The organism is Nonomuraea sp. NPDC052265 (assembly GCF_044547985.1).
GTDB lineage: Bacteria > Actinomycetota > Actinomycetes > Streptosporangiales > Streptosporangiaceae > Nonomuraea.
In genome coordinates this window covers 213,124-267,859 of sequence record NZ_JBIUBJ010000003.1, presented here as the reverse complement: position 1 = coordinate 267,859, position 54,736 = coordinate 213,124, and the positions used below count along the sequence as shown (strand labels likewise).

The following is a 54,736-nucleotide window of genomic DNA, read 5'->3' as shown; positions in this document are numbered from 1 at the left end:
AACAGCACGGCCGAGCCGTACTCGGCGCCGACCAGCACGCAGTTGACCGGGTCGCGCGGCAGCGGGAACGGCCGGCCGAGCGGCCCGACGAGGTCCAGCGTGTCGCGGGCGCGCCGCTCGGCCAGCCAGGACGTGCCCGGCCCGGCGGCGGTGAAGACGAGCTCGACCGTGCCGCCGTAGTCGGACTTGACGTCATGGATGGACAGCGCGCGGCGCGTCACCATCGACGTGTGGGCCCCGCCTACCGCCACGGAGACGAAGTGGCCGGGGCGGTAACGCTCGGCGATGCCGGGCGCCACCACCGTCAGCGCATGGTAGGCGTCGACCCGGCGCGTCGTCAGCACCGTGCCCGTCACCTGCACAGGTGTGCCGGCCAGTCGTCTTCACCTCCCGCGCGGTCAGCCGCGTAGTGCCTGTGCGTGCTCCTGGAGTGAACGCACCCCGACGTCGCCGCGGACGATCGCCTGGATCCCGGCCGCCGCGGCGGCCAGCCCGGCGACGGTGGTGATGCACGGGATGCCGCGCAGCACCGCCGCGGTGCGGATCTCGTAGCCGTCCAGGCGCGGCCCGGACTGGCCGGGGCTGCCGAACGGCGTGTTGACGATCAGGTCCACCTCGCCGTCGAGAATCGCCTGCACGCTCGTAGGCTCACCTCCGGGCCCGGTCCCCTCGCTGTGCTTTCGCACGATCTTGGCATGGACACCGTTGCGGCGCAGCACCTCGGCCGTGCCCTCGGTGGCGAGGATCTCGAAGCCGAGGTCGGCCAGTGCCTTCACAGGGAAGATCATCGCACGCTTGTCCCTGTTGGCCACGGACACGAACGCGCGTCCCTTGGTCGGCAGTTCGCCGTAGGCCCCTGCCTGGGACTTGGCGAACGCCACGCCGAAGTACGCGTCGATGCCCATGACCTCGCCCGTGGAGCGCATCTCGGGACCGAGCACGGTGTCGACGCCCCGGAAGCGGTTGAAGGGCAGCACGGCCTCCTTGACCGCGATGGACGCCTCCAGCGGCAGCGTGCCGCCGTCGCCGGTGGCCGGCAGCATGCCCTCCGCGCGCAGCGAGGCGATCGAGGAGCCGAGCATCACCCGGGCCGCCGCCTTGGCCAGCGGCGTGGCCGTCGCCTTGGACACGAACGGCACGGTACGGCTCGCCCGCGGGTTGGCCTCCAGGACGTACAGGACGCCGGCGGACATGGCGTACTGGACGTTCAGGAGCCCGCGCACGCCCACCCCGGCGGCGATGGCCTCGGTGGCGGCGCGGATGCGCTTGACGTCGTGGCTGCCGAGCGTGAGCGGCGGCAGCACGCAGGCCGAGTCGCCGGAGTGGATGCCGGCCTCCTCGATGTGCTCCATGACGCCGCCGAGGAACAGCTCCTCGCCGTCGTAGAGCGCGTCCACGTCGATCTCGATGGCCTCGTCGAGGAACTTGTCCACCAGGACCGGGTGGCCGCCCTCCTGGGCCGCCATGTACGTCGTCAGCGTCTCGTCGTCGTAGACGATGGCCATGCCGGCCCCGCCGAGCACGTACGAGGGCCGCACGAGCACCGGGTAGCCGATCTCCGCGGCGATCTCCAGCGCCTCGGGGACCGTCAGCGCGGTGCCGTGCTTGGGCGCGGGCAGCCCGGCCTCGGCCAGCACCCGCCCGAACGCGCCGCGTTCCTCGGCCAGGTGGATCGACTCGGGCGAGGTGCCGACCACGGGCACGCCCGCGTCCTTGAGCGCCTGCGCCAGGCCGAGCGGCGTCTGCCCGCCGAGCTGCACGATCACGCCCACGACCGGGCCGGTCTGCTGCTCGGCGTGCACGACCTCCAGGACGTCCTCCAGCGTGAGCGGCTCGAAGTAGAGCCGGTCGGAGGTGTCGTAGTCGGTGGAGACGGTCTCGGGGTTGCAGTTGACCATGACGGTCTCGAACCCGGCCCGCGACAGCTCGAACGAGGCGTGCACGCACGCGTAGTCGAACTCGATGCCCTGCCCGATGCGGTTGGGCCCGGAGCCGAGGATGATGACCTTCTCCCGCTCGCCGTAGGGGACCTCGGTCTCCTCGTCGTAGGTGGAGTACAGGTACGGCGTCCTGGCGGCGAACTCGGCGGCGCAGGTGTCGACGGTGTTGTAGACCGGCCGCACGCCGAGCGCGTGGCGCAGGCCGCGCACGTGGGCCTCCTGGACGCCGCGGATCTCGGCGATCTGCGCGTCGGAGAAGCCGTGGTGCTTGGCGCGGGCCAGCACGCCGGAGGCGAGCTCGGGCGCGGCGGCGATCTCCTGGGCCTCCTCCTCCAGCAGGAGGAGCTGGTCGAGGAACCAGGGGTCGACGCTGGTGGCCTCGAACAGCTCGGCCGCGGTCGCGCCCGCGCGCACGGCCTGCTGCATCGTGCGCAGCCGCCCGTCGTGCGGGGTGCGGCACGCCGCCAGCAGCTCGTCCTTGTCCTGGACGGGCCCCGCCCAGCTGAAGGAGGAGTCCTTCTTCTCCAGCGAGCGCAGCGCCTTCTGCAGCGCCTCGGTGAAGGAGCGGCCGATGGCCATGGCCTCGCCCACGGACTTCATGTGCGTGGTCAGCGTGCGGTCGGCCCCGCGGAACTTCTCGAAGGCGAAGCGCGGCACCTTGACCACGATGTAGTCGAGCGTCGGCTCGAAGGAGGCCGGGGTCTCCTTGGTGATGTCGTTGGGGATCTCGTCGAGGGTGTAGCCGATGGCCAGCTTGGCGGCGATCTTGGCGATCGGGAAGCCGGTGGCCTTGGAGGCCAGGGCGCTGGAGCGCGAGACGCGCGGGTTCATCTCGATGACGATCATGCGCCCGGTGCGCGGGTCGACCGCGAACTGGATGTTGCAGCCGCCGGTGTCCACGCCGACCTCGCGGATGACCGCGATGGCCACGTCGCGCATGTTCTGGTACTCGCGGTCGGTCAGCGTGAGCGCGGGCGCGACGGTGACGCTGTCGCCGGTGTGCACGCCCATCGGGTCGATGTTCTCGATGGAGCACACGATCACGACGTTGTCGGCCTTGTCGCGCATGACCTCCAGCTCGTACTCCTTCCAGCCGAGGATGGACTCCTCCAGGAGCACCTCGGTGGTCGGCGAGGCGTCGAGGCCGGCGCCGGCGATGCGCCGCAGGTCGTCCTCGTCGTAGGCGAAGCCGGAGCCGGCGCCGCCCATGGTGAAGCTGGGCCGCACGACGACCGGGTAGCCCAGCTCGCGGGCGCCGGTCAGGCACTCCTCCATCGTGTGGCAGATGACCGACCTGGCCGACTCGGCGTTGAGCCCGTGCTCGCGGGCGACCTTGGCGACGATCTCCTTGAACTTCTCGCGGTTCTCGCCCGCCTGGATCGCGTCGAAGTCGGCGCCGATCAGCTCGACCTCGTACTTCTCCAGCACGCCCGACTCGTGCAGCGCGACCGCGGTGTTCAGCGCGGTCTGGCCGCCCAGGGTGGGCAGCAGCGCGTCGGGGCGCTCCTTGGCGATGATCTTCTCGACGTACTCGGGGGTGATCGGCTCGACGTACGTGGCGTCGGCGAACTCCGGGTCCGTCATGATCGTGGCCGGGTTGCTGTTGACCAGGATGACGCGGAAGCCCTCGGCCCGCAGCACCCGGCAGGCCTGGGTGCCGGAGTAGTCGAACTCGCACGCCTGGCCGATCACGATCGGCCCGGAGCCGATCACCAGGACCGACCGGATGTCCTCACGCTTGGGCACGGCTCATGACCTCACAGAACTCGTCGAAGAGATAAGCGGCGTCGTGCGGCCCCGCGGCGGCCTCGGGGTGGTACTGGACGCTGAAGGCCCGCCCGTCGAGCAGGCGCAGGCCCTCCACGCAGCGGTCGTTGAGGTTGACGTGGCTGACCTCGGCCGGGCCGTACGGGGTCTCGAACGGCTCGCCGATCGGCGCCTCGACGGCGAACCCGTGGTTGTGGGCCGAGATCTCGACCTTGCCCGTGCGCACGTCCTGGACCGGCTGGTTGACGCCGCGGTGGCCGTAGCGCAGCTTGTACGTGGACAGCCCGAGCGCGCGGCCGAAGAGCTGGTTGCCGAAGCAGATGCCGAAGAAGGGCACCCCGGCCTCCAGGACGCCCCGCAGGGCCGACACGTCGGCGGTGGCGGGGTCGCCGGGGCCGTTGGAGAAGAACACGCCGTCGGGCCCGACCGCCATGATCTGCTCGTACGTGGCCGTGGCGGGCAGCACGTGCACCTCGCAGCCGCGCTCGGCCATCCGGTGCGGGGTCATGCCCTTGATGCCCAGGTCGACGGCGGCGACGGTGAAGCGCCTGGCACCGACGGCGGGGACGACGTAGGGCTCGGCCGTGGCCACCTCGGCGGCCAGGTCGGCGCCCTCCATGGCGGGCGAGCTCCGCACCCGCTCGACGAGCTCCTCGACGGTCGCGGCGGGGGCCGAGAAGATGCCGGCCCGCATCGCGCCGCGCTCGCGCAGGTGGCGGGTCAGGGCGCGGGTGCCGGTGATGGCGATGCCGACGACGCCCTGCTGCTTGAGGTAGTCGTCGAGCGAGCGGTCGGCGCGCCAGTTGGAGACGACCCTGGACGGCTCGCGGACGACGTACCCGGCGACCCAGACGCGGCCCGACTCGGGGTCCTCGTCGTTGACGCCGGTGTTGCCGATGTGCGGGGCCGTCATGGCGACGATCTGCCGGTGGTAGGAGGGGTCGGTGAGGGTCTCCTGGTAGCCGGTCATGCCGGTGTTGAAGACCATCTCGCCGAACGTCTCGCCTTCGGCGCCGTAAGGGGTTCCGTGGAAGACGCGGCCGTCTTCCAGGACGAGCACCGCGGTGTTCAAACCAGCTTCCCTTCGAGAACGGTCGGCGTGCCGCGCAGGAACGTGGCGACCACCCGGCCGGGCAACGTCATCCCCTCGTACGGGGTGTTCCTGCTCTTGGAGGCGTAGGCGGAGGGGTCCACCTCGGTGCGGGCCGACGGGTCGTACAGCGTGATGTTGGCCGGCGCGCCCGGCTCCAGCGGACGGCCGTGGCCGGACAGGCGGCCGATGCGGGCGGGGGTGAGCGACATGCGCTCGGCGACCCCGGCCCAGTCGAGCAGCCCCGTCTCGACCATGGCCTCCTGGACGACGCTCAGCGCGGTCTCCAGGCCGATCATGCCCATGGCCGCGGCCGGCCACTCGGTCTCCTTGTCCTCGACCGGGTGGGGGGCGTGGTCGGTGGCGACGACGTCGATCGTGCCGTCGGCCAGCGCCGCGCGCAGCGCCTGGACGTCGGCGTGCGTGCGCAGCGGCGGGTTGACCTTGTAGATCGGGTTGTAGGCGCCGACCGGGGACTCCTCGACGAGGTCGTCGGTGAGGAGCAGGTGGTGAGGGGTGACCTCGGCGGTGATGTTCCAGCCCTTGGACTTGGCCCAGCGGATGATCTCGACCGAGCCCGCGGTGGAGACGTGGCAGACGTGCAGGCGGGAGCCGACGTGCGCGGCCAGCAGGCAGTCGCGGGCGATGACCGCCTCCTCGGCCACGGCCGGCCAGCCGGTCAGGCCGAGCCTGCCCGAGACGACGCCCTCGTTCATCTGGGCGCCCTCGGTGAGCCTGGGCTCCTGGGCGTGCTGGGCGACGACACCGTCGAACGCCTTGACGTACTCGAGAGCGCGGCGCATCAGCACGGCGTCGCTGACGCACTTGCCGTCGTCGGAGAAGACCCTGACCCGGGCGGCCGAGTCGGCCATCGCGCCGAGCTCGGCGAGCTGCCTGCCCTCCAGGCCGACGGTCACGGCGCCGACCGGCTGCACGTCGCAGTGGCCGAACTCGCGGCCGAGCCGCCAGACCTGCTCGACGACGCCGGCGGTGTCGGCGACGGGCGAGGTGTTGGCCATGGCGTGCACGGCGGTGTAACCGCCGCGGGCCGCGGACCGGGTGCCGGTCTGGACCGTCTCGGCGTCCTCGCGGCCGGGCTCGCGCAGGTGGGTGTGCAGGTCGACCAGGCCGGGCAGCGCGATCGCGCCGCCGCCCTCGACGGTCTCGCCGCCGCCCGGACCGGCGCCGAGGCCGGTGCCGATCTCGGCGATCCGCCCGTCGGCGATCCGGAGGTCCACCGGCTCCCCGCCGAGGATCCTGACATTCTTGATGATCATCGCGCCTCCTTCGTCGGCACGACGATCATCATGATGCTGTGCCTACTGGTTCGTTCGCTCCGCCCACTCACTGGGTCTCTCCCCCGAGCAGCAGGTACAGGACGGCCATGCGGATGGTCACGCCGTTGGCGACCTGCTCCACGATGGTGGAGCGCGGCGAGTCGGCCACCTCGGCGGCGATCTCCATGCCCCGGTTCATCGGCCCGGGGTGCATGACGATGGCCTCGTCCGGCATCTTGGCGAAGCGGTCGCGGTCGAGGCCGTAGCGGCGGGAGTACTCGCGCTCGCTGGGGAAGTAGGCGGCGTTCATCCGCTCCTTCTGCACCCGCAGCATCATCACCACGTCGGACTTGGGCAGCACGGCGTCGAAGTCGTAGGACACCTCGCACGGCCAGGTGCCGACCGAGACGGGCAGCAGCGTGGGCGGCGCGACGAGGGTGACCTCGGCCCCGAGCGTGTTGAGCAGCAGCACGTTGGAGCGGGCGACCCGGCTGTGCAGGACGTCGCCGACGATGGTGACCCGGCGCCCGTCGAGCCGGCCGAGGCGGCGGCGCATGGAGAAGGCGTCGAGCAGCGCCTGCGTGGGGTGCTCGTGGGTACCGTCGCCTGCGTTGACGACGCTGCCGCGCACCCAGCCGGCCAGCCGGTGCGGCGCGCCGGAGGAGCCGTGGCGGATGACGACGGCGTCGGCGCCCATGGCCTCCAGGGTGAGCGCGGTGTCCTTGAGCGACTCGCCCTTGGAGACGCTCGACCCCTTGGCCGAGAAGTTGATGACGTCGGCCGAGAGCCGCTTGGCCGCCGCCTCGAAGGAGATGCGGGTGCGCGTGGAGTCCTCGAAGAACAGGTTGACCACCGTGCGGCCGCGCAGCGTGGGCAGCTTCTTGATGGACCGTTCCGAGACCCTGGCCAGCTCCTCGGCGGTGTCGAGGATGAGCAGCGCGTCGTCCTTGGTGAGGTCGCCCGCCGAGATCAGATGCCTGTTCACCGGTCGCCCTCCTTCATGAGCAGGACGGCGTCGCGGCCGTCGGTCTCGGAGAGGTAGACCTTGACCTTCTCACTCTTGGCGGTGGGCAGGTTCTTGCCCACGTAGTCGGCGCGGATGGGCAGCTCGCGGTGGCCGCGGTCGACCAGCGTGGCCAGCTGCACGGCGGTGGGACGGCCGAGGTCGTTGAGCGCGTCGAGCGCGGCGCGGACGGTACGGCCGGAGTAGAGCACGTCGTCGACGAGGACGACCACCTTGCCGTCGATGCCGTCGGGCGGCAGCTCGGTGCGCCCCAGCGGGCGGACGGGGCCGCGGCGCAGGTCGTCGCGGTACATGGTGATGTCGATCGAGCCGACGGGGATCTTGAGCCCTTCGAACTGCTCCACGCGGTCGCCGAGCCTGCGGGCGAGCGTGGCGCCGCGGGTGGGGATGCCGAGGAGGACGACGTCGCCGGCGCCTTTGGTGCGTTCGAGGATCTCGTGCGCGATTCGGGTCAGCGCCCGGTGGATGTCCGGGCCTTCAAGCACGGCCCTGGAATCGGACATGGAGGGATCTCACCACCTTTCCCGCCTCACGGGACGGGTCTTAAAAGGGTGTTGGTCGGGACACACAGTACCAGGCACTACCTGGTACAACGTGAGCGCCCCGCCCTTCCGTCCAGGTGTGGCGGACGTCCTGACCGGCTCTTCGGCCCGCCCTGCCAGGTGAATTTGGCAATTGCCGACATACAGGTATAAAACCTCCTCTAAGTCTTCTCGGGGGAGGTTTCACATGGCGCTGTCGGCACGCGAGCAGTCGATGCTCAAGGCCATCGCCCGGCAGGTCAGGGACGAGGACCCCGAGCTGTTCGCGGCCATGTCCCGGCACGGCGCCCCCGCCTCGCTGGCCTGGCCGCTGGCGCTGATGGCGCTGTGCCTGGGGGTGTTCGCCGTCGTGCTGCTGCTGACGGGCTCGCCCGACACCCTGCCGCACCCCGCGATCAGGTAAAACCCCGCCACTCCCCGTGTCGGCGTCCTTCGCGTAGGGCACGTCCCCGAGGGCCGTACGCGCTCGGCGGCGGCTCTTCCTGGAGACTCGCGCGGGGGGCACGCATGGGGGAACCACGTCCGCCCTCGAAAGGCGTGACGACGGCGGCGCGCGGGACGCGCTCGTCGGCCGCGGGCGGCCTGGGCCTCGGCGCGGCCGTCGCGCTGGTCATGGGGAACGTCGTGGGCACCGGCATCTTCCTGCTGCCCGCCTCGCTGGCCGCGTTCGGGACGGTCAGCCTGGTCTCCATGGTCCTGGTCACCACGGGCGCCATCGCGATGGCGCTCGTCTTCGGCCGCCTGGGCGGGCGCGTCCCGGCGGCGGGCGGCCCCTACGCCTACGCCCGCGAGGCGTTCGGGGAGTTCGCCGGGTTCTGGATCGCCTGGTCGTTCTGGCTGACGGCGTGGATCGGCAACGCGGCCATCGCCGTGGCGTGGGTGGGCTACGTCCAGTACCTGGCCCACGGGCTGTTCGGGCTCGACTGGGGCGGCACGCTCGGTGCGATCCTGATCGGCCTGACCGGGGTGTGGATCCCGGCCGTGGTGAACCTGGCGGGCGTGCGCAACGCGGCCGCCTTCCAGGTGGTCACCACGATCCTGAAGTTCACGCCGCTGCTGTTCGTGGCGGTCGTCGGCCTGTTCTTCGTGCACAAGGGCAACTACCCCCCGTTCAACGCCACGGGGAACGGGTGGGTCTCGGCCGTCTCCCTGGCGGGGGCGGTCACGCTGTTCATCTACTCGGGCGTGGAGAGCGCCGCCATCGCGGCCGACCGGGTCAAGGACCCGGCCCGCACCATCGGCCGGGCCAGCGTCATCGGCGTGCTGGCCTGCGCCGCCATGTACATCCTGAGCACGGTCGCCGTCATGGGCACCGTGCCGCAGGAGGAGCTCGTCGGGTCCACCGCGCCCTTCGCCGCCGCGCTCGACCACATGTTCGGCGGCACCGGCGGCGGGCTGCTCATGGCGGCCTGCGCCGTGGTCTCCGGCATCGGCGCGCTGAACGGCTGGACCCTGCTGGTCGCCGAGATGCCGCTGGCCGCCGCCAAGGACGGCCTGTTCCCGCCCGCCTTCTCCGTGGTCACCCGCCGCGGCGCGCCCCTGGCGGGCATCCTGGCCGGGACCGTCCTCACCTCGCTCATGCTGCTGGTGGGCTACGCCTCCGCGAACGCCTTCGACACGATCGTGCTGCTGGCCTCCTTCACCACGGTCATCCCGTACTTCTTCTCGGCCGCCGCGCAGTTGTTCTGGCTGGCGACCCGGGAACGGCGGATCGACCGGGGGCGGCTGGCCCGCGACCTGGCCGTCGCGGTCCTCGCGTTGCTGTTCTCGTTCTGGATGGCGTACGGCTCCGGGGCCCCGGCCGTGCTCGGCGGGACGCTGATGTTGTTGGTCGGCGTGCCCGTCTACATCTGGGTGAAGGCCCGGCACGGCGAGTACGGCCCGCGTGATGTCCGCCGCGCTGAGGGGATATCTGAGAAATGACCTTTCATGTCGATTCAGAGGTGGGGCGCCTGCGCCAGGTCCTGCTGCACAAGCCGGAACTGGCCCTCAAGCGGCTGACCCCCAGCAACAAGGACGCCTTCCTGTTCGACGACGTGCTGTGGGTGCAGCGCGCGGTGGAGGAGCACGAGGAGTTCGAGCGGGTGCTGAGCGAGCGCGGCATCGTCGTCCACATGCTGGCCGACCTCCTGCGTGACGTGGTCGACATCCCCGAGGCCCGCAAGCACATCCTCGACGCGGTCATCGACGAGCGCTGGCTCGGCCCGGTCGCCATCGACGACATCCGCAACACCCTCGACGGCATGGACGCCGGCACCCTCCAGATGCACCTGACCGGCGGCATCACCAAGCGCGAGCTGATCGCGATGGACTGCGACCCCAAGTCGGTGGCCTTCCACACCACCGCCGACGACGACTTCATCCTGCCGCCGCTGCCCAACCACCTGTTCACCCGCGACACCTCCTGCTGGATCTACGACGGCGTGTCGATCAACGCGATGCGCAAGAAGGCCCGCATGCGCGAGACGGTCAACCTGGAGGCCGTCTACCGGTTCCACCCGATGTTCGCCTCCGGCTTCGACCGGCCCCACGAGGGCGGCTTCCACTGCTGGCTGCCCGGCCACTCGATGGCGCCGGCCACCCTGGAGGGCGGCGACGTGCTGGTCATCGGGCGCGGCGCGGTGCTGGTCGGGATGAGCGAGCGCACCCAGCCGCAGGCGGTCGAGATGCTGGCCCAGCGGCTGTTCAGCGCCGGGTCCGCGACCCGGATCGTGGCGCTGGACATGCCGAAGGCGCGCGCGTTCATGCATCTCGACACGGTCATGACCATGCTCGACGTCGGGGTGTTCACCAAGTACGCCGGGCTCGGGATGTTGCCGGCGTACACGATCGAGCCGGGCGACACCTCCAAGGAGCTCAGGGTCACCGACCACCCGCCCCAGGACATGCACAAGGCCATCGCCCACGCCCTGGACATGGACGACATCACCGTCCTGACCCCGCACCAGGACGTGTACGCCGCCGAGCGCGAGCAGTGGGACGACGGCTGCAACGGCCTGGCCGTCGAGCCCGGCGTCGTCGTCGCCTACGAGCGCAACACCACCACGAACAACCACCTGCGCGACAACGGCATCGAGGTCATCACCATCCGGGGCAGCGAGCTCGGCAGAGGACGCGGCGGGCCGCGGTGCATGAGCTGCCCGCTGGAGCGCGACGGCATCTAGAGGGCATCCGGAAGGGGTGACATGGCGTTCAACCTGCGCAACCGCAGCTTCCTCAAGGAACTGGACTTCACGCCGGAGGAGTTCGGCTTCCTGCTGCACCTGTCGGCGGAGCTGAAGGCCGCCAAGTACGCCGGCGTCGAACGGCAGCGGCTCCAGGGCAAGAACATCGCGCTCATCTTCGAGAAGACCTCGACCCGCACCCGCTGCGCGTTCGAGGTGGCCGCCCACGACCAGGGGGCGCACGTCACCTACCTCGACCCGGCCGGCTCGCACATCGGGCACAAGGAGTCGGTCAAGGACACCGCGCGGGTGCTGGGCCGGATGTTCGACGGCATCGAGTACCGGGGCAGCAAGCAGTCCTACGTCGAGGACCTGGCGGCGCTGTCCGGCGTGCCGGTGTGGAACGGCCTGACCGACGAGTGGCACCCCACCCAGATGCTGGCCGACATGCTCACCATCCGGGAGCACAGCGAGAAGCCGCTGCGCGAGGTGTCCCTGGCCTACCTCGGGGACGCGCGCAACAACACCGGCCACTCCCTGCTGGTCACCGGCGCGCTGCTCGGCCTGGACATCCGGCTGGTCACCCCGCCCGCCCTGCGGCCCGACCGCGACCTGGCGGTGCGGCCCGCCGAGGAGCTGGCCGGGTCCACCGGCGCCCGGATCACCATCACCGAGGACGTGGCCGAGGGCGTCAGGGGCGCCGACTTCCTCTACACCGACGTGTGGGTCTCGATGGGCGAGCCGAAGGAGGTGTGGGACGAGCGGATCGAACTGCTGCTGCCGTACCAGGTGAACGACGACGTCGTCCGGGCCACCGGCAATCCGGACGTGAAGTTCATGCACTGCCTGCCCGCCTTCCACGACCGGGAGACCGGCGTGGGCGCCGACATCCACGCCAGGACCGGCCTGGAGGCCTTGGAGGTGACCGACGAGGTTTTCGAGTCGGCGCGCTCCATCGTCTTCGACGAGGCCGAGAACCGGCTGCACACCATCAAAGCGGTCATGGTCGCAACCCTGGGGGACTGAATGCGGGTCATCGTCGCACTCGGCGGCAACGCGGTGCTCAAGCGCGGCCAGAAGCCGGACGCCGACGTGCAGAGGGACAACATCGCCGGCGCCGTCAGGACCCTGGCCGGGCTCGCCGGCGAGCACGAGCTGGTCATCACCCACGGGAACGGCCCCCAGGTCGGCATGCTGGCGCTGGAGAGCGCCGCGGACCCGAACCTGAGCCGGCCCTACCCCTTCGACACGCTCGGCGCGCAGACGCAGGGCATGCTCGGCTACTGGATGCAGCAGGCGCTGCAGAACGCCCTGCCCGGCAGGCAGGTGCTCGCCATGGTCACCCAGACCCTGGTCAGCGCCGTCGACCCGGCCTTCGACGACCCCACCAAGTTCGTCGGCCAGATCTACGAGGAGGACGAGGCCCGCAAGCTGGCCGCCGAGTACGGCTGGACGGTCAAGCCCGACGGCAGCCACTGGCGCCGCGTCGTCCCCTCCCCCACGCCGCAGCGCATCGTGGAGACCCGGCTGATCCGCAAGATGATCCGGGAGGGCGTCGTGGTGGTCTGCGCGGGCGGCGGCGGCATCCCGGTCGTGCGCGACGCGCGCGGCCGGCTGACGGGCGTCGAGGCCGTCATCGACAAGGACCTGACCGCCTCGATGCTGGCCGAGGCGCTGGAGTGCGACGCCTTCCTCATCCTGACCGACGTCCCGCGGGTGTACCGCGACTTCGGCACGCCGGGCCAGAGCGAGATCGCCTGCACCACCCCGCACGAGCTGCGCGGCCTGCGCTTCCCGGCCGGGTCGATGGGGCCCAAGGTCGAGGCGGTGTGCCGGTTCGTCGAGACGACCGGCGACATGGCCGCCATCGGCAGGCTCGACGAGGCCGCGGACATACTCGCCGGCTCCGCGGGCACGATCGTCACGCCCAACGGGATGTGGCCGCTGACGAGCACCCTTTAGGAGGCCGACGTGACACTGGCCGCACGGCTGCTGCGCACCAAGCCGACCGAGCGCATCGTGGCCGAGGGCGGTCAGGGCGAGGGCGGCGAGCTGCGGCGCACGATGACGCTGTGGCAGCTCACGCTGTTCAGCGTCGGCGCCACGCTCGGCACCGGCATCTTCGTCATCCTCGGCCAGGCGGTGCCCAAGGCGGGGCCCGCGGTGGTGCTGGCGTTCGTGCTGGCGGCGGTCACGGCGCTGTTCTCGGCCCTGTCGTACGCCGAGCTGGCCGGGACGATCCCGGTGTCCGGGTCGTCCTACTCCTACGCGTACGCGACGCTGGGCGAGCTGGTGGCCTGGGTGTGCGGCTGGTGCCTCATGCTGGAGTACGCCGTGTCCGTCGCGGCCGTGGCCGTGGGCTGGGGCGAGTACCTCAACGCGTTCCTGCGCAGCCTGTTCGGCTGGACGCTGCCCGAGGCGATCACCCGCTCCCCCGGCCAGGACGGCGGCGTGGTCAACGTCACCGCGATCCTCATCGTGCTCCTGGCCACCTGGCTCCTGCTCTACGGGGCCTCGGAGTCGGCCACGGCCAACGCGGTGTTCGTGCTGATCAAGATCGCGGTGCTGGTGTTCTTCTGCGTGGTGGCGTTCACGGCGTTCCAGTCCGGGAACTTCACCCCGTTCGCCCCCTTGGGGGTGGCCGGGATCACGGCCGCCGCCTCGCAGGTGTTCTTCTCCTACATCGGCTTCGACGCCGCCTCCACCGCCGGCGAGGAGGCCAGGAACCCCAAGCGCGACCTGCCTCTGGCCATCCTGCTGTCCCTGCTCATCGTCACCGCCGTGTACGTCCTGGTCGCGGTGGCCGCCGTCGGGGCCAAGCCGTGGACCGAGTTCGACCCGGAGAGCACCGAGGCGAGCCTGTCACAGATCGTCGACCAGGCCACCGGCGCCACCTGGCCCGGCGTGATCGTCTCCTTCGGCGCGGTGATCGCCATCGCCAGCGTCGTGCTCACCGTCATCTACGGCCAGACCCGCATCCTGTTCGCGATGTCCCGCGACGGGCTCATCCCCCGGATCTTCCAGCGGGTGAACCCGCGCCACCAGGTGCCGGTCGCCAACACGCTGATCGTGGCCCTGTTCATCTCGGTCCTGGCTGGGCTGGTGCCGCTCGGCCAGCTCGCCGAGGCCACCAGCATCGGCACCCTGTTCGCCTTCTTCATCGTCAACGTCGGCGTGCTGGTCCTGCGCTACCGCAGCCCCGAGCTGCCCCGCAGCTTCCGTACGCCGCTCTTCCCCCTCACCCCGGTGCTCGGCGCGGTCTTCTGCGTCATCGTCATGGCCGGGCTGGCGGGCGTCACGTGGGCCGCCTTCGGCCTGTGGATGCTGGTCGGCCTGATCTGCTATTTCCTGTACGGCTACGGGCATTCGCGGCTGAATGCCGAGGTGCGGTGACATGAAGTTCGACAAGGTGCTGGCCGGGTACATCGCCGAGCCACGCGGCAGGGACGGGCTCGCGCTGGCCGTCCAGCTGACCCGGCAGACCGGGGGCAGCCTGACGGTCGCGACCGTCCAGCCGCCCGTGACCACCACGCCGGGCCCCGCCCGCGCCGACGAGGGCGCCTGGCGCTCCTACCTGCGCGAGCAGGCCGAGAACGCGCTCGCACAGGCCCGCGAGCTGGCCGGCGACCAGGCCGAGTACGTCCGCCAGACCAACAAGGGCAGCGGGCGCGGCCTGGTGGAGGTGGCCCGCAGGCGCGGCGCCGACGTCGTGGTGATCGGCTCCGCGCCCGGCGGCGGACGGTCCCGCATCACCGTCGGCAGCACCGCCGACCAGCTCCTGCACTCCTCGCCGGTGCCCGTGCTGCTCGCCCCGCGCGGCTACGGCGAGGACCCGCCGGCCGCGTTCGAGCGCATCACCGTCGCCTACCGCCGCGGGCCCGGCGCCGACGCCGCCGTGAAGGGCGCGGCCAAGGCCGCGGTCACCCTGGACATCCCGCTGCGGCTGGTCACGCTGGTGGTCCGGACCGGCCGCCGCGTCCAGATCGAGGAGGACATGCTCGTACGGCTGCGCGACCAGGCCGCCGCGGACCTGCGCGCGGCGGCGCGGGGGCAGCGGCGCAGGCTCCAGGTCGAGGTGGAGCTTCTGGAGGGCCGGAACGTGGCACAGGCGCTCGGCACGACCACCTGGCTGCCCGGGGAGCTGCTCGTGTGCGCCTCCAGCGACGCCGGGCCGCTGCGGCGGGTCTTCCTGGGCGACACGTCCATCAAGATCGTCCAGGCCGCGACCTGCCCGGTCATGATTCTGACCCGCGAGACCTGACGCTCGATTTCACTCGTCAAACTATGACGAAGTAGTGTTGCCACCGGTACAAGAGGGGCGTTTGTTGCGTTCCCTCCCGGACCGGATTCGGCATCTTTTTTCCAATCAGCTTGACCTTAGGCTCCCACCCCTTTACCGTCACTGTGCGTAACCACACCGCGCGGCGTTCTGGGGTAAACCCAGGGCCACGGCTACCGATGGTGCCGAGCCTGGCACCGTACCCCCCGGTGGCTGGGGCATATGCCGCAAGGGAGCACAATCTACTGAGAGCGCTACATACGAGAGCCGGGGGGCCACACGATGCCGTCTGAGTACGCAAAGTCGCTGGGTGCACGACTCCGCGCCATCCGCACCCAGCAGGGGCTGTCCCTGCATGGAGTCGAAGAGAAGTCGCGCGGCAGGTGGAAAGCCGTGGTCGTGGGCTCCTACGAGCGTGGCGACCGAGCTGTCACCGTGCAGAAACTTGCCGAGCTTGCCGATTTCTACGGAGTGCCTGTCTCCGAGCTGCTGCCCGGGGGCGCCGCTCCGAGTCCGCTCGGGCCCACTCCCAAGCTTGTGATCGACCTGGAGCGCCTGGCGTCACTGCCGAAGGAGAAGGCCGGAGCGCTCGCCCGTTACGCCGCCACCATTCAGAGCCAGCGTGGCGACTACAACGGCAAGGTCCTGTCGATCCGCCAGGAGGACCTGCGTTCGTTGGCTGTGATCTATGACAAGTCGCCCAGCGAGTTGACCGAGGAACTCATCAGCTGGGGCGTGCTCGACGCCGAGGCCCGCCGAGCCGTCGAGTCGTTCTAGGACCTACCGCTTCACCCCCGAAGGGCCTGCCATTTCCCCTGGCGGGCCCTTCGCCGTACCTTCTTCCACTCCAGCTGAATTCCGTCCCAATGCACCCCGCCGGAATCCGGCCACCGAGAACAACGACTGGTAACAGTGGTCAGGGATCCGGGTGAACAGCCGCCACCGGAGTCGCACCCTGTGGGGTCTGGGGGGATGTGGGGCGGCCCTGCCGTCACTCTGGGCCCGTTTTTGGGCATGCGTGTCAGCCGCAGCCGCCTCGCTCACTTCATCGGCCTTGCTGGACCCCGCCACCCGCGCTCTTCCGCTCGGCGGCGTCGCCTGGAGAGCCGGGCGGCGGGGTCAGCCTGCCAGCGGGACGTCCACGGGAAGCTGGGCCTGGACGGGGACGCCGAGCAGGTCTTCCACCGTGGAGACGAACGTCTCGGCCTCGGCCAGGATCTCGCCGGCGTCGGCCGCGCTGATGCCGCGGACCACGCCCGCCTCCGCGGCCGCGCGCTTGGCGGCGCTCACGGAGAAGTAGGCGGCCCACTCGGCAAGGTGGGGCTCGGCCTCGGGCAGCAGCTCCCACGCGCTGCGCAGGCGGCGCCTGCGGCCCTCCATGGGACGGGGACGGGCGGCCAGGATCGCCGCAGCCGCGCGAAGAGCCGCCAGGTGAGCGGCCACGTATCGGGATGCCGGGGTGCGAGCGGCGGTCGCCTCCGCCAGGCAGGAACGTGAATCGGTCAAGTGTGCCCGAACCGCAGGCGACAGCCGGGGCCCGGGTGTTTCTCTAGGCCGTGGTGCCATCTTGCGCGCCTCCTTGGAGTCGTGGGCGGCGGCCGGCGTCTCCGCCGGTGAAGCCAACACTTGCAGACGCCACCGACATTTCCGCCGAGCCAGCCGGACGAGGAGCTTCCCCTCTCCCCGTCCGGCCAGGACACGCCCACTCGTCTCCGCCGACGACGAGGACGCGCCCTTCGCCCGTGGAGCCTGGCCGCGGGAATCGCTTGGGGAAGCGAACGGCCCGCGACCAGGTCCTTGGGTGACGTTGAGCCGCGAGCCTCACCGCCACTAGGTCGAACATAATTTCGATCACGCTCGGTGTCAACCTGTTCCACGAACACAGGTTCGATGACCATGAACCGAAGCCATCGTCCCGGCCCATGACGTCCCCCTGTTCGCGCGTGATCACCGCCGCCGTGCGTCGACCCGGAGGGCCGGGGCCGCCGCACGCGAAACCGCCGCCACCGGGGGCGGTGGCGGCGGCGAGACGGTCAGATCGGACGGGGCGGCGGTCAGGAGACGGAGAGCGCCCCCGACGGGCACAGGGACACCGCACGCCGCACGGCCTCCTCCTGCCCTTCCTCGGGCACCTCGTGCAGCAGCACCACCGTGCCCTCGTCCTCACTCTGGTCGAACACCTCCGGCACCGTCAGGGCGCACATGCCCGCCCCGATGCACACCGTCGTATCCGCTGTGATCTTCATCGTGACCTACCAAGTGACAGGGAGGCGGTGCACTCCATAGATGCTCATGTCCGAGCGCATCGGCACCTCCTCGGGTGATACGGCCAAGCGTAGGCCAGGCAGGCGCCGCAGCAGCGCCGGGTACGCGATGCGCATCTCGGCCCGGGCGAGCTGCTGCCCGAGGCACTGGTGGATGCCGTGGCCGAACGTCAGGTGCCCGCCGGCGGGCCGGTGGACGTCGAGACGGTCGGCGTCCTGGAAGCGGGAGGGGTCCCGGTTCACGGTGGGCAGGTGGAAGGCGACCGACTCCCCCGCCTTGACGAGGTGGCCCTCGATCTCGACGTCCTCCAGGGCGCTGCGCACCGGGCCGAGGTGGATGATCGTGAGGTAGCGCAGCAGCTCCTCCACGCCGTTCTCCACCACCGACGGGTCGTCGCGCATGGCGGCGAGCTGATCGGGGTTGGTGAGCAGCGCGTACGTCCCCAGGCCCAGCATGTTGGCGGTCGTCTCGTGCCCGGCCACCAGGAGCAGGAAGGCGACCCCGGTCAGCTCCTCGTGGTTCAGCTCCCCGCTCTCGACGAGCCCGCTGAGCAGGTCGTCGCCCGGTTCCGACCGCTTGCGCCCGATCAGCCCCGACAGGTACGCCCCGATCCTGGAGAACGCGGCCAGGGCGTCGTCGGCCTTGGTCTCCAGGTTGACCAGGACCTTGGTGTCCTCCTGGAACTCCGCGCGGTCCTCGTACGGCACCCCGAGCAGCTCGCAGATCACCAGCGACGGGATCGGCAGCGCGAAGGACTGCACCAGGTCCGCGGGCGGCCCGGCGGCCTGCATGGCGTCCAGGCAGGAGTGGGTGATCTCCTCGATCCTGGGTTCGAGCGCCTTCATCCGCCGGACGGTGAACTGCCCCATGAGCAGCTTGCGGTAGCGCGTGTGCTCGGGCGCGTCCATGCGCAGGAAGAACCCCGGCGGCAGGTCGCGCTGGAGCTGCATCCGGGCGGGCACCACCGCGTGCACGTTCTCCGGACGGTTGCTGAAGCGGGGGTCGGCCAGGATCGAGCGGGCGGCCGCGTACCCCGTGACCAGCCAGCCGAGGTGGCCGTCGGCGAACGTGAGGCGGTGCATGGCGCCCTGTTGTCGGAGGGCGGTGGCTTCGTCCGGTGGGTCGAAGGGCCCGCGGCGGGTGGTGGGAAAGGTCAGTTCGGACATGCTGGCTCCTTTCCGAGCTCACTCTCCAGAAAACCTCAATCGATGCAAAACTTCAATGCATGAAATTCGTATATCGGTGTAGAGTTCCGTCATGGTAGGACTGCGGGAGCGCAAGAAGCAGCGCACGCGCCGGGCGCTGATCGAGGCCGCGCTCCGGCTGTTCGGCGAGAAGGGCTACGAGGAGACCACGCTGGCGGAGATCGCGGCGGCGGCCGACATCTCCACGCGCACCTTCTTCAGCTACTTCGCCAGCAAGGAGGACGTGCTCTTCTACGACTCCGAGCACCAGATCGAGCGCGCTCTGGCGTTCCTGTCCGCGCCCGCCCCCGGTCAGACGCCGGCCGACCTGCTGCGCGACTTCATCGAGGACACACTGTCGGCCTCGGACGACGGCCAGGAGAACTGGTCGGAGCAGGCGACGCTGCGGCTGGGCCTCATCATGCGCGAGCCGCAACTGCAGGCGCGGGCGCTGCACCTGCTGTTCGACAGCCAGCTCCGGCTGGCGGAGGCGCTGCGGGCGGCCTACCCCGGCCGCCTCGACCGGGTCGAGGCGGCGGCGGCCGTGGGGTCGCTCATCGGCGCGGTGAAGCTGGCCGTGATGACCACGCTCGCCGACGGCCTCCCGGTGGAACAGGCCCGCGACGCCGCCCGCCGGGCCGCCGACGTCGCCCTCCACGGCCTCCCTCGCTGACCCTGACTCCCCCGGCCCGGCGCGCCGCCGGGGTGGCGCGCGACGGCGCGCGTCTGACAGGCTGGCCACGCATTGCCGGACAGCTGACTGACGGGCCGCACGGGGACGGCGGCGTGAGGGGGATCGATGCGGGGACGGACGGGCACTCTCGTGCTGTTACTCTCGGGGCCGGTCCTGGTGGCGGTGTACGCGGCCGTCAACTACGCGGCCCTCCGCGTCGCCTCGCGGTCGCGGGGCGACGCGATCACGTCCGGGGGCCTGTCGTCGCTGGGCTCGGAATTCTGGTGGATCGCCCTGGGCATCGCGCTGGTGGCGGGCGTCGCGGCCGTGGGGGTCGCCGTGGCGGGCCTGCTGCTCCGCCGTGCGACCCGGGGCCGCATCGCGCTGCTGGTGGTGTCGGGCGTCCTCATCCTGCCGTACGCGCTCGGGCTCTTCGTCGCCATCGCCAACCCCATGCGGGGGCTGGCCGCGCTCTACGACGAAGAAGCCTTCGTGGACGCGGTCCCGCCATGGCAGCTGGGCTCCTGCCTGCTCCTGCTGGTGGCGGCCCTGGCCCAGGCGGTGGGCATGGTCCGCGCGAACAGCGAGGCCCGGACGGCGTCACCGTCCCCGCGCTGACCCGCCGCCGGGGCAGCGGGCGTTGACCCAGGTGGTCCAGCCCTGCCGGGTGCCGCCCGCGCCGGTCGCGGCCCATCCCTCGGGCGGCGGCCCCGCGTCGGGCGCCACGACGGCGGTGCAGACGCCGGCCGGCGGCGTACGGTCGTAGTGCTCGATCTCGGTCCAGGAGACCCGGTAGGCCAGCGGCTCCCAGACGTTCCACTTCACCCGCCGCTCCACGGCCACCCGCCCGGGGCCCGTGAGGGCGGGCAGCCAGTCGGGCCCGGCGGCGGGCGCGGACTTCGGCGCCAGGTCGGCGGCGAAGACGACGTTGACCAACGCCAGCACGGCCACGACCGCCGGCCAGGCCCTGCGGGCGGCCAGGAGCGCCGCTCCCGACAGGCACGCCAGCAGGGCGAGCGTCACGACGGAGGCGGCGACCAGGTCGAAGGAGTCCCGCACCCGGGTCAGGAAGATCACCTCCGGGAAGTCGAAGGCGATGAACGCGTACCGCTGGAGCCGGTCCCCCGCGTACCGGACGACCACGCCGCCGGTCACCGCGAGCAGCCCGGCCGCCGCGAGGGCGTGCCGCACGACGGCCCGGCGTCCGGCTCCGGCCAGCACGAGCAGCCCGGCCAGGCTCCAGGCGAGCGCCACGCAGGCCAGGTAGCGGCCGTAGGCGTAGTTGCCGACCCGGTGCTCGTCGGGGAGCGCGGCCGAGGAGGCGTACGCGATGCCCAGGGTCGTGGCGAGCAGGACGGCCGCGAGAAGACGCCGCGGCGCCGGCGCGGACCGCCTGACCACGACGGCGACCGCGCCGGCGAGCCCCAGCCCGGCCAGCCCCCAGGTCGCGGCGACCAGGTACCAGAGTTGCCCGGCCGCCCCCGCCAGCGCCCACGCCTGCCCGTCGAGCCCGGTCATCCTGCCGGCCAGGATGCCCGACAGGTCACGCGCCCCGCCCGGGTACAGCGCCGCGGACAGCGCCCGGTTCAGCAGCGTCCCGGCCACCGCGACCGCCATGGCGGCCGCGAGCCCGGCCGCGGCGCCCCGGCGGCGCGCGATCAGCAACCCCGTCAGCGCCAGCACGGTCACCGCCAGGACGACGGTGCCGCGCAGGTGCACCGCCATGGCGAACCCCGCGAGCCCGCCCGCCAGCGCCCCCGCCCTGGCCGACCCCCTGGCCGCGAGGTCGTGCAGCGCGACCAGCCACGCCAGGACGAGAGTGGGCAGGACCGCGTCGGCCAGCGCCAGCCCCGCGAACAGCAGCAGCGACGGCGACAGCCCGCCCGCGAACGCCGCGGCCATCGCCACCCGCCGGCCCGTCCCCAGCCGCCGCAGCAGCAGGTACGCCAGCGGGAACGCCCCCGCCGCCACCATCGACCCCACCACGACCACCAGCCGGTAGGCCACCACCGGATCACGCGTGAACCAGAACACCGGCGCCAGCAGCAGCGGATAACCGCCCTGGTAGAAGGTGAACCCGGTCAGATCCGCCCCGGGCCCGCCGGCCAGCCAGCGGGCGGCGATCAGGTACCCGGTCTCGTCCGGGTTGGCCACGGGCCCGGTGTGCTGCCGGAACAGCCAGAGCCGCAGCGCGACCTGCGCCACCCACCCGACCGCCAGCAACCACCACGAAAGCGATCGGCCCCCGCGCCGCACGTACGGAGCAGAGGCCGGAACACGAAGTGTGGACGTCGTCATGGAATCCCCCCAGAAGTCGGGGGAAGTCCAGCAAGAGGCGGATAACCCGGCCGTCACCGGATCCGGTCACGCGGACGTTATGCGCGCCTGAACGCACCTCTCACATGCACCGGCACGCCCTTGCCGAGCAGTCCGGGCAGCACCTCGGCCACGTTCATCGGCATGCGCACGCAGCCGTGCGAGGCCGGGGAGAGCGGCACCGACAACGCGCCGTGGAAGGCGATGCCACCGTTGAAGAAGATCGGGTTGTAGAGCTGCCCCAGGTACGACTTGTGCCAGCCGCCGGCGCGCCACGTCGTGCGGTAGTCGCCGGTCGGCGTGCGGGCCGAGCCGCAGAAGCGCTGCTCCTTGCCCTGCCAGGCGGTCGTCTCGCAGTACGGGACGCCGCTGCCGGAGGAGATGTGGGTGATGAGCCTCACCTGGCCGCCGACGTACAGGACCATGATCTGCTTGGTGAGGTTGACCTCGGCGCGGGTCGGCTTGCCGTTGCCCACCAGGACCTTCGGGGTCTTCGGCCGCTCCAGCGCCTCCCACGTCCTGCGGGCGATCGTGCTGGTCGGCGTGATGCCGTTGACCTTCTGGAAGGCCCAGACGGCGGCGAGCGTGGTGCCGCCGTAGCGGCCGTCGGCCTTGCCGGGCAGGTAGCCCAGGGCGGTCAGGCGCCGCTGCAGCCAGGTGACGGACGTGCCCTTGGCGCCCAGCTTCAGCGTCTTGCGCGGCGCCGCGACCGGCGCCGTGACGGGCGAGGTGACGGGCGAGGTGACGGGCGAGGTGACGGGCGAGGTGACCGGCGCTGCCGCCGGGCCCGCCTTGGCGCCCGCCGTGCCGGGCGTGCTCGCCGTGCCGGGCGTGCTCGCCGTGCCGGGCGTGCCGGTCGACGCGGCGGGTGAGGCCGTCTGCGCGCCACAGCCCGTGAGTACGACGGCCCCAGCCGTCAGAAGAGCAGCCACTCCGGGCAGCCGTCGAGCCCCCACCGGTACCACCTCTCTTATCACGAACAATCCGGATCGATGGACCCTACACCACCTACCATGAACAGGTAATAAGGCGGTCAACCTGTTTAGAGTGTCCTCATGTCTGAGAAGTTGCCGGCGAACGCCGTCGTCGTGGAGGCCGCCCTGCGCGCGTCGGGCGCCACCGGGGAGATCGTCGTCCTGCCCGAGAAGGCGCCGACCGCGGCGACCGCGGCCGCCCAGCTCGGCTGCGAGGTGGGGGCGATCGCCAACAGCCTGATCTTCGACGCCGACGGCGCGCCGCTGCTGGTCCTGACCAGCGGCGCCCACCGGGTGGACGTCGAGCTCGTCGCCCGCACGGCGGGCGTCGCCCGGGTGCGCCGGGCCACGCCGGAGTTCGTCAGGGCCGCGACCGGTCAGCCGATCGGCGGCGTGGCACCGGTCGGTCACCCGGCCCCGGTCCGCACCCTGGTGGACAACTGGCTGAGCAAGCACGAGGTGGTGTGGGCGGCCGGCGGCCACCCGCTGACGGTCTTCCCGACGACGTTCGAGGAGTTGCTGGCGATCACCGGAGGCACTGCGGTTGACGTCGAGTAATGTGCGACGGGTGATCGAGTTTCGCGGGGCGGGCCCGGCCGAGTTCACCGAACGCCTGGACACGGTGATCGACATCTACACGGCGGCGATGAACCCGCCCCCCGAGCAGATCTCCGGCCGCAAGACCATCATGCGAAATCACGGGACATATCCCCATTTTCAATGCTATTTCGCAGAATTGCGGGACCCGACCGGCGTGGAACGCCCCCAGGTCGTCGGCTTCGCCTACGGCTTCCGCGGCGCGACCGGCCAGTGGTGGCACGACGTGGTGAGCAGGGCGCTGGCCGACCAGGCCGGCGAGGAGGCGGCGCACGCCTGGATGGGCCACGCGTTCGAGCTGGCCGAGATCCACGTGCACCCCGGCCACCAGGGCAAGGGCATCGGCCGGGCCATGATCAGGACCCTGTGCGCCGGCCGCCCCGAACGCTCGGCCGTGCTGTCCACCCACGACCGCCCCACGGCCGCCCGCCACCTCTACGCCGGCATGGGCTTCACCGACCTGCTGACCCGCTTCGTCTTCCCCGGCGGCCACGAGGAGTACGCGATCGTGGGCCGCCCACTCCCCCTCGACTGAGCACGCCGCACGTCACCGCAGGTAAAGCCCTGGACTCGGCGGTTTGCCGCGGCATGCCACAGGGCATCTTGATGACAGAAAGTGACGGACACGTTACCTACCGGATACCACCCCTTGCCCGCCACCCGCCCGGTCCCCCTGCGGGCGGGTGACGGGCATCCGCTTTGTGCGGGTCAGGCGGTGGCGGCGACCGGCGTCAGGCGCTGGAACACCTCGCGCGAGGCGCTGGACCGGTTGAACGTGATGAAGTGGATCCCGGGCGCGCCCTCGTCGAGCAGCCGCTGGCACAGCTCCGCGCCGTGCTCGATGCCCAGCGCGCGCACCGCGGCCGGGTCGTCGGCGACCGCCTCGAACCGGGCCGCCACGTCGGGCGGGAACGGCGCCCCCGACAGCTGCTCCGAACGCGCGATCGTGCTCATCTGGGTGACCGGCATGATGCACGGGATGATCGGCGTGTCACAGCCCTGGGCCGCCACCCGGTCGCGCAGCCGCAGGTAGTCGTCGGCCTGGAAGAACATCTGGGTGATCGCGTAGTCGGCGCCCGCGCGGCACTTGCGTACGAAGTAGTCGGTGTCGGACTCGATGGACGGCGAGCGCGGATGCTTGTACGGGAACGCCGCCACACCGACGCAGAACTCCCCCGCCTGCCGGATGAGCCGCACCAGCTCCTCGGCGTAGAGCACGCCCTCGGGATGCCGCACCCACTCGGCGGCCGGGTCGCCGGGCGGGTCGCCGCGCACGGCCAGGATGTTGCGCACCCCCGCGTCGGCGAAGCGGCCGATCAGATGACGCAGCTCGCGCAGCGAGTGGTCGACCGCCGTGAAGTGCGCCACAGGGGTGAGCGTGGTGTCGTGGGCCAGGCGCTCGACGATGTCGACCGTGCGGTCGCGGGTCGAGCCGCCGGCGCCGTAGGTCACCGAGACGAACGTGGGGCGCAGGGACTCCAGCTCCCTGATCGCCTTCCAGAGCTGCCGCTCGCCCTCGTCGGTCTTCGGCGGGAAGAACTCGAAGGAGAACGACCGGCCACCGGCGGCGAGCAGCTCGCGGACGGTGGGAACACGATCGGGCAGGATGGAGGGTCGACCAAGCGCCATGGGGCAAGCGTACAGGCCGGTGTCCGGATCGGCCGCCCCTAGACCGGGGACCCGACCCCGAGTCCGCGCCCACTAGTCTCAAGGCATGACCACTGACGCCGCGAGCATGGACGCCCTGCGCACCCAGGTGGAGCGCGCCCTCGGGGAGTTCGTCGAACGGCAGCTGCCCCCCTCGGGCGACGCCGAGCTCGAACCGCTGCGCGCCGCCGCGGGCGACCTGCTGGCCGGCGGCAAGCGCCTGCGTCCCGCGTTCTGCTACTGGGGCTGGCGCGGCGCGGGCGGCACCGACCTGCCCGAGATCTTCACCGCCGCGGCGTCGCTGGAGCTGTTGCAGGCCAGCGCGCTCGTGCACGACGACGTGATGGACAAGAGCGACCTGCGCAGGGGCATGCCGGCCGCCCACCGCCGCTTCCAGACCCTGCACGAGAAGGAGGGCTGGCACGGCTCGGCCGAGCAGTTCGGCGAGGGGGCCGCCATCCTGCTGGGCAACCTGCTGCTGGTGTGGTCGGGCGAGATGTGGCGTACCAGCGGCCTGCCGCCGGCGTCGCTGGCCGCCGCCCAGCCCGTCCACGACCACATGCGCACCGAGCTGATGTGCGGCCAGTACCTCGACCTGCTGGAGCAGGCCCACGGCGAGAACACCTTCGAGTCGGCGCTGCGGGTGGCGCTGTTCAAGAGCGGCAAGTACTCGGTGGAGCAGCCGCTCAGGCTCGGCCTGGTGCTCGCCGCCGCCGCGCTGGAGCCGTGGATGGACGAGCTGTGCACCGGCTACGGCCGCCGCGTCGGCATCGCCTTCCAGCTCAGGGACGACATCCTCGGGGTGTTCGGCGACCCGGCCCAGACCGGCAAGCCGGCCGGCGACGACCTGCGGGAGGGCAAGCGCACGATGCTGGTGGCCCGTACCCTGGCCGCGGCCGCGCCGGAGTCGGCCGCGACGGTGCGCAGGCTGCTCGGCGACCCCGCGCTCGACGAGCAGGGGGTGAGCGCCCTGCGCGAGATCATCACGGACACCGGCGCGCTGCGGGAGTGCGAAGACCTGATCGCCGGCTATCTCGCCGACGCGCTGGCCGCGCTCGACGAGGCGCCTCTCACCGCCCAGGCGCGCACGGCGCTGACCGAGCTGGCCATCGCCGCGACGTCCCGCAAGACCTGACCCCGGCACCGGCATCCCGGCACCTGAGGTCGGCGCGCGGTCCGCCTGTGGGTGGCGGGCGCCCGGTCGTCCTAGGGGATCAGGCGCTTGGCGAACTCGGCCGCCGCCGCCCCCGGGTCCTCCGCGTCGGTGATCGCGCGTACGACCACCACGCGGGTCACGCCGTACGACATGACCTCGTCGAGGTTGGCGAGGTCGATGCCGCCGATCCCGAACCACGGCCGCTCCGACCCCGGGGCCGATCCCAGCGAGGCCGCGTGCCGCAGCAGCGCCGGGCCCGGCGCGTGGCGGCCCGGCTTGGTCGGCGTGGGCCAGATCGGGCCGCAGCAGAAGTAGTCGACGCCCTCCTCCACGGCCGCGGCGGACGCCTCGGCGATGGAGTGGGTGGACCGGCCGATGACGATGTCGTCGCCGAGCATCTCTCGCGCGACCGTCACGGGAAGGTCGTCCTGCCCCAGGTGGAGCACGTCGGGCCGGGCGGCGTAGGCGATGTCCGCCCGGTCGTTGACGGCCAGCAGCTTGCCGTGCCGGTCGCAGGCGTCGCGGAAGACTTCCAGGAGCGCGAGTTCTTCGCGTGCCTCCAGGCCCTTCTCCCGCAGCTGGACGATGTCCACGCCGCCGGCCAGCACCGAATCGAGGAACTCTGCCAGGTCGCCGCGGTCGCGGCGGCCGTCGGTGCAGAGATAGAGGCGGGCCTCAGAAACCGAGGGCCTGGGCACGCCGCTTGACCTCCGTGTGACGGCCGGCCTTGATCGCCTCGATGGGCGACCCCGGCAGGGACTCGTCTGGGGTGAAGAGCCAGCGCAGCGACTCGACGTCGTCGTAGCCGGCGTCCAGCAACACGGTCAGTGTGCCGGGCAGGCCCTTCATCACGTCCTTCCCGTCGAGGAACACCGCGGGCACCTGTGGCCCGCCGCCGCCGCGGCGTACGCCGAGCAGCTTGTGGTCCTTGAGGAGTTGCTTGGCCCGCCCGATCGAGAGGTCGAGGCGTGAGGCCACTTCGGGGAGAGTGAGCCACTCGTCGACGAGCTGGTCGGTCTCCCGGTCGATCTGTGCAACAGAAAGCGTCACGAAACCACAACTACCACATGCCGTCCTTGCTCAAACAACACAATCCCGTAGGGGGACCTCTGGATCTACCAGGCGTTCTGTGTCGAGGCGATGACCGCCTTCGATGATCCTACGGCCCTGCACGTAGTCCCGGGGCCGGTCGACGGCGAGCACCGCGGCGAGGGTGTCGCCGGACGTCAGCCAGACGGCCGACCACTTGCCCTCCGGCTCGCCGCGGTAGAGCAGGCGGTCGCCGGACGGGTGGTGGCCGATGTACTGGACCATGTGGCCGAACTGCTCGGACCAGAAGTAGGGCGCCGGGTCGTAGACGGCCTCCTCGCCCAGCAGGGTGGCGGCGGCGACCTCGGGCGAGCCGAGCGCGGTGTCCCAGTGCTCGACGCGGAGCCTGGTGCCGTAGCGGCGCGACCACCAGGCGGCGCAGTCGCCCGCGGCGACCACGCCCGGCATGGACGTGCGCAGGTGCTCGTCGGTGACGACGCCGTTGTGCAGGTCGATGTCGGAGCCGGCCAGCCATTCGACGGCCGGGCGCACGCCGATGCCGGTGACGACCACGTGGGCCTGGACGAACTCGCCGCCCACCAGCCGTACGCCGCCCTCGTCCACCTCGTCGACCATGGTGTTCAGGCGCAGGTCGATGCCCTCGTACCAGTGTCGCGTGCGGGCGCCGATCTCCGGGCCCACGGCGTTGGCCAGCGGGGTGGGACCGGCCTCGATCACGGTCACCGCGCAGCCGGCCCTGCGGGCGGCGGTGGCGACCTCGGCGCCGATCCAGCCCGCGCCGATGATCGCCACGTGGGCCCCGGCCACGAGCCCGGCGCGCAGCTCGTGGGCGTCGTCGAGGGTGCGCAGGACGTGCTGGGGGCCGTCGCCGGGCACGGTGATCGGCTCGGCGCCGGTGGCGATCACGAGGCCGTCGTAGCCGAGCTCGCCCTCGGTCGTCTCCAGGACGCCCTCGCGCAGGGCCTTGGCGGTCACGCCGGGCCAGAAGTCGATCTCCAGCGCGTCGAGGTCGGCCTCCAGGAAGCTGGAGTCGGCGGCGCCGGACAGGACGGCCTTGGACAGCGGCGGGCGGTCGTAGGGCCGATGGCGCTCCTGGCCGATCAGCGTGATCCGTCCGGTGAAGCCGCGTCCGCGCAGCGCCTCGGCGCTGCGCAGCCCGGCCAGGCCCGCTCCCACCACTACGACATGGTTCACGTTCATGACCATAACGGGGGCGGTGCCGGCACGTCGCACCGAGGCCGTAGGCTGGGAGCGCAAGACGCGCGGGAGTCCGGCCGTCACCGGGCTGAGAGGAAGGCTTGAGCGGGCCTTCGACCGCAAGACACCTGATCCGGATCATGCCGGCGAAGGGAGCGCGGATGAATGTGATCGTGGGCGGCGGGGTCGTCGGGTTGTCGATCGCCTGGCGGCTGGCCCGTGCGGGGCTGCCCGTCACGGTGGTCGACCCGGCCCCGGGGCGCGGGGCGTCCTACGCGGCGGCCGGGATGCTCGCCCCCGTCAGCGAGGTCGCCTACACCGAGGAGCCGCTGCTGCGGCTGGGGGCCGCGTCGCTGCGCCGGTGGCCGTCCTTCGCCGCCGAGCTGGCCGCCGACGCGGGGCTCGACGGCGGGTTCGGCACGGGTCTCGACAGCGGGTCCGGCGCGGGTCCCGGCGGGTTCGGCGTGCGTCCCGGTGGCGGGTTCGGGCGGGTGTCCGGGGGTGCGGGGCCGATGGAGGCCGCCCGTCGCGGGCTCGACCTGCGCGCCGACGGCACGCTCGACGTCGCCTTCGGGGCCGACGACCTGGCGGCGCTCGACGACCTGGCGGCGTTCATGGACAAGCTGGGGTTGCGGGTCGAGCGGCTGACCGGGCGCGAATGCCGCCGTCTGGAGCCCATGCTGGCCCCTTCGGTGCGCGGCGGGCTGCTGGCCCCCGGTGACGCCTGGGTGGACCCGCGCCGCGTCACGGCGGCGCTGCTGGCCGCGCTCGACCGGCTGGGCGTGCCCCTGGTACGGGCGCGGGTCGCCGGGCTGCTGCGCGACGGCGACACCGCGTCAGGGACAGGGGCGGGGGCCGAAGCCAGGGCCGACACCGTGACCGACAGCGTGATGGGCCCCGCGACGGGTGCTGTGGTGGGTGTGCGCCTAGATCCCGATCCCGGTCAGCCTGACGCCGCCGTGCGGGAGATCGCGGCCGAGCGGGTGGTGCTGGCCGCGGGGGCGTGGAGCGGGGAGCTGGCCGGGGTGCCCGTCCGGCCGGTCAAGGGGCAGATCATGCGGTTGCGCTCGCCGCAGCCGCTGCTCGGGCGGTGCGTACGCGGGACGGTGCACGGCGCGCCCGTCTACCTCGTCCCCAGGGGCGACGGTGAGCTGGTGCTCGGGGCCACGCAGGAGGAACTGGGGTTCGACACCCGGGTGACCGCGGGCGGGCTCCACGAGCTGCTGCGGGACGCCAGGGAGCTGGTCCCGGGGATCACCGAGCTGGAGGTCGCCGACGTGGTCGCCGGGCTGCGGCCGGGCACCCCCGACAATCTGCCGATCATCGGGGCGGGCGAGGTTCCCGGGCTGGTGCTGGCCACCGGCCACCATCGGGGCGGGGTCCTGCTGGCCCCCCTCACGGCGGCCCTGATCACAGCGGCCTTGACGACACCGGCCGTGGCGACACCAACCCTGCCGACACCGACCGACGCGACACCGACCGGCGCGACACCGACCGTGGTGACGGCGTCCCCGGGGGCGGCGGGGTCGGTGCCGGGGGCGGGGATTCTGACGGGTGAGGAGGGCGAGCTGGCTGTGCTGTGCTCGCCCGCGAGATTTCGGGATATTTCATGATTGTGACGATCAACGGCGCCGCACACGAGGTGGCCGACGGCACCACCGTGGCCCAGGCCGTACGAACGCTGACCACGGCCACCACCGGAGTGGCGGTGGCCGTGAACGACGAGGTGGTCACGCGCAGCTCGTGGGAGACGACGGCGCTCGGCGACCGCGACCGCGTCGAGGTCCTGACGGCGGTGCAGGGTGGATGAGCTGATCATCGCCGGGGAGAAGTTCTCCTCCCGGCTCATCATGGGCACCGGCGGCGCGCCCTCCCTGGAGGTGCTCGACCAGGCGCTGGTCGCCTCGGGAACCGAGCTGACCACGGTGGCCATGCGGCGGCTCGACCCGGGCGCCCGCGGCTCGGTCCTCGACGTGCTGCGCCGCCGCGACATCAAGGTGCTGCCCAACACCGCGGGCTGCTTCACCGCGGGCGAGGCCGTGCTGACGGCCCGGCTGGCCCGCGAGGCCCTGGGGACGAACTGGGTCAAGCTCGAGGTCATCTCCGACGAGCGCACGCTGCTGCCCGACCCGATCGAGACGTTCGACGCGGCCGAGCGGCTGGTGGCCGACGGGTTCGTGGTGCTGCCGTACATCGGCGACGACCCGGCGCTGGCGCGGCGGCTGGAGCAGGCCGGCTGCGCGGCCGTGATGCCCCTGGGAGCGCCGATCGGGTCGGGCCTCGGCATCAGGAACCCGCACAACATCGAGCTCATCGTGGAGGCCGCCGCGGTGCCGGTGATCCTCGACGCGGGCATCGGCACGGCCAGCGACGCCGCCCTGGCGATGGAGCTGGGCTGCGACGCGGTGCTGCTGGCCACGGCGGTCACCCGCGCGCAGCGGCCCGAGCTCATGGCCTCGGCGATGAGGGCGGCCGTGGCGGCGGGACGCCAGGCGCGGCAGGCGGGCAGGATCCCGCGCCGGCGCTACGCGGAGGCGTCCTCACCGACGACCCCCTAGGATCCGCCCCGAGATCCCCCGTAAGATCCATCGGAGGGCTCGGCTCGCGCCGGGTCCTCCCCCCGGTCGGGGCCGCTCTCCTGAGAACGTCTCCGCATCGGTTTCGGGCGCGCGGGCCCTGCCGGTGCCAAAACGCCCGTAAACTCTGGGGGGTGGTGGATAAGACGACTGCGGACCCCCTGGTCGGGCGGCTTCTCGATGGGCGCTACCGCATCGAGAGCCGAATCGCCCGGGGCGGTATGGCGACCGTCTACCTGGCGCTCGACGTCCGGCTGGACCGCACTGTCGCGCTGAAGGTCATGCACAGCTCGCTCGCCGAGGACCCGGCCTTCGTCCGCAGGTTCATCGGCGAGGCCAAGTCGGTCGCCAGCCTGTCCCACCCCAACGTGGTGCACGTCTTCGACCAGGGCACCGACACCGACGTCGTCTACCTGTCGATGGAGTACGTGCCGGGCCGGACGCTGCGCGACATCCTGCGCGAGCGCGGCAGGCTGCCCGCCCGCGAGGCGCTGGAGATCATGATCCCGGTGCTCGCCGCCCTGGGCGCGGCCCACCAGGCCGGGATGGTCCACCGCGACGTGAAGCCCGAGAACGTGCTGATGACCGACGACGGCCGGGTCAAGGTCGTCGACTTCGGGCTGGCCAGGGCCATCGAGGCGACCAACCAGACCCGTACCGGCGTGATGATCGGCACGATCGGCTACATGTCGCCCGAGCAGGTCACCACCGGCGGCGCCGACGTGCGCAGCGACGTCTACGCCGCGGGCATCATGCTGTTCGAGCTGGTGACCGGGCAGCAGCCCTACGACGGCGAGACGCCGATGTCGGTGGCCTACCGGCACGTCCATGACACGGTCCCGCCGCCTTCGTCGCTGGTGCCCGAGGTGCCGCCGCTGATCGACGCCCTGGTGGCGCACGCCACGGCCCGCGAGCCGCACGACCGCCCGGCCGACGCCACGGCGATGCTCGTCCAGGCGGTCGAGGCCCACCGGATGCTGCCCCGGCTGAGCACCCCGCCCGCCATGACGGCCGTGTTCAACCAGTCGATCCCGCCGCGGCCGAGCGGCGCGGGCGCACCCTCGATGCCGCTGGCCGCGCCCGCCCACACGCTGATCCAGCCGCGCGCCCAGGTGGCGCCGCCGGTGGCGCCGCCGCCGTCCAGGCGCTCGTTCCGGCCCAACTGGTTCCTGGTCGTGCTCGCCGCGGTCATGGTGGTCGCGGTGGCGCTGACCGGCTGGTACTTCTCCCAGACCAAGATGGTGCAGGTGCCCGACCTGGTCGGCCAGAACGTGGTGGTCGCCGAGCGGACCGCCACGAACAAGGGCTTCAAGATCCGCAAGGTCCAGGGCGAGTACGACGAGGACACCGCCGAGGGGCTGGTGCTGCGTACCGACCCCGAGGGCAAGACCGAGCTGGAGAGCGGCGGCACGATCACGCTGGTGCCCTCGCTCGGCCCCAAGCGGGTGATCGTCCCCAGCGTCAAGGGCCTGACCAGCGACGAGGCCCGCGTCAAGATCGCCGAGGCCGGGCTCACCGTGGGCAGCGTCAAGCGCCTGCCCAGCGCCGAGGTCGAGCGGAACAAGGTGATCCGCAGCTCCCCCGAGGCCGGCGAGAAGGTCAAGGAGGGCGCGAAGGTCGGCATCTTCGTGAGCGCCGGCATGGTGATGCCCGACGTGACCGGCATGCCGAAGGACGAGGCCGCCGCCTACCTGGGCGGCCAGGGCTTCCAGGTGCAGGTCAACGAGGTCGACGACGACGCCGAGCCCTGCACGGTCATCGCCCAGGCGCCGAAGTCCAGGTCCGAGGTGGACAAGGGCACGCCGGCGATGATCACGGTGTCGCGCTGCCAGACCGACTTCTGGGACTGGTTCAAGGGCGACAACGAGGCCCGCGACGACCAGGACTTCCGCCTGGTCCCCGCGGTCATCGGCAAGAACGTCAAGGACGCCAAGTCGGAGCTGGAGTCGCTGGGCTTCCACGTCCGGGTCAACCGGCTGGCCAACGGCGGCGTCGTCCAGTACCAGCGGCCGTTACCGAACAGCGAGCGGCCGCCCGGCGCGACCGTCTACCTCTGGCAGTAGCCGCCGAGGTCAGGCCAGGTGCCCGTGCAGGCGTACCCTGGCCAGCCCGCCGTCCGGATAGATGTCGACCCGTACGTGGGTGACCGGTTCGCGGTGGTCGAGGCGGAAGCGGTGGGGTGTGTCGGGCTGGAGCCGGGTCTTCGGCAGCAGCCCGATCTCGCGCCCGCCGGACAGCCCGGTGAGCGCGACGTGGCCGGGGGCGTTGAAGATCAGGTTCGTGGTGTCGATCTCGGCCAGGCGCACCAGGCCCGGCCCGGCCAGGCGGATGAGCAGCCAGTCGTTGCCCGGCTCCCGGCGGCGCGCGGTCTCCCAGCCCTCGGCCTGATGCCGGGCCAGGCCGGGGGCGATGACGTTGTCGGGCGCGGAGTAGAACTCGTCGGAGCAGGCGGTGACCAGGCCGCCGTTCTGGAGGGCGGCCAGGTCGAGGCTCAGGCCGTCGTGGACGGACAGGTCGGGGCGTACCTCGCCGTGCACGCGCAGTCGGGCGATGCCGCCGTCGGGGTACATGTTCAGGCGTACGTGGGTGTACCGGGTGTCGTCGCCGGTGACCTCGACGTGGTGCTCGGTGTCGCCCTTGAGCCCGGTCCTCGGGACGATCTCCGTCCAGTCGGCGGCGGCCAGCTCGTCAGGTGAGGGGTGGCCGGGCACGGCGGCGGCCTCGACCGAGGCGTACGGCGGGTAGTTGCCCTTGAACCAGGCCGTGTCGATCACCACGCCGCGGATCGCCCCGGGCAGGCCCAGCCGCACCAGGGCCCAGTCGTGGCCCGGGGTGCGGCGGCGGCGGGTCTCCCAGCCGTCGTACACCTGGCCCTTGTTGCCGAACGTCTCGGCGCGGAAGCCGGGGCGGCCCGGCCTGATCAGGCTCTCCTTCTCGGCGAACGACTCGTCGCTGGCCGCCACGACCGAGCCGCCGAGGGTGCGCAGGGCCAGGTCGGGCAGGCTGGTGAAGGCGGACATCTACTGCTCTCCCAAGATGAGGCGGCCGTGCGGCTCTCCGTCCACGGGACGGCCGCGCAGCCAGGTGGTCAGGACGGCGCCCTTGAGCACCCGGCCGTGGTAGGGGGTGACGGGGTTGCGGTGGTGCAGGCGGGCGGCGTCCACCGGGTTGTCGGCGTCGGGGTCGAAGGCGACCAGGTCGGCGTCGTTGCCGGGGCGGATCGCGCCCTTGCCGGGGATCCGGGCCGTCTCGGCGGGCGCGGCCGACATCCAGCGGACGACGTCGGCGAGCGGGTGCCCGCGCCGGGCGGCCTCCGTCCAGACCGCGGACAGGCCGAGCTGGAGGGAGGCGACACCACCCCAGGCGGCGGCGAAGTCGGGCACCTTCAGGTCGGCGGGCGAGGGCGAGTGGTCGGAGACGACACAGCTCAGCACGCCTCTGGCCAGGCCGTCCCACAGCAGCTCGCGGTTGGCCCGCGAGCGGATGGGCGGGCAGCACTTGTACGCCGTCCGCCCCTCGGGCACCTGCTCGGCCTCCAGCGTCAGGTAGTGGGGGCAGGTCTCGGCCGTGACCGCCACGCCGTCGGCCTGGGCCTCCTCCAGCACGCCGAGGCATTCGGCGCTGGAGACGTGCAGGACGTGCACCCGCGCGCCGGTCTCGGCGGCCAGCGCGACGACCCTCGCCACCGCGCTGCGCTCGGCGGCCCCCGGCCGCGACTCCAGGAACTCCCGGTACGTCGGCCCGCCCGGCTCGGCCAGCAGCTCCGGGTCCTCGGCGTGCACGACGACGAGCCCGCCGAACCCGGCGACCTCCGCCAGCACCGCCCGCAGCTCCGCCGTGGCGAGCGGCGGGAACTCCTCGACGCCCGACGGGGACATGAAGCACTTGAAGCCCAGGACGCCGCGCTCGTGCAGCGGCCTGAGCTCCTTGAGGTTGCCCGGGACCGCGCCGCCCCAGAACGCCACGTCGACGTGGCACTGCCCGCGGGCGGCCCGCAGCTTGGCCTCCAGCGCCTCCACGCTGACGGTGGGCGGCAGGGAGTTGAGCGGCATGTCCACGATCGTGGTCACCCCGCCGGCGGCGGCCGCCCTGGTCGCCGAGGCGAACCCCTCCCAGTGCGTCCGGCCCGGCTCGTTGACGTGCACGTGCGTGTCCACCAGGCCGGGGAGCAGGGGCAGGTCGCGCAGGTCGATGTCCTCGGCGGCGTCGAGGGGCTCGGCGTAGTCGTACAGGGCCTCGATGCGCTCGCCCCGCACGGCCACGGCCACCGCCCGCTCCCCCTCGGGCGTGACGGCCCGCCGGGAGCGGACGACGAGGTCGTGGACGGTCATCTGCCCTCCAGGTGCTCGGCCCGATGATCGGCCAGGTGATCGGCCAGGTGATCGGCCGCCACGCGGGCGGCCAGGCGTTCGAGGAGCGGCCCGGCCTCGGCCATGCAGCGCGCCGGGTCGGGCTCCAGGTCGGTCAGGGCGTACGCGGCCTCGATGCCCGCGTCCTTGAGCTCGGCGTCGCCGAGGGTGCGCCGCCCGCAGACCGCGACGACCGGCACGCCCGCCCTGGCCGCGGCCTGGGCCACGCCGATCGGCGCCTTGCCGCGCAGGGACTGCTCGTCGAGCGACCCCTCACCGATGATCACCAGCCGCGCGTCGCGGACGAGCGCGCCGAAGCCGAGCAGGTCGAGCAGGTATTCGATGCCGGGCCGCAGCTCGGCGTGGAGGAAGGCCAGCGCCGCGAAGCCGACGCCGCCCGCCGCGCCCGCACCCGGGGCTCCGGCCACGCCCATGGCGCGCGGGGTGTCGTCGTGCTCGACCGCGCCGGCCAGGCCGTGGGTCTGCGTGGCGACGGCGGCCAGCCGGGACAGGCCGGCCTCCAGCACCTTGACGTCGTCGGGGGTGGCGCCCTTCTGCGGCCCGTAGACGGCGGCGGCTCCGTGCGGGCCGAGCAGCGGGTTGTCCACGTCGCTCGCCACCACGAACTCCACGCCGGAGACGCCGGCGAAGCCGGACAGGTCGATGCGGGCCAGCCCGCGCAGCGCGGCGCCGCCGTCGGGCAGCTCGGCGCCGTCGTCGTCGAGCAGGCGCGCGCCGAGCGCCCGGACCATGCCCGCTCCGCCGTCGGTGCAGGCGCTGCCGCCCAGCCCGAGGACGACCCGCCGCGCGCCCCTGCGCAGGGCGTCGGCGATCAGTTCTCCGGTGCCGTAGGAGGTGGCGGTCAAGGGGGCGAGCCCGGCGGGCAGCCGCCGCAGCCCGGACGCCTCGGCCAGCTCGACCACCGCCGTCGGCGTGCCGCCCGCGGCCCGCCAGGCGTAGGCCGCGGTCACGCGTTCGCCGGTGGGACCGGTGACCTCCACGGTGACACGGTCGAACCCGCAGGCCACGGCCGCCTCGACGGTGCCGTCGCCGCCGTCGGCGACCGGCAGCTCGACCGTCGGCACCCCGAGCCCCGCCGACACCCGCGCCGCGACCTCGGCGGCGGTGAGGGAGCCCTTGAACTTGTCGGGTGCCACCAGAACCAGCTTTACCACTACGAACTCCCACAAGATGCTGAACAATGGCCGGACACGCCTTCCTGCCCGGTGCGAGCGGGCAGGAAGGCGTGACTCATCATCACATCAGGCCCCTGGCCGGGGGCGGCCCAGGGTGGCTGCCCTCAGCGAACAGCCTCGGTGAAACAGGCGCCGGCGTCCCCGCCCATGGGCCGCGAGCACGAATCTGAGCGGTCCTGGCCGGTTCTGAGGTGGCTGAGCCTCCAACTAGGCTCACATCCCGTAAGGAGGCGTTTCATGCGCATTTCTGAGCGGGAGCGGCGGCGTCGTCTGGGCGCGCGCCACAGCCTGGCGGCCAAGGCGGCGAGCCCGGAGCAGGCGACGGCGTCCGTGGTGGCGCTGCACGCGACCGACCCGGCGACCGTGTTCCTGTCGGCGGGCGCGCGGCTCACCGCCCCCGGCCCCGAGCCGGTCGAGCGGGCCCTGTACGAGGACCGCACGCTGGTGCGCATGCACGGGATGCGGCGCACGGTGTTCGTGGTCCCGGCCGCGCTGGTGCCCGTCGTGCACCACTCCTCCACGCTCGCGGTCGCCACGAGGGTGCGCAAGGCGCTGGTCAAGGAGCTCACCGCGGCCGGCGGCTGGGACGAGCCGTGGCTTTCGGAGGTGGAGTCGTCGGTGCTGCGCGTCCTGGCGGCGGAGGGCACGGCGACGGCGAACCGGCTGGGCGTGCTGGAGCCGCGGCTGCGCGAGCAGTTCCGGGTGGCCGCGGGCAAGCCGTACGAGGCCATGCACAGCGTCGGGCAGCGGCTGATCACGCTGATGGGCATGGAGGGCCGGCTCGTCCGGCAGGGCCGCCCGTCCGGCTCGTGGACGAGCACGCAGCACCTGTGGGCCGTCGCCCCGCCCATGGACGCCCTGGCCGTCCCGCAGGCCCAGGCGGAGCTGGTAGGCCGCTGGCTGGCCGCGTTCGGCCCCGGCACGGAGGCCGACGTCAAGTGGTGGACCGGCTGGACGCTGCGCGAGGTGCGCGCCGCGCTGGCCGCCGTCGGCGCGGTGGAGGTCGAGCTGGACGAGGGCCCGGGGTACGTCCTGCCCGGCGACCTGGACGAGACGCCCGACCCCGGGCCGTGGGCGGCGCTGCTGCCCGCCCTCGACCCGACGCCGATGGGCTGGCAGGGCCGCGACTGGTACCTGCCGAAGGAGCACCGGGCCGAGTTGTTCGACCGCAGCGGCAACGTCGGCCCGACCGTGTGGTGGGACGGCCGGGTCGTCGGCGGCTGGGGGCAGCGCCCCGGCGGCGAGATCGTGTGGCGGGCGCTCACCGACGTGGGCTCCGACGCCGTGGCCGCCGTGGAGGCCGAGATCGCCGGTCTGGCCTCCTGGCTCGGCGGCGTACGGATCACGCCCCGCTTCCGCACGCCCCTGGAACGCGCGCTGTCGGAGTAGGCCGCCCGCCCGGGGCCGTCACGCGACCACGCGGATGAACTCCTCCAGCGAGTAACGCCCGTCCTGGTCGGAGTCGGCCTCCTGGCTCAGCGCCCCGAGGGCCTCGGCGGGCAGGTCGGGGAAGTGCCGCTTCAGCTCGGCCTCGCTGACGAAGCCGTCGCCGTCGGTGTCGATCTCGGCGAAGGTGCTCTTGAGCTGCGCCAGCCGCTCGACGGGGAGTTCTGCCGACACGGGACCGCCTTTCAGTGCTGGATGCCACGTTCCGGACATTCACACCTTAGTGATGGATCTCCCTGTCCGCCGAGAGCCCTCGCTCGGCCGCCAGCCGCATCAGCCTGCGGTGGGCGTCGGCGCCCGCCCGGCCGGCCGCGTCGTGGGACGTCGTCCGCAGCTCGCCGTCCTCGACCACGGTCCGGCCGCCGACCAGGACGCGGGCCACCGGCGGCGGAGGCCCGAACACCAGCGCGCACACCGGGTCTGCCACGGCGGCGGTGAAGGGCCCGCCGGTCCGCCACAGGACGACGTCGGCCAGCTTGCCGGGCTCCAGCGAGCCGAGCTCGGCCTCGCGGCCCAGGTTGCGCGCCCCGCCGAGGGTGGCCAGCTCCAGCGCCTGGCGGGCCGACAGGGCGCCGGGGCCGTACCTGGCCCGCTGGAACAGCAGCGCCTGCCGCATCTCCCCGGCCGGTGAGGTCAGCTCGGAGGAGGCACTGCCGTCCACGCCGAGCCCGACGTTCGCGCCCTGGCGCAGCATCTCCGACACGCGGGCGATCCCGGCGCCCAGGCGGCCGTTGGAGGAGGGGCAGTGGGCCGCGCCCGTGCCGGTGCGGGCGAGCTTGACGATGTCGGCGTCGCTGAGGTGCACGGCGTGCGCGAGCCACACGTCGGGGCCCAGCCAGCCGAGCTTGTCCATGTAGTCCACCGGGCGCAGGCCGAACTGCTCCATGCAGTGCTCGTCCTCGTCCAGGGTCTCGGCCAGGTGGGTGTGCAGCCGTACGCCCTTGTCCCTGGCCAGGGCCGCCGACCGGGTCATCAGCTCCGCGCTGGCCGAGAACGGCGAGCACGGCGCGACCGCGACCCGCAGCATCGAGGACGGCGACGGGTCGTGGTAGGCGTCCACCGCTTCAGCCGTCGCGGCCAGCGCGTCGTCGAGCTCCTCGACCACCTCGTCCGGCGGCAGCCCGCCGCGCGACCGGCCCCGGTCCATCGAGCCGCGCGCCGGATGGAAGCGCACGCCGATCTCCCGCGCGGCCTCGACGCCCGCCGCGAACAGGTCGCCCCTGCCCTTGGGGAAGACGTAGTGGTGGTCGCTGGAGGTGGTGCAGCCGGCCAGCGCGAGCCAGCCGAGCCCGGCCGTGGCCGCGCCCCTGACGACCTCGGCGTCCATGGCGGCCCACACGTCGTAGAGCGCCACCAGCCACTCGAACAGGGTGGCGTCCTGGGCCAGCCCCTGCGAGGCCCATTGGTAGAGGTGGTGGTGGGTGTTGACCAGGCCGGGGGTGGCCAGGCAGCCGGAGCCGTCCACGCGCCGGGCGCCGGGGGTGGCGGGCGCGGGGCCGGGGCCGAGCGCGGCGATCCGGTCGCCCTCGACCACGATGTGGCCGGAGGGGATCTCGGGGCCGACGACGGGCGCGACGTGCACGTTCTCGATCAGCAGGGTCATCGGGCCGCCTTCCGCGCCGCGGCCAGCCGTACGGCGTCGAGGATCTTCTCGTAGCCGGTGCAGCGGCACAGGTTGCCCGCCAGGGCCTCGCGGATCTCGGCGTCGGAGGGCCGGGGCACGCGTTCGATCAGGTCGTGGGCCTGCACGACGAGCCCGGGGGTGCAGAAGCCGCACTGCACGGCCCCGCACTCGACGAACGACTCCTGTACCGGGTCGAGCCGGTCGCCCTCGGCCAGCCCCTCGACCGTACGCACCCGCCGTCCCTCGGCCTGACCGGCGGCGACCAGGCACGAGCAGACCGGCAGTCCGTCGAGATAGACCGTGCACGAGCCGCATTCGCCCTGCTCGCAGGCGTTCTTGGAGCCGGGGAGCCCCATCCGCTCGCGCAGGACGTACAGCAGGCTCTCCCCCTCCCAGACGTCTTCCACGCTGTGGTCGCGGCCGTTGACGGTGACGTTCAGGCGCATCAGGCGGCCCTCCTCGCGAGGTGGTCGTTCCAGGCCCAGGTGAGCGTGCGCCGGGCCATCACGCCGACGGCGTGCACCCGGTAGGCGGCCGTGCCGCGCACGTCGTCGATCGGCGCGGCGGCGCGCGCGCACAGCTCCCCGAAGCGGGCCAGCAGCGCGGGGTCGAGCGACGCGTCCCAGTCCAGCTCCCCGGCCAGCAGGTCCTCGGCCTCCAGGGCGCGGCGCGGCGTGGGCGCGGCCGAGCCGATCCCGGTGCCCACCCGCCGCTCGCCGGGGTGCAGCGCGACCGCGAACGAGCACACCGCGATCACCATGGCGTTGCGCGTGCCGACCTTGGAGAAGTACTGGGGTCCCGGAGCGGGCTCGACGCGCACGGCCCTGATCAGCTCGTCCGGTTCCAGGGCGTTGCGCTTGACCCCGAGGTAGAACTCGTGCGCGGGGATCAGGCGGGTGCCCCGGTCGCGCGACTCGACCTCGACGACCGCGCCCGCCGCCAGCAGCGGCGGGTGGCTGTCGCCCGCGGGCGAGGCCGCGCCGAGGTTCCCGGCGACCGTGCCGCGGTTGCGGATCTGCGGCGAGCCGACCGTGCGCGCGGCCTGCGCGAGCCCCGGCAGCACGCCGCCCAGCTCGTTGACGACCGTCGCGTACGTCACCCCCGCCCCGATCCGGCAGACCCCGTCGCCCATGCCCCATTCGCGCAACTCGGCCACCTGGTTCAGGTCGAGCAGCGCCTCCGGCCTGCGCACGTCGAAGTTGATCTCCACCATCACGTCCGTGCCACCCTGGACGGGCAGCGCACCGGGCCGGTCCGCCTTGGCGGCCAGCGCCTCAGCCCACGTGGTGGGCCGCAAGAAGTCCATCGTCCTCACTCCCAGGCGAATTCCGCGTCGGGCGCGTCCTCACGCAGGACGCTGCCCTCGATCAGCCCGTAGGGGCGATCGGCGGCGTAGAAGACCTCGTTCTCGTTGTCCAGGCCGAACGGCGACAGGTCGACCAGGAAGTGGTGCTTGTTCGGCAGCGTGAGCCTGACCTCGCAGACCTGCGGGCAGGCGGTCAGCACCCGCTCGCCCATCGCGTACAGGGTCTGCTGCAACGACAGGCTGTGCGTCTGCGCGAACGCGTCCAGCAGGCATTCGCGCACCCGCGCGTACGGCGGGCGCTCCCCCGTCCCGGCGTGCCGCCATCGCGCGGTCACCGCGGTGGCCAGGACGCGGTCGGTGGTCGGCTGGAGGGTGGTGTACTCGTCCACGAGGTAGCCGTGGAACTCCGAGCCGGTCGAGTTCATCACGACCAGGTCCGTCAGGCCGGACACGACGGTGGTGCGTCCGTCCCTGTCGTGGTGGACGACGCACGTGCGCACCTCGCCGCCGTCGCGCACGAAGGAGTGCTGCGACCGGCCGGGGATGCGGTTCCAGGCGTACTCCTCGATCTCCACCCGCGCGTGGTGGATGGAGGCGTGCGCGCCGACGAAATGGCGGGCCAGTAAGAGGGCGAAGTCCTCGATCTCGCCGACGCCGTGCTTCCTGGCGAAGGCGTAGGCGGTGTTCTTCTGCGTGTCGGTGGGCAGGACGGCGGCGTTGCCGCCGTTCCTGTGCGCCTCTTCCATGTCGCCCGACAGCGAGGAGCTGACGTTGATGTCCTTGACGTGGTGGACGCCTCCGTCCCTGACCACGCGGACGAGCCTGGTCTCCGCCTTGCCGTAGCGATTGGGGCCGAGCTTGACGGTCATCTAGCTCCCTCGGTAGGTGGAGTAGGCGTACGGGCTGAGCAGCAGCGGCACGTGGTGGTGCGCTCCGGGGTCGGTGACGGTGAAGGCGACGACGACCTCGGGGTAGAACGTGTCGGCCAGGTAGGCGCCGGTGTCGAAGACGACCCGGTGCACGCCTTGCTCGGTGGCCCAGCCCGTGATCCGGCCGTCGTCGTCGGTGCTGCCACGGGCGAGCACGCGGCCCTCGCGTTCCAGCCGTACGCCGACCCCGGCGGCCGGCCGGCCCGACACCGCGTCCAGGACGTGCGTCGAGAAGCTCATCCGCACTCCCCTTCCATGAGCTTCCCCAGCCGGAGCCGGGTGATCTTCACCAGCTCGTCGAGGACGACGCCGCGCTCGGTCTCCTCGTCGTTGCCCAGCCGCGCGCGCAGCCGGGCCAGCAGCTCGGCCCCGCTCAGGCCGGTGGCGCACACCAGGTAGACGTGCCCGAAACGCTCCTCGTACGCGCGGTTGCCCGCGGCCAGCAGCTCCGCGTCCCGCCCGGACGTGTCCTCGTGCGCGCCCGCCTGCTCCTCGCCCGACCAGCGCGACTCCCGGCCCTCCCCGGACGGGCGTTCCCCGATCCGCGGGTGGGCCTCCAGCGCCTCCAGCACGTCGGGCCACTTCAGCTCGCGCACCGCCGTCTCGGCGGCCTCGGCGAGCCGTTCGCGGCCGGCGTAGGGCCTGCGGGCGGCCACCGCCGCGGCGAAGGCGCGGGAGGCGCAGCAGGCCAGCAGCTCGGCCTCCGCCTCCTCCCGCGGCCGCCGGTTGAACCCGGCCAAGGAGTTGGGCATGTCTGCAGTACACACAGGGGCCTGCTGCCCGGTCCATCCGTGAGAACTCCCAAGTACGCAACGGGATGGCCAGGACTTTTCGTGTCATGCTCCAACCCGGCCCCGGCCGGGGCGCCTCTGAGCTGCGCCTACACTGGGAGCCATCATGACCTTGACATCCCTGATCGGCGGGCACGTGTCCGTCACCGGCGGCCTGGCGACCGGCGGCCTGAAGTACATGGCCGAGATCGGCGCCGAGATGATCCAGGTGTTCGTCACCAACCCGCGCGGCTGGGCGCTCAACGACGGCAGGCCGGCCGAGGACGCCAAGCTGGCCGAGTCCGGCGTCACCGCGTTCATCCACGTGCCGTACCTGGTGAACTTCGGCTCGCCCAACCCCGAGACGCTGACCAACTCCATCGCGGTCGTCCGCCACGGGCTGCGGCGCGGGGTCGAGACCGGCGCCAAGGGCGTCGTGGTCCACACCGGCTCGGCCGTCACCCAGTCACGCGACGACGCGCTGCGGCAGGTGCGCGAGACGCTGCTGCCGCTGCTCGACGAGATCCCCGAGGGTGGCCCCGACCTGCTGCTGGAGCCCATGGCGGGCCAGGGCGCGATGCTCTGCGCGACCGTCCAGGACCTGGAGCCCTATCTCGCCGCGCTCGACTGGCACCCGCGGGCCGGCGTCTGCCTCGACACCTGCCACGCCTTCGCCGCCGGGCACGACCTGGCCGCCGAGGGCGGGGTGCGGGAGACGTTCGACGCGCTGCACGCCCTCGCGCCCGGCCGGCTCAAGCTCATCCACGCCAACGACTCCAAAGACGTGTGCGGGGCCAAGAAGGACCGTCACGAGAACATCGGCGCGGGCCACATCGGCGCGGAGCCGTTCGCCGAGATCATGCGGCACCCGGCGGTGGCGGGCGTGCCGATCTGCATCGAGACGCCCGGCAAGGCCGACAAGCACCGCGAGGACATCGAGCTGCTGAAGAAGCTCCGCGACGAGGGCTGATCCGGCATTTCCCCCTGACGGGGATAAAGACCCAACCTGGCCTTGAATCGTGATAGGGGCGCCTGCTCTCACGATCCGGCCGCCCCCGAAGGCCGGATCGCGGGGCCGGGGTCCGTGGCCTCCGCAGGCGCCCCTTCACGTGATCGGCAGGCGGGCCCTACCCCCGGTCAAGGGCCCGACAGCCGTGGTGACCTGGTGGGTCACCGGTGAAGCCGGCGCATCAGGCCCTTGCTTGGGCCTTGCGGCCCGTCCCCCCCGATGCGCCGGGTGGCTTCCGATGCCGAAACACTACGGTCGCGATCTTGTGGGAGAAACCCTGTTTACGGTCAGCTCGCTGAACGGTCTGTAGTCATCGCCATACGGAGGGTGTCCGGACGGCGAACGGTCACCCGGCGGCGACGAGCGGTAGGTTCCGTGGCCCTCCACAGGGCCCGGCGGACCCGGCCGGACCCGCTCGGCACGGTGCCCGACCCGACGTGACCTGGGAAATCTTTTACCATCGCGGCGCCGCGACCCGCCCGGCGACCGGCGACGGGCAGCCCGCCGGCACGCCCAGCTTCACGCCCGCCCGTCCGCCCCGGCCCATGGCGGAACCCGGGCGGGCGCGGCGGGCGGCGGACGGTCAGGAGAAGACGCCGCGGTGCTGGCGGACGAGCTGTTCGCGCACCTGGCGGCTGTGGCGCCGGCTGACCTGAAGCGTCTCGGTGCCGACGGTGAGGGTGACCCGGCCGCCCTCGAAGCGCAGCTCGCTGACGTGCCGGGCCGAGACCAGGGTGCTGCGGTGGACGCGGATGAAGCCCGCCTCCGACCAGCGGCGTTCGAGCGCGGCCAGCGACATGCGGACGAGGTAGCTGCCGTCTTCGGTGTGCAGCCGCACGTAGTCGCCCTTGGCCTCGGCGAACCAGACGGCCTGCTGCGGCACGAACCTGGTGCGCCCGCCCAGCTCGACCGGGATGACGTCGTCCTGGCTCGGCTCGGCGAGCGGCGCGGAGGCCGCCTCCAGCCGTCTGACCGCCTCCGCCAGGCGCTCGGCCCGGACCGGCTTGAGCAGGTAGTCGACGGCCTCCAGCTCGAACGCCTGCACCGCGCACTCCTCGTGCGCCGTGACGAACACCAGCTTCGGCGGGCTGGGAAAGCCGCCGACCAGCCGGGCGAGGTCGAGCCCGTCGAGACCCGGCATCCGGACGTCGAGGAAGATCCCGTCGAGCCGCTCGCCGCCGCCGATCATCTGCACCATGTCCTGCAGCGCGGTGACGCCGTCGGCCGCGGTCGCGACGTGTTCGATTCTGGTGTCCTGGCGCAGCAGATAGGCGAGCTCCTCAAGAGCGGGCACCTCGTCGTCGACTGCCAGGACCCTCAGCATGGCCTCCACCCTCCCGTATGAAAGCAAAGGTCACAGCGACACGCCAGCCCAGCGTAAGGGAAAGATTACAATGAGGTGAATTGCGTCTTCGGCACGCGCAGCCGCACCCTCGTTCCCGCGCCGAGCGCGGTCTCCACGACCAGGCCGTAGCCGTCGCCGTAGATCTGGCGCATGCGCAGGTCCACGTTGGCCAGGCCGATGCCGCCGCCCTCGCGGGACGGTTCGCCGTCCAGCATGCGCCTGGCGCACTCGGGGTCCATGCCGGTGCCGTCGTCCTCGACGGTGATGTGGGCCTCGGGGCCGGCGTCGCGGACCACGACCCGCACCTCGCCGCCGCCGCGCCGGCCGCGCATGCCGTGCTTGATGGCGTTCTCCACCAGCGGCTGGAGGCACAGGAACGGCACCGGCACCGGCAGCACCTCGGGCGCGACCTGCATGCTGAAGCGCAGCTTGTCGCCGAAGCGGGCGCGTTCCAGCAGCAGGTACCGGTCGACGCAGGTCAGCTCGTCGGCCAGGGTGGTGAAGTCGTGGGCCCTGCGCAGGGCGTAGCGGGAGAAGTCGGCGAAGTCGAGCAGCAGCTCGCGGGCGCGCTTGGGGTTCGTACGGACGAACGAGGCGATCGTGGTCAGCGCGTTGTAGACGAAGTGCGGCGAGATCTGGGCGCGCAGCGCGCGCATCTCGGCCTCCAGCGCCCGCCGCCGCGAGGCGTCGAGGTCGGCCAGCTCAAGTTGCCCCGACACCCAGCGGCCCAGCTCGGTCACGGTACGCACGAGCGTCGCGCTGACCTCCTCGTCGAAGGCCGCCAGCGTGCCCACGACCGTGCCGTCGACGGTCAGCGGCACCACCACGGCCCCGTACGGCCGCCCGGCGAACACCTGCGCCCGCCCGGCGGCCAGGGTGGTGCGGGCGTAGGTGAGCACGTCGTCGGTGCACGGGCCGTCCCAGGCCAGCGCGGCGTCGGTGGAGGTGATCGCGACGGCGCGGGTGCCGAGCAGCGTGTGCAGATGGCGTACGGCCTTGCGCGCCGAGTCGCGGTCGAGCCCGGCACGCAGGGCGGGCGCGGCCAGCCCAGCGACGTGCAACGCGGTGAAGGTCGCCTCGTCCTTGCCGCCGCCCGGTTGGGCGTGACGGCGCGCCCTGGCACAGGCGTAGCCGAGGACGAAGGTCAGGAGGGAGAGCGCCACGCATGCGGTGGTCTGCATGCGCCAAACCGTAGCCAATAACCGGTCGTGTTCGGGTGGAAACCCAGAGCGAAGTCTACGGGGGCCCCTCGCCGGGTTCCTCCTGGTACGAGTAACGCTGTTCGTGCCAGGGGTCGGCCAGATTGTGGTATCCGCGCTCCTCCCAGAAGCCCCGCCGGTCCTCCAGGAGATATTCGATGGCCCGCACCCATTTGACGCTCTTCCAGGCGTACAGGTGGGGGACGACGATGCGTACGGGGTAGCCGCGGTCGGGGCTGAGCGGCTTCTCGTCCAGCTCGGTGGCGAACAGGGTGTCGGGGGCGGCGAAGTCGGACATGCGGAGGTTGGCGCTGTAGCCGTACTCGGCCCAGATCATGACGTGGCGCACGCCGGGGTCGGGCGGCGCCAGCTCCATGATCGTGGCCGGGGTGACGCCCCGCCACTCGTTGGCCATGAGGGAGAACTTGGTGACGCAGTGGAAGTCGGCGATGCGTGTGGCCCGGGGCAGCAGCTCGAAGTCCGCCCAGGTCAGGCAGTGCTCCTCGCCGGAGGCCGTGGCCCCGAAGACGCGGAAGTCCCAGCTGCCCGGCTTGAACGAGGGCACCCGGCCGTAGTGGATCACGGGGCGGCCGCGCGGGACGTACTGGCCTGGAGGCAGGCGCGACTCCTCCACGATCACTCCCCTCACCGATCTCGCGTCTTGGGCCATCCTGCCATCGGCCCGCCCGAGCCCCGCGTCCGGGGCTGGGGGCAGGCCTTGTCGTACTCAGGAGTAACTTGAGTACGACACCTCATGCGGCGGCCTGGCCTGCGGGATCACCATGAGCTCATGAGCAAGCCCATCCGTCCCACGCAGACCGCCGCGTTCTACGTCCAGGCGATGTTGTCGTTCGCCGTCTCCGTGTCGTCCGTGGTGATCGCCCTGATCTACCTGCCGGCCTCCGGCTGGATCCGGGCCTTCCTCGCGCTCGGCCTGCTGTACGTGATCACCTCCACAGTCAACCTGTGCAAGGTCGTCCGCGACCGGCAGGAGCTGGCGGAGGTCACCAACCGCGTGGACCAGGCCAGGCTGGACAAGCTGCTGGCCGAGCACGACCCGTTCAAGGTCGACGCGGCCTGACCTACAGCGTGTACTCCTGGATCGAGTCGGCGAGCTGCACGCACAGCTCCTCGGCGTCGAGCCGCTTCTCGATCTGCTTGAGGTCCTCGATCTTGGCCCGGGTCTCGGCGCGCTTGGGAGCCAGCAGGGAGCAGCAGTCCTCGTCGGGCAGCTCCGAGATCTCCAGCGTGCCGATGCGCCGGGCCTCGGCCATGATCTCGGTCTTGTCCCAGCCCACGAGCGGGCGCAGGATCGGCAGGTCGACCGCGTTGTCCTGGGCGGTGATGTTGGCCAGCGTCTGGGAGGAGACCTGGCCGAGCGCGTCGCCGGTGATCAGGGCGCCGGCGCGGATGCGGTGGGCGACCTCCTCGGCCGTCTTCAGCATGAGCCGCCGCTGGGCGATCACGGCCAGGCGGTCCTGGCCCGAGTTGCGGATCGACTGCTGCGCCTTGCCGAACGGCACCACCCACAGCCGCGACCTGCCCTGGAACCGGTCGAGCTTCCTGACCAGCGCGTACGCCTTGTAGATCGACTCGGAGGTGGTGAACGGGATGCCGGAGAAGTGCAGGAAGTCGACGTGGAGGCCGCGCTTCATCATCCGGTAGGCCGCCACCGGCGAGTCGATGCCGCCCGACATGAGCACCAGCGCCCGGCCGCTGCTGCCGACCGGCAGGCCGCCCTGGCCGGGGATGCCGTCGGTGAAGACGAACACCTCGTCCCTGTCGACCTCGATGAAGACGGTCAGCTCGGGGTTCTTCAGGTCGACGGGCAGGTGGTACTCGTCGTTGATCGCGCCGCCGACGAGCCGGTCGAGCTCGTTGGAGCGCAGCGGGAAGCGCTTGTCGCGGCGGCGGGAGCGCACGGCGAAGCGGGCCCCGCGGGCGACCTCCTCGCGGTCGCGGATCAGCTCAAGGGCGGCCTTGAGCACGGTGTCGGGGTCTTTGGCCACCCGCCAGGTGCGGTGGATCCACACCAGGCCGGGCACGTCGGCGACCCGCCGGGCCACCGCGTCGGCCTGCTCGACGCCCGAACCCTCGGGCAGGAAGATCGCGACGACGCCGTGGCGCCTGCGCACGTCCGTCTTGAGGCCGAGATCCTTGAGCGCGAAGCGGATGTTGTCGATCAGTCGGCGCTCGAACAGCTCACGGTTCTTGCCCTTCAGAACGATCTCGCCCAGCTTGAGCAGAACGCATGGCTCGCCCAGGGCGGACATCGTCATGGTGGAACCTCCGGGGAAGACGGGGAAAGCGCGGCCGTAGGAAGGCAACGCCGCGACCCATCGAGTTTAGTCCGCGTCGAGGCCCTGCTCGATCGCATATCGGACCAGTTCCACCCGGTTGTGCAACTGGAGCTTGCTCAGCGTGTTCTGCACGTGGTTCTGGACCGTGCGGTGCGAGAGCACCAGGCGGTCGGCGACCTGCCGGTAGGTCAGGCCCTTGGCGACCAGCCTGAGCACCTCCGTCTCGCGCTCGGTCAGCCTCGGCCCGTCGTCGGCGGCGGCCGGGCGCGCGGCCAGCCGCCGGTACTCGCCGAGGACCAGACCGGCCAGGCCCGGTGTGAAGACGGCGTCGCCGTCGGCGGTGCGGCGGACGGCGTCGAGGAACTCCTCCCGGCTCGCCGACTTCACCAGATATCCGGACGCGCCGGCCTTGACCGCGGCCAGCACGTCGTCCTGCTCGGCGCTGGCCGACAGCACCAGGACCTTGGGCGCCGGGTCGGCCCCGGCCAGCCCGGCGGCCACCTCGGCCCCCGACATGTCGGGCAGGTGCAGATCCAGCACCACGACCTGGGGACGTACGGCCGCAGCCGCCCGGATCGCCTGCCGCCCCTCCCCCACCACCGCCACGACGTCGTAGCCCGCCTCGGACAGATCCCTGGCCACGCCGTCGCGCCACATGGGATGGTCGTCCACCACCATGACCCGCACCATGACGCCACTCTAACGGGGCCCGTCCCCGCCTTTCCGCGCCCGCCTGGCGGGAAGGCTGATCTCGATCTCGGTCCCGGACGGCGCGGAGGTGACGGCGACCGTCCCGCCCAGGTCGGCGACGCGCCCCCGGATGGACTGCGCGACGCCCAGGCGGCCCTCGGCGACGGCCTGCTCCAGGCGGCCCCGGGGGATGCCCGGCCCTTCGTCCCGGACGGTCACCATGACCACGTCGTCGCAGGACTCGGCGAACACCCAGGCCCGCGCGCCCGCGCCGCAGTGCTCCCGCACGTTGTCCAGGGCGGCCCGGACCGCGGCCGCCACTCCCTCGGCCGCCGGAGTGGGCAGGACGAGCGGCGTGGCCGGGGTGGAGACCGTCACCAGCGGCGAGCCGTGCCGCATGAGCAGGGAGCGCAGGTCCGTGGAGCCGGTCGGGGCCGGGCGGGAGGCGATGAGCTCGCGCAGCGCGGCCTCCTGCTCGCCGGCCAGGCGGCCCAGCTCGGCCGCCTCGCCGCCGATCTGCCGGCCGCGCCGCTGGACCAGCGCCAGCACCTGGAGGACGGAGTCGTGCAGGTCGCGGGCCAGCCGGTCGCGTTCGCGCTGGGCGGCCTCCATCTCGGCCGCGCGCTGCATGCGTTCCTCGGCCTCCTTGGCCAGCCTGGCCACGTGTCCGACCACGACTCCTGACAGGAACAGCAGGACGGCGCCGTTGATCATCACGGGCGCGTCCGGGGCGCGCACGCGCAGCCACAGGTCCGCGGCGGCGACGACGGCCGCCGCCACCGCGCCCGCGCGCCGGCCGCCGTACACGGCCCAGGCCAGGACGGGCCCGGCGATCCAGGTGGCGGGCACGGGCATGGTGCCCGCCGCGCCCTGACGGGCGCCCTCGACGTACGGCGAGGCCAGCAGGCAGGCCAGGCCCACCAGCAGGTCGACGGCCAGCAGCGGCCACCCGCGCAGCCCCTCGACCGAGTACGCGTACGTGGCCCCGGCCGTCCACAACGCCATCACGGCGATCACCAGCCAGCCGATGACCGGCTCCTCGTACCCGCGGTACTGGGCCATCAGCACGGCGGCGTACAGCAGCGAGGCGGCACGGAAGACCGCGATCGCCCGCCAGAAGGGCCCCTCGATACTCATGAGACTCTTTCATGTTTCCGACAGGGCGGTTGACAGATAGTCGTGTTATCCATGCGAAAGGGACAGGACGGATGGCACAATCCGTGAACCCCTAATCACAAGGAACGTCGATATATGACCGCTGTTAATCATTTCACCCACGGACCGCTCACTCCGCTGCTCGCGTACCTGATGTCGTGCCTGGGTTCGATGCTCGGACTGCGGCTGACCGCCCAGGCCCACGCCAGCCGCGGCGCGTCGCGGATGCGCTGGCTGATCGGCGCGGCGATCTCCATAGGCGGCACCGGGATCTGGGTCATGCACTTCGTCGCGATGATGGGCTTCGCGGTGGAGGGCACGCAGATCAAGTACGACGTGCCGCTCACCGTCGTCTCGGCCGCCGTGGCCGTCGTGGTGGTCGGCACCGGCCTGTTCCTGGTCTCCTACGGCCGCGGCCGGGCCCTGGCGCTGCTCGGCGGCGGCCTGCTCACCGGGCTCGGCGTGGCCAGCATGCACTACCTCGGCATGTACGCCATGAACATGAGCGCCCACGTCTCCTACGACCGCACGATCGTGGCCGCGTCCGTGGTCGTCGCCGTCGTGGCCGCGACCGCCGCGCTCTGGTTCACCCTGCGGGTCAAGAAGCCGATCTGGATCACCGGGGCGGCGATGGTCATGGGCGTGGCCGTCTCGGGCATGCACTACACCGGCATGTACGCCATGCGGGTCTCCGTCGACGCCGAGCCCGGCATGGTCACCGGCGCCGACGCCCTGGACTTCCTCGTCCCCCTCATGACCGTGATCAGCCTGATCACGCTGACCATGCTGCTCATGGTGATCCTCGCGCCCTCGGAGGAGGAACTGCACGAGGACGCCGAGATGGTCGCCCGCCTGGAGCTGCGCCGGCGTACCGCCCAGCAGCAGCGCCTGGCCCACCCCGCCCCCCCGGCCGCTCCCCGCCCGCAGCAGCAGCAGATGATGCGCACGCCCCGCCGATAGACCGCCTCCCCGTGCACGCGGCGAGGGCGCGCCGGAGGTGGATCCCCCCGGCGCGCCCCGCGGTCGAGCTATCTCCTGGGTACGGCTTGCGGCGCGAAGTGGGCCGCCGACTCGCTGCGCCCCAAGCCGTACCCCGAGGGGGGTTGTAAGCGGTAACCCCGCTGTCCAGAAGGTACGGCCCGGCGCTTGCAAGCCACTTTCACCCTGCCGGAGAACACCTCAGCCGAAGAACACCTCGGCCTCGGAGTACCGGGACGGCGGGACGGTCTTCAGCTCGGCCGTCGCCTCGTCGAGCCCGACCCGGACGATGTCGGTGCCGCGCAGCGCGACCATCGTGCCGTAGTCGCCCTCGTGCGCGGCGTCGATCGCCTGGAGGCCGAACCTGGTGGCCAGCACCCGGTCGTAGGCCGTCGGGGTGCCGCCGCGCTGGATGTGCCCGAGCACGGTCGTACGGGCCTCCTTGCCGGTGCGCTTCTCGATCTCCTTGGCCAGCACCTCGCCGACGCCGCCGAGCCGGACGTGCCCGAACGCGTCGAGGGTGCCCGTCTGCAGCTCCATCTGGCCCTCGATCGGGTGGGCGCCCTCGGCCACGACGATGATCGGCGAGTAGCGGGTGCGGAAGCGGGACTCGACGTACTCGCAGACCCGGTCGATGTCGAAGGGCTTCTCGGGGATGAGGATCACGTTGGCGCCGCCCGCCATGCCCGCGTGCAGCGCGATCCAGCCCGCGTGGCGGCCCATGACCTCGCAGATCAGCGCGCGGTGGTGGGACTCGGCGGTGGTGTGCAGCCGGTCGATGGCCTCCATCGCGATGTTGACCGCGGTGTCGAAGCCGAAGGTGTAGTCGGTGCCGGACAGGTCGTTGTCGATGGTCTTGGGCACGCCCACGACGTTCACGCCGCGGTCGTAGAGCTGCTTGGCCACGCCGAGCGTGTCCTCGCCGCCGATGGCGATCAGGGCGTCGACGCCGGTGGCGGCGAGGTTCTCCTTGATGCGGTCGACGCCGCCCTCGATCTTGATCGGGTTGGTGCGGGATGATCCGAGAATGGTGCCGCCCCGCGGCAGGATGCCTCGTACGGCCTGGATGTCGAGCGGCATCGTGTCGCCTTCCAGGGGCCCGCGCCAGCCGTCGCGGAACCCCACGAACTCATGGCCGTACGTGCTCACCCCCTTACGCACCACGGCCCTGATGACGGCGTTGAGACCTGGACAGTCTCCGCCTCCGGTGAGCACTCCTATACGCATGGCGGGTTCCTCCCGATGGGGTTCACGAACCATTGCTCGGTGACAGCTCGCATTGTGCCTGCCGGGGCGCTCAGTGGTCTAGACCAAACGCCAGGCGCGGATCATTTCCGGGGAGGAGGCACCACCGTCAACCCAGGGTTGACGATGCCGGACCGTCAACCTATGGTTGACGCATGGACGAAACCGTACGTCTCGACGACCTCATCGCCGCCATCAAGAGCCGTCACCCCGACGGCGACCCCCTCGGCCAGCTCTCCGACGCCGTCACGCTGGGCGAGCACCTCGGAGAGGTGGCCGACCACCTGATCGGCCACTTCGTGGACCACGCCCGCCACTCCGGCGCCTCCTGGACCGACATCGGCCGCAGCATGGGCGTCACCAAACAGGCCGCGCAGAAGCGGTTCGTGGTCAAGGAGAGCGGCTCGCTCGCCGACGACCTGCGCAACTACGCCCGCTACACCGACAAGGCGCGGGTCGCGGTGGTCAAGTCGCAGGAGGAGGCGCGGCTGTCGGGGCACGACCACATCGAGGTCGGGCACCTGGTGCTCGGGCTGCTGCACGTGCCGCAGGCGCTGGCCGCCTCGACCATGGCCACGCTCGGGGCCTCCCCCGAGGCGGTCAGGGAGGCCGTCACGGCGGCCATGGGGCCGGGCGGCGGGCAGTCGCCCGTCACCCTGCCGTTCGCCGCGCAGAGCGCCAAGGCGCTGGAGCTGACCCTGCGCGAGGCCCTGCGGCTCGGGCACAACTACGTCGGCACCGAGCACCTGCTGCTCGGCGTGCTCGCCCTGGAGGAGGGCCCGGTGGTGCGGGCCCTCGCCGACCTCGGCGTGCGCAGGGAGGCGGCCGAGCAGGAGATCAGGAAGCGGCTGGAGGCGATCCTGCGCGAGCGCCGCCCCTAGCCTTCCGGGGCGTGCCGGCGGGCCTTGGGGGCGGCGTTCCCCGTCGGCCGCCCGTGCTCCTGAGGCGCCTGGGCGGGGTGGTGCGGAAGCGCGGCGGCGCGTTCGCCGGCGGGGCCCGCCGCGAAGCGAGTCAGCACGTTCGTCGTCGCGCGGCGGGTGAAGGCGGCCGCGGCCTCGGGGACGCCGTGACCGCACCGCTTCCCGCGCATCGCGCACACCCAGCGCATCGTGCCCGACGCGAACACCCCGGCCCCGCTCGGCGCCGTGTAGTACGTGCTCTGCGACGTCGTCGCCCGTCCCCCGCACGAGAAGGACGAGTCCGCCAGCACCTCGACGCCCTTCGGCGAGCCACGCGAGACCTTGTCGCTCTCCGGGCCGACCATGCCGGGGAAGCGCCGTCCCCGGGTGCCGGCGAAGATCCAGTGGCCGGGCCTGCTGACCGTGTAGGCGCCCTGGGCGGGGAAGCAGTCGTACATCTGGCCCACCAGGGCGCTCTCCGGGCGGGAGTCCCGCCACAGCGGGCACAGCCGTTCCTTGTCGCAGGCGACCGTCCTGCCCTTGATCGCGATGCGCCAGTAGACGGCGTTCGCGCCGAGGAAGGCGAGGTTCGTCCCGCCGTCCCTGGCCCGCGTGACGGCCGTGCGCATGGCGGGCGACCAGTACTCGTCGTGGCCGAGCGAGACCACGGCCCTGGCGCCGTCCAGGACGCCGGGGCCGAGGTCGAGGCTCGTGAGGTAGGCCAGGGGCACGTCGCTGCGCTCGGCCACGTCCAGCGCCGACTGCTCGAAGTCGAGGAACAGGCGGGCGCCGCCGCCGTCGTACGGGCGGTCGAAGGTGACCTCGCGCGAGCGGTCGGCGAAGCCGCCGGGGCCCTGGTAGAGGCTGCGTCCGCCCCACAGGTTGTACGCCTGCCAGGTGGTGACCGCGTTCACCAGCACCACGCGGCCCCGGGTGGAGGCCGAGCGGACGGTGACCGGCACGTACCGCTGGGCGCCGGTCGAGGCGTCGAGCCTGATCAGGTACGCGCCCTCCGTCCAGCCCGCGGTGTCCACGGTGAGCGAGGGCTTCCAGTGGGCGGCGGTCACCATGCCGCGCACGGTCCTGGCCGGGGGCTGGCGGACGCCCTTGACCTGCGGGGACTCCCACACCTTGGCCGGATGCGCGCCCATCCTGAAGGCGGCGGCGGTGAAGCGCGGGGCGGTGGTGGAGACGTGCAGGGCGAAGCGCTCGCCGGGCAGCACACTCACGTGGTCGGCGTAGCCCTCGATCTCGTGGTCGGCCCCGCGGGTGGTGATCCGCCACGACTCCCCCGCCCGCACCGGCGGCGGCGACGGGCGGCCCGGTTCCGAGGGCGTCGGCGCGGGCGGTGCGGGCGCCGCGGACGGCACCGGCCGTACGGGGGCGCCACCGCATCCGGCGGCGGGCAGGACGGCGATCACCAGGGCGAGGAGCAGCGGGAGCTTGCGCACCCGGCCATCGTCGTGGGGGGGGGGGGGGGCGGGGGCGCCCCCGGGTGTCAAAATTACAACGCCGCCCCCCCCCCCCGCCCCCCCCCGCCCCCCCCCCCGCCCCCAGGCCCGGGCGGGGGCCCGCGCG

Annotated in this window: 55 protein-coding genes and 1 riboswitch (1 of these 56 cut by a window edge); of the genes, 22 read left to right on the top strand and 33 right to left on the bottom strand. The window is 72.3% G+C overall.

From position 1 onward, the window contains the following. The 6 genes from ACIHAD_RS10740 to pyrR all read right to left on the bottom strand — a co-directional run. A protein-coding gene (locus ACIHAD_RS10740; RefSeq protein WP_397354646.1) for a dihydroorotate dehydrogenase electron transfer subunit crosses the window boundary here: on the bottom strand, window positions 1-377 show its 5' portion. The gene continues 490 nt to the left of window position 1, outside the view; the window shows 377 of its 867 coding nt (coding positions 1-377); the start codon lies at window positions 375-377; the stop codon falls past the left edge of the window. Window positions 378-398: 21 nt separating this feature from the next. Beyond that, window positions 399-3,686: a carbamoyl-phosphate synthase large subunit gene (carB, locus tag ACIHAD_RS10735; RefSeq protein WP_397354142.1), complete on the bottom strand. Its 3,288-nt coding sequence runs from the start codon at window positions 3,684-3,686 to the stop codon at window positions 399-401. Then, window positions 3,673-4,779: a glutamine-hydrolyzing carbamoyl-phosphate synthase small subunit gene (gene carA, locus ACIHAD_RS10730; RefSeq protein ID WP_397354141.1), complete on the bottom strand. Its 1,107-nt coding sequence runs from the start codon at window positions 4,777-4,779 to the stop codon at window positions 3,673-3,675. Before carA ends, carB begins: the two co-directional genes overlap by 14 nt. Beyond that, on the bottom strand, window positions 4,776-6,074 hold the full coding sequence (locus tag ACIHAD_RS10725; protein WP_397354140.1) for a dihydroorotase: 1,299 nt from the start codon (window positions 6,072-6,074) through the stop codon (window positions 4,776-4,778). Before ACIHAD_RS10725 ends, carA begins: the two co-directional genes overlap by 4 nt. A 67-nt stretch (window positions 6,075-6,141) precedes the next feature. Beyond that, on the bottom strand, window positions 6,142-7,059 hold the full coding sequence (locus tag ACIHAD_RS10720) for an aspartate carbamoyltransferase catalytic subunit (RefSeq protein ID WP_397354139.1): 918 nt from the start codon (window positions 7,057-7,059) through the stop codon (window positions 6,142-6,144). Continuing rightward, window positions 7,056-7,601 carry a bifunctional pyr operon transcriptional regulator/uracil phosphoribosyltransferase PyrR gene (gene pyrR / locus ACIHAD_RS10715; RefSeq protein WP_397354138.1) on the bottom strand — a complete coding sequence of 182 codons (546 nt, stop codon included), beginning with the start codon at window positions 7,599-7,601 and terminating at the stop codon, window positions 7,056-7,058. Before pyrR ends, ACIHAD_RS10720 begins: the two co-directional genes overlap by 4 nt. Before the next feature lie 226 nt (window positions 7,602-7,827). Here pyrR and ACIHAD_RS10710 point away from each other — a divergent pair, with 226 nt between their 5' ends. From ACIHAD_RS10710 to ACIHAD_RS10675, 8 genes are all read left to right on the top strand, one after another. After that, the gene (locus ACIHAD_RS10710; protein WP_397354137.1) at window positions 7,828-8,043 is read left to right on the top strand and encodes a DUF3040 domain-containing protein; all 216 of its coding nucleotides are present in this window, start codon (window positions 7,828-7,830) and stop codon (window positions 8,041-8,043) included. Between the two features lie 134 nt (window positions 8,044-8,177). After that, a complete protein-coding gene (locus ACIHAD_RS10705) occupies window positions 8,178-9,563 on the top strand; it encodes an amino acid permease (protein ID WP_397354136.1) in 1,386 nt (461 codons plus the stop codon). Beyond that, the gene (locus tag ACIHAD_RS10700) at window positions 9,560-10,804 is read left to right on the top strand and encodes an arginine deiminase (RefSeq protein ID WP_397354135.1); all 1,245 of its coding nucleotides are present in this window, start codon (window positions 9,560-9,562) and stop codon (window positions 10,802-10,804) included. Before ACIHAD_RS10705 ends, ACIHAD_RS10700 begins: the two co-directional genes overlap by 4 nt. Window positions 10,805-10,825: 21 nt before the next feature. Then, window positions 10,826-11,830: an ornithine carbamoyltransferase gene (argF, locus tag ACIHAD_RS10695; protein WP_397354134.1), complete on the top strand. Its 1,005-nt coding sequence runs from the start codon at window positions 10,826-10,828 to the stop codon at window positions 11,828-11,830. Then, window positions 11,831-12,766: a carbamate kinase gene (gene arcC / locus ACIHAD_RS10690; protein WP_397354133.1), complete on the top strand. Its 936-nt coding sequence runs from the start codon at window positions 11,831-11,833 to the stop codon at window positions 12,764-12,766. 9 nt (window positions 12,767-12,775) lie between these two features. Then, complete coding sequence (locus tag ACIHAD_RS10685; protein WP_397354132.1) at window positions 12,776-14,197, top strand: amino acid permease; 1,422 nt, start codon at window positions 12,776-12,778, stop codon at window positions 14,195-14,197. Window position 14,198: 1 nt separating this feature from the next. After that, on the top strand, window positions 14,199-15,065 hold the full coding sequence (locus tag ACIHAD_RS10680; protein WP_397354131.1) for a universal stress protein: 867 nt from the start codon (window positions 14,199-14,201) through the stop codon (window positions 15,063-15,065). A 300-nt stretch (window positions 15,066-15,365) separates the two neighbouring features. Further along, window positions 15,366-15,860 carry a transcriptional regulator gene (locus ACIHAD_RS10675; RefSeq protein ID WP_195896239.1) on the top strand — a complete coding sequence of 165 codons (495 nt, stop codon included), beginning with the start codon at window positions 15,366-15,368 and terminating at the stop codon, window positions 15,858-15,860. Window positions 15,861-16,202: 342 nt separating this feature from the next. On the opposite strand, the gene ACIHAD_RS10670 is transcribed toward ACIHAD_RS10675, so the two are convergent. The 3 genes from ACIHAD_RS10670 to ACIHAD_RS10660 all read right to left on the bottom strand — a co-directional run bounded on the left by ACIHAD_RS10670 (window position 16,203) and on the right by ACIHAD_RS10660 (window position 18,514). Then, window positions 16,203-16,649 (bottom strand): SAV_6107 family HEPN domain-containing protein, encoded by a 447-nt coding sequence (locus ACIHAD_RS10670; protein WP_397354644.1) that lies wholly within the window; start codon window positions 16,647-16,649, stop codon window positions 16,203-16,205. Between the two features lie 488 nt (window positions 16,650-17,137). Next, window positions 17,138-17,329 (bottom strand): (4Fe-4S)-binding protein, encoded by a 192-nt coding sequence (locus tag ACIHAD_RS10665; RefSeq protein WP_352353196.1) that lies wholly within the window; start codon window positions 17,327-17,329, stop codon window positions 17,138-17,140. A gap of 6 nt (window positions 17,330-17,335) precedes the next feature. Further along, a complete protein-coding gene (locus tag ACIHAD_RS10660) occupies window positions 17,336-18,514 on the bottom strand; it encodes a cytochrome P450 (RefSeq protein ID WP_397354130.1) in 1,179 nt (392 codons plus the stop codon). A 91-nt stretch (window positions 18,515-18,605) separates the two neighbouring features. Here ACIHAD_RS10660 and ACIHAD_RS10655 point away from each other — a divergent pair, with 91 nt between their 5' ends. Beyond that, window positions 18,606-19,205, top strand: coding sequence for a TetR/AcrR family transcriptional regulator (locus ACIHAD_RS10655; RefSeq protein ID WP_397354129.1), 600 nt, complete (start codon window positions 18,606-18,608; stop codon window positions 19,203-19,205). A gap of 126 nt (window positions 19,206-19,331) precedes the next feature. Further along, window positions 19,332-19,823 carry a hypothetical protein gene (locus tag ACIHAD_RS10650; protein ID WP_397354128.1) on the top strand — a complete coding sequence of 164 codons (492 nt, stop codon included), beginning with the start codon at window positions 19,332-19,334 and terminating at the stop codon, window positions 19,821-19,823. Here ACIHAD_RS10650 and ACIHAD_RS10645 read toward each other — a convergent pair. Together ACIHAD_RS10645 and ACIHAD_RS10640 are read right to left on the bottom strand one after the other, a co-directional pair. Further along, on the bottom strand, window positions 19,806-21,428 hold the full coding sequence (locus ACIHAD_RS10645; RefSeq protein ID WP_397354127.1) for a hypothetical protein: 1,623 nt from the start codon (window positions 21,426-21,428) through the stop codon (window positions 19,806-19,808). The two genes, ACIHAD_RS10650 and ACIHAD_RS10645, sit on opposite strands and share 18 nt — an antisense overlap. A 152-nt stretch (window positions 21,429-21,580) precedes the next feature. Continuing rightward, the gene (locus ACIHAD_RS10640) at window positions 21,581-22,453 is read right to left on the bottom strand and encodes a L,D-transpeptidase family protein (protein WP_397354126.1); all 873 of its coding nucleotides are present in this window, start codon (window positions 22,451-22,453) and stop codon (window positions 21,581-21,583) included. Between the two features lie 123 nt (window positions 22,454-22,576). On the opposite strand from ACIHAD_RS10640, the gene ACIHAD_RS10635 reads away from it, so the two are divergent. Together ACIHAD_RS10635 and ACIHAD_RS10630 are read left to right on the top strand one after the other, a co-directional pair. Further along, on the top strand, window positions 22,577-23,053 hold the full coding sequence (locus ACIHAD_RS10635; RefSeq protein ID WP_397354125.1) for a YbaK/EbsC family protein: 477 nt from the start codon (window positions 22,577-22,579) through the stop codon (window positions 23,051-23,053). Between the two features lie 10 nt (window positions 23,054-23,063). Then, window positions 23,064-23,627: a GNAT family N-acetyltransferase gene (locus ACIHAD_RS10630; RefSeq protein WP_397354124.1), complete on the top strand. Its 564-nt coding sequence runs from the start codon at window positions 23,064-23,066 to the stop codon at window positions 23,625-23,627. Between the two features lie 173 nt (window positions 23,628-23,800). Here ACIHAD_RS10630 and metF read toward each other — a convergent pair whose 3' ends face one another. Then, entirely contained in the window at window positions 23,801-24,721 is a 921-nt protein-coding gene (gene metF / locus ACIHAD_RS10625) for a methylenetetrahydrofolate reductase [NAD(P)H] (protein WP_397354123.1), read from the bottom strand. A gap of 85 nt (window positions 24,722-24,806) precedes the next feature. Here metF and ACIHAD_RS10620 point away from each other — a divergent pair, with 85 nt between their 5' ends. Beyond that, window positions 24,807-25,874: a polyprenyl synthetase family protein gene (locus ACIHAD_RS10620; protein ID WP_397354122.1), complete on the top strand. Its 1,068-nt coding sequence runs from the start codon at window positions 24,807-24,809 to the stop codon at window positions 25,872-25,874. Window positions 25,875-25,945: 71 nt separating this feature from the next. Here ACIHAD_RS10620 and thiE read toward each other — a convergent pair whose 3' ends face one another. Genes thiE through ACIHAD_RS10605 form a run of 3 tightly spaced genes read right to left on the bottom strand, consistent with a single transcriptional unit; the run spans window position 25,946 to window position 28,145 of the window. Next, window positions 25,946-26,593, bottom strand: coding sequence for a thiamine phosphate synthase (gene thiE, locus ACIHAD_RS10615; protein WP_397354121.1), 648 nt, complete (start codon window positions 26,591-26,593; stop codon window positions 25,946-25,948). Beyond that, window positions 26,571-26,945, bottom strand: a complete 375-nt coding sequence (locus tag ACIHAD_RS10610) for an Rv2175c family DNA-binding protein (protein WP_357705314.1) — start codon at window positions 26,943-26,945, stop codon at window positions 26,571-26,573. The genes thiE and ACIHAD_RS10610 overlap by 23 nt, the downstream gene beginning before the upstream one ends. Window positions 26,946-26,975: 30 nt before the next feature. Then, window positions 26,976-28,145, bottom strand: a complete 1,170-nt coding sequence (locus ACIHAD_RS10605; protein WP_397354120.1) for an NAD(P)/FAD-dependent oxidoreductase — start codon at window positions 28,143-28,145, stop codon at window positions 26,976-26,978. A 52-nt stretch (window positions 28,146-28,197) separates the two neighbouring features. Then, a riboswitch (TPP riboswitch) is annotated at window positions 28,198-28,314 on the top strand. Here ACIHAD_RS10605 and ACIHAD_RS10600 point away from each other — a divergent pair. From ACIHAD_RS10600 to pknB, 4 genes are all read left to right on the top strand, one after another. Then, a complete protein-coding gene (locus ACIHAD_RS10600; RefSeq protein ID WP_397354119.1) occupies window positions 28,304-29,755 on the top strand; it encodes an FAD-dependent oxidoreductase in 1,452 nt (483 codons plus the stop codon). (Overlaps the previous riboswitch by 11 nt.) Beyond that, window positions 29,752-29,952: a sulfur carrier protein ThiS gene (thiS, locus tag ACIHAD_RS10595; protein WP_352331034.1), complete on the top strand. Its 201-nt coding sequence runs from the start codon at window positions 29,752-29,754 to the stop codon at window positions 29,950-29,952. The genes ACIHAD_RS10600 and thiS overlap by 4 nt, the downstream gene beginning before the upstream one ends. Beyond that, the gene (locus ACIHAD_RS10590) at window positions 29,945-30,700 is read left to right on the top strand and encodes a thiazole synthase (RefSeq protein ID WP_397354118.1); all 756 of its coding nucleotides are present in this window, start codon (window positions 29,945-29,947) and stop codon (window positions 30,698-30,700) included. Before thiS ends, ACIHAD_RS10590 begins: the two co-directional genes overlap by 8 nt. Window positions 30,701-30,855: 155 nt before the next feature. Continuing rightward, the gene (gene pknB / locus ACIHAD_RS10585; protein WP_397354117.1) at window positions 30,856-32,781 is read left to right on the top strand and encodes a Stk1 family PASTA domain-containing Ser/Thr kinase; all 1,926 of its coding nucleotides are present in this window, start codon (window positions 30,856-30,858) and stop codon (window positions 32,779-32,781) included. Between the two features lie 9 nt (window positions 32,782-32,790). Here the strand turns inward: pknB and alc are convergent, their stop codons facing one another. The 3 genes from alc to ACIHAD_RS10570 are packed head-to-tail and all read right to left on the bottom strand — an operon-like array spanning window position 32,791 to window position 36,242. Beyond that, window positions 32,791-33,738, bottom strand: a complete 948-nt coding sequence (gene alc / locus ACIHAD_RS10580) for an allantoicase (RefSeq protein WP_397354116.1) — start codon at window positions 33,736-33,738, stop codon at window positions 32,791-32,793. Next, window positions 33,739-35,049, bottom strand: a complete 1,311-nt coding sequence (gene allB / locus ACIHAD_RS10575; protein WP_397354115.1) for an allantoinase AllB — start codon at window positions 35,047-35,049, stop codon at window positions 33,739-33,741. Then, the gene (locus ACIHAD_RS10570; protein ID WP_397354114.1) at window positions 35,046-36,242 is read right to left on the bottom strand and encodes a glycerate kinase; all 1,197 of its coding nucleotides are present in this window, start codon (window positions 36,240-36,242) and stop codon (window positions 35,046-35,048) included. The genes allB and ACIHAD_RS10570 overlap by 4 nt, the downstream gene beginning before the upstream one ends. A 258-nt stretch (window positions 36,243-36,500) precedes the next feature. Between ACIHAD_RS10570 and ACIHAD_RS10565 the strand changes: the two genes are divergently transcribed. Further along, window positions 36,501-37,652, top strand: a complete 1,152-nt coding sequence (locus tag ACIHAD_RS10565; protein ID WP_397354113.1) for a winged helix DNA-binding domain-containing protein — start codon at window positions 36,501-36,503, stop codon at window positions 37,650-37,652. A gap of 18 nt (window positions 37,653-37,670) precedes the next feature. Here ACIHAD_RS10565 and ACIHAD_RS10560 read toward each other — a convergent pair whose 3' ends face one another. The 7 genes from ACIHAD_RS10560 to uraD are packed head-to-tail and all read right to left on the bottom strand — an operon-like array spanning window position 37,671 to window position 42,320. Then, complete coding sequence (locus ACIHAD_RS10560) at window positions 37,671-37,883, bottom strand: EF-hand domain-containing protein (RefSeq protein ID WP_397354112.1); 213 nt, start codon at window positions 37,881-37,883, stop codon at window positions 37,671-37,673. Window positions 37,884-37,929: 46 nt separating this feature from the next. Next, window positions 37,930-39,312 (bottom strand): 8-oxoguanine deaminase, encoded by a 1,383-nt coding sequence (locus ACIHAD_RS10555; RefSeq protein WP_397354111.1) that lies wholly within the window; start codon window positions 39,310-39,312, stop codon window positions 37,930-37,932. Continuing rightward, the gene (locus ACIHAD_RS10550; protein ID WP_397354110.1) at window positions 39,309-39,779 is read right to left on the bottom strand and encodes a (2Fe-2S)-binding protein; all 471 of its coding nucleotides are present in this window, start codon (window positions 39,777-39,779) and stop codon (window positions 39,309-39,311) included. The genes ACIHAD_RS10555 and ACIHAD_RS10550 overlap by 4 nt, the downstream gene beginning before the upstream one ends. Next, window positions 39,779-40,639, bottom strand: a complete 861-nt coding sequence (locus ACIHAD_RS10545; RefSeq protein ID WP_397354109.1) for an FAD binding domain-containing protein — start codon at window positions 40,637-40,639, stop codon at window positions 39,779-39,781. The genes ACIHAD_RS10550 and ACIHAD_RS10545 overlap by 1 nt, the downstream gene beginning before the upstream one ends. A 5-nt stretch (window positions 40,640-40,644) precedes the next feature. Further along, entirely contained in the window at window positions 40,645-41,508 is an 864-nt protein-coding gene (gene pucL, locus ACIHAD_RS10540; protein WP_397354108.1) for a factor-independent urate hydroxylase, read from the bottom strand. Next, window positions 41,509-41,808, bottom strand: coding sequence for a hydroxyisourate hydrolase (gene uraH, locus ACIHAD_RS10535; RefSeq protein WP_397354107.1), 300 nt, complete (start codon window positions 41,806-41,808; stop codon window positions 41,509-41,511). Then, window positions 41,805-42,320: a 2-oxo-4-hydroxy-4-carboxy-5-ureidoimidazoline decarboxylase gene (gene uraD, locus ACIHAD_RS10530; RefSeq protein ID WP_397354106.1), complete on the bottom strand. Its 516-nt coding sequence runs from the start codon at window positions 42,318-42,320 to the stop codon at window positions 41,805-41,807. The genes uraH and uraD overlap by 4 nt, the downstream gene beginning before the upstream one ends. Window positions 42,321-42,465: 145 nt before the next feature. Here uraD and ACIHAD_RS10525 point away from each other — a divergent pair, with 145 nt between their 5' ends. After that, window positions 42,466-43,308 carry a deoxyribonuclease IV gene (locus ACIHAD_RS10525; RefSeq protein WP_397354105.1) on the top strand — a complete coding sequence of 281 codons (843 nt, stop codon included), beginning with the start codon at window positions 42,466-42,468 and terminating at the stop codon, window positions 43,306-43,308. Between the two features lie 622 nt (window positions 43,309-43,930). Here ACIHAD_RS10525 and ACIHAD_RS10520 read toward each other — a convergent pair. The 3 genes from ACIHAD_RS10520 to ACIHAD_RS10510 form a co-directional block, all read right to left on the bottom strand. Beyond that, complete coding sequence (locus ACIHAD_RS10520; RefSeq protein ID WP_397354104.1) at window positions 43,931-44,671, bottom strand: LytR/AlgR family response regulator transcription factor; 741 nt, start codon at window positions 44,669-44,671, stop codon at window positions 43,931-43,933. A 65-nt stretch (window positions 44,672-44,736) separates the two neighbouring features. After that, window positions 44,737-45,873: a sensor histidine kinase gene (locus ACIHAD_RS10515; protein WP_397354103.1), complete on the bottom strand. Its 1,137-nt coding sequence runs from the start codon at window positions 45,871-45,873 to the stop codon at window positions 44,737-44,739. Between the two features lie 55 nt (window positions 45,874-45,928). Beyond that, window positions 45,929-46,525 carry a molybdopterin-dependent oxidoreductase gene (locus ACIHAD_RS10510; RefSeq protein WP_397354102.1) on the bottom strand — a complete coding sequence of 199 codons (597 nt, stop codon included), beginning with the start codon at window positions 46,523-46,525 and terminating at the stop codon, window positions 45,929-45,931. A 156-nt stretch (window positions 46,526-46,681) separates the two neighbouring features. Between ACIHAD_RS10510 and ACIHAD_RS10505 the strand changes: the two genes are divergently transcribed. Beyond that, window positions 46,682-46,972, top strand: coding sequence for a YiaA/YiaB family inner membrane protein (locus tag ACIHAD_RS10505; RefSeq protein ID WP_397354101.1), 291 nt, complete (start codon window positions 46,682-46,684; stop codon window positions 46,970-46,972). A 1-nt stretch (window position 46,973) separates the two neighbouring features. Here the strand turns inward: ACIHAD_RS10505 and thiI are convergent, their stop codons facing one another. From thiI to macS, 3 genes are all read right to left on the bottom strand, one after another. Beyond that, window positions 46,974-48,170: a tRNA uracil 4-sulfurtransferase ThiI gene (thiI, locus tag ACIHAD_RS10500; RefSeq protein WP_397354100.1), complete on the bottom strand. Its 1,197-nt coding sequence runs from the start codon at window positions 48,168-48,170 to the stop codon at window positions 46,974-46,976. 66 nt (window positions 48,171-48,236) lie between these two features. Further along, complete coding sequence (locus tag ACIHAD_RS10495; RefSeq protein WP_397354099.1) at window positions 48,237-48,881, bottom strand: response regulator; 645 nt, start codon at window positions 48,879-48,881, stop codon at window positions 48,237-48,239. A gap of 9 nt (window positions 48,882-48,890) precedes the next feature. After that, entirely contained in the window at window positions 48,891-50,018 is a 1,128-nt protein-coding gene (gene macS / locus ACIHAD_RS10490) for a MacS family sensor histidine kinase (RefSeq protein ID WP_397354098.1), read from the bottom strand. Between the two features lie 114 nt (window positions 50,019-50,132). Here macS and ACIHAD_RS10485 point away from each other — a divergent pair, with 114 nt between their 5' ends. Next, window positions 50,133-50,996, top strand: coding sequence for an MHYT domain-containing protein (locus ACIHAD_RS10485; RefSeq protein WP_397354097.1), 864 nt, complete (start codon window positions 50,133-50,135; stop codon window positions 50,994-50,996). Window positions 50,997-51,215: 219 nt separating this feature from the next. Here the strand turns inward: ACIHAD_RS10485 and ACIHAD_RS10480 are convergent, their stop codons facing one another. After that, window positions 51,216-52,241 (bottom strand): 6-phosphofructokinase, encoded by a 1,026-nt coding sequence (locus ACIHAD_RS10480; RefSeq protein ID WP_397354096.1) that lies wholly within the window; start codon window positions 52,239-52,241, stop codon window positions 51,216-51,218. Window positions 52,242-52,414: 173 nt separating this feature from the next. On the opposite strand from ACIHAD_RS10480, the gene ACIHAD_RS10475 reads away from it, so the two are divergent. Beyond that, window positions 52,415-53,140, top strand: coding sequence for a Clp protease N-terminal domain-containing protein (locus ACIHAD_RS10475; protein ID WP_397354095.1), 726 nt, complete (start codon window positions 52,415-52,417; stop codon window positions 53,138-53,140). Here ACIHAD_RS10475 and ACIHAD_RS10470 read toward each other — a convergent pair. After that, window positions 53,137-54,609 (bottom strand): N,N-dimethylformamidase beta subunit family domain-containing protein, encoded by a 1,473-nt coding sequence (locus ACIHAD_RS10470; protein WP_397354094.1) that lies wholly within the window; start codon window positions 54,607-54,609, stop codon window positions 53,137-53,139. The two genes, ACIHAD_RS10475 and ACIHAD_RS10470, sit on opposite strands and share 4 nt — an antisense overlap. Window positions 54,610-54,736: the final 127 nt, after the last annotated feature.

What these genes read in the sequence shown, in the direction of transcription:
- ACIHAD_RS10545 (WP_397354109.1), bottom strand. Translation starts at nt 40,639, where the DNA reads ATGGACTTCTTGCGGCCCACCACGTGGGCTGAGGCGCTGGCCGCCAAG.
- pucL (WP_397354108.1), bottom strand. Translation starts at nt 41,508, where the DNA reads ATGACCGTCAAGCTCGGCCCCAATCGCTACGGCAAGGCGGAGACCAGG.
- ACIHAD_RS10505 (WP_397354101.1), top strand. Translation starts at nt 46,682, where the DNA reads ATGAGCAAGCCCATCCGTCCCACGCAGACCGCCGCGTTCTACGTCCAG.
- metF (WP_397354123.1), bottom strand. Translation starts at nt 24,721, where the DNA reads ATGGCGCTTGGTCGACCCTCCATCCTGCCCGATCGTGTTCCCACCGTC.
- ACIHAD_RS10680 (WP_397354131.1), top strand. Translation starts at nt 14,199, where the DNA reads ATGAAGTTCGACAAGGTGCTGGCCGGGTACATCGCCGAGCCACGCGGC.
- ACIHAD_RS10475 (WP_397354095.1), top strand. Translation starts at nt 52,415, where the DNA reads ATGGACGAAACCGTACGTCTCGACGACCTCATCGCCGCCATCAAGAGC.
- ACIHAD_RS10520 (WP_397354104.1), bottom strand. Translation starts at nt 44,671, where the DNA reads ATGCTGAGGGTCCTGGCAGTCGACGACGAGGTGCCCGCTCTTGAGGAG.
- ACIHAD_RS10525 (WP_397354105.1), top strand. Translation starts at nt 42,466, where the DNA reads ATGACCTTGACATCCCTGATCGGCGGGCACGTGTCCGTCACCGGCGGC.
- ACIHAD_RS10515 (WP_397354103.1), bottom strand. Translation starts at nt 45,873, where the DNA reads ATGCAGACCACCGCATGCGTGGCGCTCTCCCTCCTGACCTTCGTCCTC.
- ACIHAD_RS10725 (WP_397354140.1), bottom strand. Translation starts at nt 6,074, where the DNA reads ATGATCATCAAGAATGTCAGGATCCTCGGCGGGGAGCCGGTGGACCTC.
- ACIHAD_RS10620 (WP_397354122.1), top strand. Translation starts at nt 24,807, where the DNA reads ATGACCACTGACGCCGCGAGCATGGACGCCCTGCGCACCCAGGTGGAG.
- ACIHAD_RS10565 (WP_397354113.1), top strand. Translation starts at nt 36,501, where the DNA reads ATGCGCATTTCTGAGCGGGAGCGGCGGCGTCGTCTGGGCGCGCGCCAC.
- ACIHAD_RS10555 (WP_397354111.1), bottom strand. Translation starts at nt 39,312, where the DNA reads ATGACCCTGCTGATCGAGAACGTGCACGTCGCGCCCGTCGTCGGCCCC.
- ACIHAD_RS10700 (WP_397354135.1), top strand. Translation starts at nt 9,560, where the DNA reads ATGACCTTTCATGTCGATTCAGAGGTGGGGCGCCTGCGCCAGGTCCTG.
- arcC (WP_397354133.1), top strand. Translation starts at nt 11,831, where the DNA reads ATGCGGGTCATCGTCGCACTCGGCGGCAACGCGGTGCTCAAGCGCGGC.
- ACIHAD_RS10670 (WP_397354644.1), bottom strand. Translation starts at nt 16,649, where the DNA reads ATGGCACCACGGCCTAGAGAAACACCCGGGCCCCGGCTGTCGCCTGCG.
- uraH (WP_397354107.1), bottom strand. Translation starts at nt 41,808, where the DNA reads ATGAGCTTCTCGACGCACGTCCTGGACGCGGTGTCGGGCCGGCCGGCC.
- ACIHAD_RS10480 (WP_397354096.1), bottom strand. Translation starts at nt 52,241, where the DNA reads ATGCGTATAGGAGTGCTCACCGGAGGCGGAGACTGTCCAGGTCTCAAC.
- ACIHAD_RS10600 (WP_397354119.1), top strand. Translation starts at nt 28,304, where the DNA reads ATGAATGTGATCGTGGGCGGCGGGGTCGTCGGGTTGTCGATCGCCTGG.
- ACIHAD_RS10635 (WP_397354125.1), top strand. Translation starts at nt 22,577, where the DNA reads ATGTCTGAGAAGTTGCCGGCGAACGCCGTCGTCGTGGAGGCCGCCCTG.
- pyrR (WP_397354138.1), bottom strand. Translation starts at nt 7,601, where the DNA reads ATGTCCGATTCCAGGGCCGTGCTTGAAGGCCCGGACATCCACCGGGCG.
- ACIHAD_RS10605 (WP_397354120.1), bottom strand. Translation starts at nt 28,145, where the DNA reads ATGAACGTGAACCATGTCGTAGTGGTGGGAGCGGGCCTGGCCGGGCTG.
- thiS (WP_352331034.1), top strand. Translation starts at nt 29,752, where the DNA reads ATGATTGTGACGATCAACGGCGCCGCACACGAGGTGGCCGACGGCACC.
- ACIHAD_RS10660 (WP_397354130.1), bottom strand. Translation starts at nt 18,514, where the DNA reads ATGTCCGAACTGACCTTTCCCACCACCCGCCGCGGGCCCTTCGACCCA.
- alc (WP_397354116.1), bottom strand. Translation starts at nt 33,738, where the DNA reads ATGTCCGCCTTCACCAGCCTGCCCGACCTGGCCCTGCGCACCCTCGGC.
- ACIHAD_RS10550 (WP_397354110.1), bottom strand. Translation starts at nt 39,779, where the DNA reads ATGCGCCTGAACGTCACCGTCAACGGCCGCGACCACAGCGTGGAAGAC.
- ACIHAD_RS10650 (WP_397354128.1), top strand. Translation starts at nt 19,332, where the DNA reads ATGCGGGGACGGACGGGCACTCTCGTGCTGTTACTCTCGGGGCCGGTC.
- allB (WP_397354115.1), bottom strand. Translation starts at nt 35,049, where the DNA reads ATGACCGTCCACGACCTCGTCGTCCGCTCCCGGCGGGCCGTCACGCCC.
- ACIHAD_RS10655 (WP_397354129.1), top strand. Translation starts at nt 18,606, where the DNA reads ATGGTAGGACTGCGGGAGCGCAAGAAGCAGCGCACGCGCCGGGCGCTG.
- ACIHAD_RS10710 (WP_397354137.1), top strand. Translation starts at nt 7,828, where the DNA reads ATGGCGCTGTCGGCACGCGAGCAGTCGATGCTCAAGGCCATCGCCCGG.
- ACIHAD_RS10485 (WP_397354097.1), top strand. Translation starts at nt 50,133, where the DNA reads ATGACCGCTGTTAATCATTTCACCCACGGACCGCTCACTCCGCTGCTC.
- argF (WP_397354134.1), top strand. Translation starts at nt 10,826, where the DNA reads ATGGCGTTCAACCTGCGCAACCGCAGCTTCCTCAAGGAACTGGACTTC.
- macS (WP_397354098.1), bottom strand. Translation starts at nt 50,018, where the DNA reads ATGAGTATCGAGGGGCCCTTCTGGCGGGCGATCGCGGTCTTCCGTGCC.
- uraD (WP_397354106.1), bottom strand. Translation starts at nt 42,320, where the DNA reads ATGCCCAACTCCTTGGCCGGGTTCAACCGGCGGCCGCGGGAGGAGGCG.
- ACIHAD_RS10675 (WP_195896239.1), top strand. Translation starts at nt 15,366, where the DNA reads ATGCCGTCTGAGTACGCAAAGTCGCTGGGTGCACGACTCCGCGCCATC.
- ACIHAD_RS10665 (WP_352353196.1), bottom strand. Translation starts at nt 17,329, where the DNA reads ATGAAGATCACAGCGGATACGACGGTGTGCATCGGGGCGGGCATGTGC.
- ACIHAD_RS10495 (WP_397354099.1), bottom strand. Translation starts at nt 48,881, where the DNA reads ATGGTGCGGGTCATGGTGGTGGACGACCATCCCATGTGGCGCGACGGC.
- thiI (WP_397354100.1), bottom strand. Translation starts at nt 48,170, where the DNA reads ATGACGATGTCCGCCCTGGGCGAGCCATGCGTTCTGCTCAAGCTGGGC.